This window comes from Paraburkholderia panacisoli (assembly GCF_008369935.1).
GTDB lineage: Bacteria > Pseudomonadota > Gammaproteobacteria > Burkholderiales > Burkholderiaceae > Paraburkholderia > Paraburkholderia panacisoli.
Window position 1 is genome coordinate 57,672 of the sequence record NZ_VTUZ01000014.1, and the last position, 56,607, is coordinate 114,278.

Sequence of the window (56,607 nt, forward strand, 5' to 3'; positions counted from 1 at the left end):
GCACGAACACGTAGTTGCTCAACTGTGTGACGATCAGCACGCCGATGCCGATCTTCACCGGCGTCTTGATGTCCTGCTTCGCGTAGAAGCCGGGTGCGAGGATCTTGATCAGAATCAGGCCGACCAGACCGACGCCGTACGCCGCCAGCGCGCGGCTGACCATCACGACGGAGTTGCCGTCGAATTTGCCGTAGTTGAACAGCACCGCGGTCAGCGGCTGCGCGAAGAAGAACAGCGCGATCGCGCTCGGCGCGGCCAGCAGGAATGTGACGCGCAAGCCCCAGTCGAGCAGCGACGAATACTCGTGCGCATCGGCGTCAACGTGCGCCTTCGAGAGACTCGGCAGCAGGATCGTGCCCAGCGCGACGCCGAGCAGCGCGGTCGGGAACTCCATCAGCCGGTCGGCATAGTTGATCCACGACACCGCGCCCGGGCCAATACGCGACGCAATATTCGTGTTGATGATCAGGCTGATTTGCGCGACCGACACGGCGAACATCGCCGGCACCATCTTCGACAGCACCCGCTTCACGCCGCGATGCGCGAGCGCGCGCACCGGGTTCAGACCGATCCGCGGCACCATGTCGATCTTCTTCAAACCCGGCAGCTGGACGATGAACTGCAGCAGGCCGCCGGCGATCACCGCCCACGCGAGCGCATAGACCGGCGTTTGCATACGCGGCGCGAAGAACACCGCGGCGACGATGAACGCCACGTTCAGCAGCACCGGCGCGAACGCCGGCAGCGAGAAGTTCTTGTACGTATTCAACACGCTCGACGCCAGCGACGTCAGCGAGATGAAAATGATGTACGGGAACATGATGCGCGTCATCGTGACCGCGAGCGCGTACGCGTGGCCTTCATGCGCGAGACCCGACGCGACCACGAACACCACGCCCGACGCACCCACCACGCCGATCAGCGAGAGGACCGCCAGCGCCCACGCGAGCACGGTCGAGGTCGCGTCGACCAGCGCCTTGGTGGCGTCGTGGCCTTGCTGGTTCTTGAACTCGGCGAGGATCGGCACGAAGGCCTGCGAGAACGCGCCTTCGGCGGAGATACGGCGCAGCAGGTTCGGAATACGGAAGGCGACGTAGAACGCGTCAGTGTATTGACTGGCGCCGAACGCGCGAGCGATCAGCGTTTCGCGGGCCAGTCCGGTCACGCGCGACAGCAGCGTGAAGCCGCTGACCGTCAGCAGGGCTCGGATTAGATTCATGGGGCGCTTATTATACGGGTGCCGCAGGTGCGGACGACGAGCCGGAACGCGAATCGGACCGATTTGCTGAGCAGACGTTCGATCCGGCGGGCAAATCGACGCACTTTTTGCGGCTTGCCAGCTCGCGGCGCCGGTCATGAAACGGCGCCGGAAACACGTGTTCCGGCATGACGGCGGCACACTCGCGCGAGGTTGTACTTCGAGCCCCCGTTGACCGGCTCCCGGCTTTGCCGCACGGGCCGGCACAGTCCGGCCACGCATTCCCGTTGCCACGTGACTGATTTTGTTGCTATAATCGCCGGTTTCGAAGCTCGCTCAGTTTTCGGACGCGCTCGAGGACCAAGCCAAGGTTGGCGCAACGCCGGCTCGCCACGTCCTCGAATAGCTGAAAACACGGGCACGCCTTCGCGTAGTTCGATCGAATTTTTCGACACTCTTTGCGCTCTTGGGCAATCGCTTCCAAGAGTTCGGATTAAAAGCAGCACCTCACCACTTGAAGGTCAGGTACTGGAAACAGGAACAGGATAAGGAACCGTCATGGCTAACTCCGCACAAGCACGCAAGCGCGCCCGCCAGGCCGCCAAGGCAAACTCGCACAACTCGGCACTGCGCTCGAAGTTCCGCACGGCTATCAAGGCTGTCCGCAAGGCGATCGACGCCGGCGACAAGGCCAAGGCCGCTGAAATCTTTCAGGCGTCGTCGAAGACCATCGACATCATCGCCGACAAGAAGATCGTTCACAAGAACAAGGCTGCTCGCCATAAGAGCCGTCTCGCCGCAGCCATCAAGGGTCTGCAGGCGTCCGCAGCGCAGTAATTCCGGTCAGCCCGCTTCGGTGGGCTACCTCCTGTTTCCGCTGCACAGAAAGGCCCGCCTCGGCGGGCTTTTTTGCTTTGCACTCGATCGGACACACCGGACCGCGTGAATCGCTGCCGAGGCCTTCGCTTCAGGCATAAAAAAACCCGCTGCTTGCGGGTTTTTGCTTTTGCAGATCCGGCCGGCCTGAGCTAGATCACGTGCCTTTTGGCCAGCGGCTCGGCGTGCTCGAGTTGCAACTCGCACGCTTCCGTCACCACGAGGTCATTGTCTTTCGCAAAGTTGAGCACGAAATCGAATGCCATCGGTTCGATGTCGCGCAAACGCGAATCGAGAATCACGCACTTGAGGTCGCCGATCATGGTCGGCCGGACATACAGCGAGTACTGCATATAGGCGTTTGGCCCCTTTCTCGCACCGGGACCAAAACATGCCATCACGCCTGCGAGCCGCTCCGACCAGTCGCTCGGCCGAAACTTTTTTCCCTTCGACGTGATGCCCTGAATGAAATATTCGGTTGGAGCTGCTTCGGCCATGTAGGAATACCTGTGTGACTGCCCAGCAGGATGACGGCAAAACCGACGGCAGACCGGCCATATATGAGCGAAGTTGCCGCTAGTCGCCATACACGCCGCGACGGCGAGCTGCGCCATCAGAAGCCGCCGAGAACGGCTGGGCCGCCCCGGTGCTGGTCATGTCGGCGCACCGCGAGCAGGCCTGGCGCACCGCGCGCGCCGTGTCCCGCAAGCGAAATACCGCGCTGCTGGGCTTTGGGATAACCCGTAGATTATAGCGCAGCGGACCTTTTTCCGCAGCGCACACAAGCTTCTCCCGAGCCGCTCGCGAGCCTTTCAGACGGCTTGCCCGGCCTTTTGGCCGACTCGTCAAACGCGGCGAAATCCTTTATGCTGCATTGAGTTGTGCGACACGCATGCTCGTGTCCGTTAGCCCACGTTACGGGCATCGACCGCAGTAGATGTGCTTTAGGCCCCTAGGGGCAATTTCTAGTAGCTGAGTGTGTGGTCCTTCGGGACTACGCCCCATATTTGTGAAGCGTGACCCGGGCATTTCCAGCCGGAGGATCGCATTGTATTGACCTGATTACCGTCAGGTCCCGCCCAGTCAGCGGCTTCATCCCCGCCGACAAGGCGGGATGTCGTGTGCAATTCCTGTGCTTTCAACGGCAACGGATTCGCAAGCCGATACGAGCGAAAGCTCGGTGTGTCATTGTTTTGCCTCGTCTGAGTCCGGGTGAGGAAGTGAACCTGCTGTACGACCAGCAGTAGCCTAGGAAGACATGCGTCACTGGCAACGGTGGGGTGTGAAGCTCTTCTGACAATGTAGCCCCCGGATGTTTCGGGCAGGTCTTTTCCGTGAGGGATCGACTTGGAGACTCCTAGCAGCGATGGGGTTGAGGAGCTAGGCTGACTGATAAGGTTAACAGATGTGAACTGCTGATAAACCTCGTAAGCAGCGTTGTGCCTAAGCTGCTATCAGGCACTGACCAAAAGGTATGTGGTCGGATAACCCGTTGACTCATCGGGTTACGTCGTCGTGACGACCACCGGGGAATAGGCAGAACCTAAGTCAGTCGTGTGACATGCCGGGAACGTGGTAAGCCTGTATGGTTGCCAGCGCAGTTGGCTGGCACGCGAACCGTAAGGGACGCTGTTGATTGTGCAGGTATGGGAGGACGGAGAAAGCGAATGCCGGGCTGTAACGGTCCGGATAGGGGTTGAGACATTACCTCACGCGATAAGCGGGCAGACTTCCGTCTGGTCTACCGTCGCAAGACGGCTGACTACCCTCTGTAACTTGGTTCGATGCGGGCGCGTGCGCCCGTATTGAGGTGTTTGTCCGAGATATGGGTGCATGCGCTCATATTGAGGTGTCTGTTGTTCCCCAGCGGGGTGTGTCTTCCCCGCTGGGGGAGATGCGCCTTCTGCCGGGGATCTAATCCAAGGTAGGAGAGCAGCATGAAAGTATCTGGTCGAAAGACTGGATCTGCGCTTTCCCACGCGCCGGACAGCTGGTACGCCGTAGATTGGCGTCGGGTTGAGCGGAACGTGAGAGGGATGCAGATTCGAATTGCGAAGGCGACGCGGGAAGGTAACTGGCGCAGGGTGAAAGCCCTGCAACGGATGCTGACCCGCACGTTGTCCGCGAAGTTGTATGCGGTACGACGTGTTACGCAGAACCAGGGTGCGCGAACGGCTGGAGTCGATCGCGAGCTATGGGATTCGCCTGAAAGCCGGTGGGAAGCCATCGGCAGGTTGAAGCGGCGCGGATACAGGCCTCTGCCATTACGGAGAGTCTTTATCCCCAAGGCCAATGGGAAGGAACGCCCGCTGGGCATTCCGACCATGCGGGACAGGGCGATGCAGGCTCTGTATCTGCTGGCATTGGAGCCAGTGTCGGAATCGACGAGCGACCCGAATTCGTATGGATTCAGGCTAAACCGGTCGACGGCTGACGCCATGTCCCAGATTTTTCTCCTCACGTGCCGCAGCGTTTCGTCGCAATGGGTACTGGAGGCGGATATCAAGGGCTGCTTTGACCACATCAACCATGAGTGGCTGGAAAACAATGTCCCGATGGACAGGGAAATTCTCCGCAAGTGGTTGAAGGCTGGCCTGATTTACAAGGGGCAGCTACAGGCGACTGAGGCCGGTACGCCGCAGGGAGGGATCATCTCCCCGACGTTGGCTAATGTGACGCTGAACGGGCTGGAACGGGAACTGATTGCGCACCTCGGTGCGAAATTTGGGGTCGCGAAGGCCAAGAAGCTGAAAGTGAATGTGGTGCGGTACGCGGATGACTTCGTGATTACCGGCGACTCGCAAGAGGTGCTGAAAAGCGAAGTCCGCCCTTGGGTGGAAGCATTCCTCGCAGTTCGAGGTCTGCAATTGTCCGAGGAGAAAACGCGGGTCACGCACATTGACCACGGCTTCGACTTCCTTGGGTGGAATTTCCGGAAGTATTCGGGAACGCTGCTCATCAAGCCAAGCAAGAAAAACGCGCAAGCGTTCTATCGCAAGGTGGTGGAAACGATCAGCGGTAACAAGACGGTGAAGCAGGAGGACCTGATCCGGCTGCTGAACCCGATGCTACGAGGCTGGGCGCAGTATCACAGTCCCGTGGTTGCCAAGCAGGCGTACACACGCATGGAGTATCTGGTCTATCAGAGGCTCTGGCGATGGTCGAAGCGGAGGCATCCAAACAAGAACGCCGACTGGGTGAGAAAGAAGTACTTTCACACTGTGGGTGAGCGGAATTGGGTGTTTGGCGCTCCCGTGGTACGGGACGATGGCAGCAAAGGGTTGCTGGAGTTGTACCAAATTAGCGGTACGACTATCAGGCGCCACAAGAAGATCAAGGGAGATTTCAACCCCTTTGATCCCATGTGGGAGCGATATGGCGAGCAGTTGCGGCAGGAGCGCCTGTGGGAATCAATGCGTTACCGCAAGCAATGGGCGAGCTTGTACATGTCGCAGAGCGGGCTTTGTGCGCACTGCGGCTGTCCCTTGACGGACGAAACGGGTTGGCACGATCATCATCTGGAATATCGGATGCATGGCGGGTCAGATGGTTTGTCTAACCGGGTTTTGCTTCACCCACACTGTCACCAGCAGGTACACGTTGGTAATATTGCAGTAGCTAAGCCGGTCTTATCGTAGATAGGACTCTGTTTGTAGGCTCGAGCTGTATGCGGTGAAAGCCGCACGTACAGTTCCTAGGGGGCTCCTCTTCCGTAAGGAAGGGGGGCTACCCTCCACCACAAACGACGGCGGCGCCGTCCGGCAATCCTGCCGGGTGAGACCGCCGTATTTGTTTCATGACCGCCAAGAAAATTCGCCACTACCTGCAGTTCAAGGATTTCTCGCTGGACGACTACGAGTACGTGCTGGAACGCGCGCGCATTCTGAAGCGCAAGTTCAAGAACTACGAGACCTACCATCCGCTGCACGATCGCACGCTGGCGATGATCTTCGAAAAGAATTCGACGCGTACGCGCCTGTCGTTCGAAGCCGGCATCTTCCAGCTGGGCGGCCACGCGGTCTTCATGAACACGCGCGACACGCAGCTTGGCCGCGGCGAACCGATCGAAGACGCCGCGCAGGTGATCTCGCGCATGGTCGACATCATCATGATCCGCACGTTCGGCCAGGACATCATCGAGCGTTTCGCCGAGAATTCGCGCGTGCCGGTGATCAACGGGCTGACCAACGAATACCACCCCTGCCAGGTGCTGGCCGACATCTTCACGTACTTCGAGCATCGCGGTCCGATTCGCGGCAAGACGGTCGCGTGGGTCGGCGACGCGAACAACATGCTGTACACGTGGATCGAAGCTGCGCACATTCTCGGCTTCAAGCTGCGCCTGTCCACGCCGCCGGGCTACAAGCTCGACCGCGCGATGGTCGCCGCCGAAAGCGCGCCGTTCTACGAGGAATTCGACGACCCGAACGAGGCCTGCGCGGGCGCCGACCTCGTCACCACCGACGTGTGGACCAGCATGGGCTTCGAGGCCGAAAACGAAGCGCGCAAGAAAGCCTTCGCGGACTGGTGCGTCGACGCCGAAATGATGGCGCGCGCCAATCCGGATGCGCTCTTCATGCACTGCCTGCCCGCCCACCGTGGCGAGGAAGTCAGCGCGGAAGTGATCGACGGGCCGCAAAGCGTCGTGTGGGACGAAGCGGAAAACCGTCTGCACGTGCAAAAGGCGCTGCTGGAATACCTGCTGCTGGGCAAGCTGAATCACTGAGCGAGCCCCTCTCCAGCATCTGCGTGAAGCGCGGTGGGGCCTTGAATACGAGGCCGGTCATCCACGTCGGCGCCGCGCACCGAGCCGGGGTCCACTGCTGCGAAGCGGACCCGGCTGCATCGCCCAGCTGCCCCAAAAACGCGGGCACCCGGCGGTTTAGTGTCAAAATAGTGCCTTTCCGCGCGCCGGAACCGCCGGTGCGCGTTGTTTTCCCGCTTTTTCCAGCTACGAGTTCACCATGAGCGATATCAAGAAAGTCGTGCTCGCCTATTCGGGCGGCCTCGACACCTCCGTCATCCTGAAGTGGTTGCAGGACAATTACGACGCCGAAGTCGTCACGTTCACGGCCGACATCGGCCAGGGCGAGGAGCTGGAGCCGGCGCGCAAGAAAGCCCTGCAACTCGGCATCAAGCAGGAAAACATCTTCATCGAAGACCTGCGCGAAGAATTCGTGCGCGATTTCGTGTTCCCAATGTTTCGCGCCAACACGATCTATGAAGGCGAGTACCTGCTGGGCACGTCGATCGCGCGTCCGCTGATCGCCAAGCGTCAGATCGAGATCGCCCGCGCCACCGGCGCGCAAGCTGTGTCGCACGGCGCCACCGGCAAGGGCAACGACCAGGTTCGCTTCGAACTCGGCTACTACGCGCTGGAGCCTGGCATCAAGGTGATCGCACCGTGGCGCGAGTGGGATCTGCTGTCGCGCGAAAAGCTGCTCGCGTACGCGGAAAAAGCCGGTATTCCGATCGAAATGAAGCACAAGCAAGGTGGCGCGCCGTATTCGATGGACGCGAACCTGCTGCATATTTCGTTCGAAGGTCGTCACCTGGAAGATCCGAAGGCGGAAGCCGAAGCCGATATGTGGCGCTGGACCGTGTCGCCCGAAGAGGCACCGGATCAGGCTGAATACCTCGACATCGAGTACGAGCACGGCGATCCGGTCGCGATCAACGGCAAGCGTCTGTCGGCGGCGGAAATGCTGACCGAACTGAACCGCCTGGGCGGCAAGCACGGCATCGGCCGTCTGGATCTGGTGGAAAACCGTTATGTCGGCATGAAGTCGCGCGGCTGCTATGAAACGCCGGGCGGCACGATCATGCTCAAGGCGCACCGTGGCATCGAGTCGATCACGCTCGACCGTGAAGTGGCTCATCTGAAAGACGACCTGATGGCCCGTTACGCGTCGCTGATTTACAACGGCTACTGGTGGAGCCCGGAGCGCCGCGCGATCCAGGTGCTGATCGACCACACGCAGGAGAAAGTCAACGGCTGGGTGCGTGTGAAGCTGTACAAGGGCAGCGTCTCGGTGGTCGCGCGCGATTCGAAGGAAACGCTGTTCGACAAGACCATCGCCACGTTCGACGACGACGGCGGCGCGTACAACCAGGCCGACGCCGGCGGGTTCATCAAGCTGAACGCGCTGCGTATGCGGATTGCGGAGAACGCTCGCCGTCAGCGCGGCTGATAGCGCGTGCCGTGCCGGTGAAGGCTGACTTCGCATAAGCGAAGTCAGGCGCCGCAACCCGCGGCCTGAGCCAAAACGCAGACGATAAAAAGGCGCCGGGAGTATTCTCCCGGCGCCTTTTTTCAATTGCAGCGTCCCACTTCCTCAAGCCGCTCGTCCAGCGCGATTAACCGCGCTCACAAACAAACCGGCTCCGCCTCCAACTCCACGCCGAATCGCTCCGACACGTCGCGCCGGATTGCCCCGGCAAGCGCCAACACCTCCGCGCCGCTCGCTCCGCCGCGATTCACCAGCACCAGCGCCTGCCTCTCGTGCACGCCCGCCGCGCCCATCGTCCGGCCCTTCCAGCCGCACCGATCGATCAGCCAGCCCGCGGCCAGCTTCACCCTGCCATCCGGCTGAAGGTAGGACACGACATCCGGCTCCTTGTGCTTTAACGCATCGAACTGCGCCGCGTCGACCACCGGATTCTTGAAGAAGCTCCCGGCGTTGCCGAGTTGCAGCGGGTCGGGCAGCTTCGCGCGCCGCACCGCCACCACTGCATCGAAGATGGCCTGCGCGGTTGGCGGCTTGCCGGCCTGATCGGCATAGCCGGCAGCGGCCAGCTCACGCGCCAGATCCGCATAAGCGGCGCGCGGTTGCCAAACCTTCGGCAAACGGAACGTCACCGACGTGATCACGAAACGGTCACGCCCTTCCCGCTTGAAGAAACTGTCGCGATAGCCGAAGCGGCAAGCCTGCGCGTCGAGTTCGACCACCTCGCCCGTCGCCAGCTCCACCGCGCGCAGCGACGCAAACCGCTCGCACATTTCCAGCCCATACGCGCCGATGTTCTGGATCGGCGCGGCTCCCACCGTGCCTGGAATCAGCGCGAGGTTCTCCAGGCCGGGCAGCCCTTGCGACAACGTCCAGGCGACAAACTCGTGCCACGGTTCGCCGCCGGCCGCTTCGACGTACCATGCGTCGTCGTCCTCGCGCACCAGCCGGCGGCCCCGCAACGCCACCAGCAACACCAGCCCGGCGAAATCGCCGCTCAGCACGACATTGCTGCCGCCGCCCAGCACGAGACGCGGCAGCCCGGCCGCGCGCGAATCGCGTACCGCGGCCATCAATTGCTCTTCGCGCTCGATCCGGCATGCAAACTGCGCACGCACATCGAAGCCGAAAGTGTTGTGCGCCTTCAGCGGATAGCCGGCAATGAACGCGGCGGAATCGGATTGGGACATCGGAATCAGAACAATGAAACGGCGAATGAAGGAATACGACCAGATCGAACCCGGGCCGCGCGACAATGCGCGGCGGCCTTGGGCAAAAGGGGGCGGCGTCGGTAAAATGACGTCCGGTCCGTGATTATAGCGAGTGCCCCGTGCGCAGCCGCCCGGCCGCGTCACGCACCGCAGCACTATTGGGAGAATGCAATGCCATCGTTTGACGTCGTCTGCGAAGCGAACATGATCGAAGTCAAGAACGCGATCGAGCAGTCCAACAAGGAAATTTCCACGCGCTTCGACTTCAAAGGGTCGGACGCGCGCGTCGAACATAAGGAAAACGAAATCACCGCTTACGCCGACGACGACTTCAAGCTCGGCCAGGTGAAAGACGTGCTGCTGTCGAAAATGGCCAAACGCAACGTGGACGTGCGCTTTCTCGACTACGGCAAGATCGAGAAGATCGGCGGCGACAAGGTCAAGCAGGTCATCAAGATCAAGAAGGGCGTGTCCGGCGACCTGTCGAAGAAAATCGTGCGCCTCGTGAAGGACAGCAAGATCAAGGTCCAGGCCAGCATTCAGGGCGACGCTGTGCGCATCACCGGCGGCAAGCGCGACGATCTGCAAAGCGTGATCGCGATGCTGCGCAAGGACGTGACCGATACGCCGCTCGACTTCAACAACTTCCGCGACTGAGGCCAGGGGCGCCGCGTAGATGCGCGCCCGAGCAAACGGGCAGCAGCGCAAGTGTTAAAACACGCCGAGGCCCGTGCGAGGCTTGCTAGTAACCTGCGCCGGTCTCACGTTGCCGGCGCGCCGCCGAGGAAGCAGCTCCTGCTTGCCGGCGAGCCGCCCTGATGGCGCCTCACCGTTGCGGATCTGACTCTCGTATTCCGGCGCGCCGCCTGTGCAGCACTTGCGACCGATGCGAGCAAACCGCATTCGCATGGAGCCCGCCTCGCCGATCCCCGGCACGCCGCGCTTCAAAAGCCCAAAGTCTCAAGCTTCAAAAAGCTCCAAGCCCCAAAACCTCAAAGATCGTTTCCCGCCGTCGGACTGGCCGCCTTCTTCTTATCCCCGATCCGGCTCTCCTGCCCGCGCATCAGCTTCGCGATGTTGCCGCGATGACGCCACACCAGCAGCGAACTCATCACGACGATCGCGAGCGCGATAACACGTGGCCCAAACAGGAACGCATAGAAGAGCGGCGCGAACACCGCCGCAGCCAACGCCGCCAGCGACGAATAACGCGTGAAGAACGCGACGATCAGCCAGGTCAGCAGGGTCGCGACACCGAGGGTCGGATTGATCGCGAGCAACACGCCCGCCGCGGTCGCGACGCCCTTACCGCCCTTGAAACGGAAGAAAACCGGATACAGGTGGCCGAGAAACACGGCGACCGACACAATCGCCACCGACGTGTCGTCGAGCCCGTAACGCGCGCCGAAATGCACGACGAACCATACCGGCAACCAGCCTTTGAGGGCGTCGCCGATCAGCGTGAGAATCGCCGCCTTCTTGCTGCCGCTGCGCAGCACGTTGGTGGCGCCCGGGTTGCCCGAGCCGTACGAGCGCGGGTCGTCGAGGCCCATCGCGGCGCTCACGATCACGGCGAACGACACCGAACCGATCAGATAGGCAACGACAGCAGCGATCAGGTTTTGCATCTGGGACTCTTATAAGGAACCGCGGTCTGAAACTTGACACCCCAACCGCAACAGGGAACACAACAGGGCATGCAACTCGAAACAAGGCGGCGCACATTCTACCGAACGCGCCCGCCCGGAAAACATTCGCGCAAACGTCAATCGACGCTCGCGCACTGCACTGCCTTCGCCGCCAGCAGTTCGGTCAACACCTTCGGCTCGATGCTGACCAGAAAGCCGCGCCGGCCGCCGTTCAGCCAGATCTGATCCATCTCGAGAATGGTCGACTCGACATAGACCGGCATCTGCTTGCGCGTGCCGAACGGCGACGTGCCGCCGATCAGGTAGCCGGAATGCCGGTTCGCCACCTCGGGCTTGCACGGCTCGACGCGCTTCGCGCCGATCTGCCGTGCGAGGTTCTTGGTGCTGACGGTGCGGTCGCCGTGCATCAGCACGATCAGCGGCTTTGCATGTTCGTCTTCCATCACGAGTGTCTTCACGACATGATGTTCGTCCACGCCGAGCTGGCGCGCCGACTCGCCGGTGCCACCATGCTCGACGTAGTCGTAAGGATGCTCGCCGAACGTGACGCCATGACGGCGCAGAAATTGCGTGGCGGGCGTTTCGGAGACGTGTCTGGATTTGCTCATCGGCGCATTGTAATGGCGAGTTTGCACCACGGCTATTTGCCGAATGGCCAATTGTGCGGGTCCGGCGCTTGTGGCACGATCGTTCGAAAATCTTGCGGCGCACCGCACGCCGCGCACCGAATCGTTTTCAGGAGACAGCGTTGAATCCCGTTTCATCCATCCGTTCCGCGCTCGACATTCCCGCCCTGCTGGCCGCGCTGCCCGCGCGCATCGCCGAGATTCCGGCGCTCGCCGCCGCACGCGATCCGCAGCACATTGCGTTGATCGAGGATGCGCGCCGCCTGACCAGCGCGCAATTGCTGCAAGCCGTCGACGCCGTCACCGCGCTGTTGCGCGAATGGGGGGTGCGCGGCGGTGATCGCGTGATGATCGTCGCGGAGAACAGCATCGCGCAGATCGTGCTGCTGTTCGCGGCCGCGCGGCTCGATGCATGGGCGCTGGTGTCGAATGCACGGTTGTCCGCGGCTGAACTCGACTCGATTCGCACCCATGCGCAGCCTCGCGTGGTCGCGTATGCAGTGGAAAGCTCCATCGATGCGCGGCAGCATGCCGAGCGCCATCAGGCGATGGACGCGCCGTCCATCACGCCGGACATCGGTGCATGGTCGTACACGGTGGACAGCGCGGTGCAAGCTGAACCGGTCGAAGTCGCGAATGACCGTCAATGCGCCGCGCTGATTTACACCACCGGCACCACCGGCGCACCGAAAGGCGTGATGCTGTCGCATCGCAATCTGCTGTACATCGCGGCGGTCTCCAGCCGCCTGCGCAAGGTCGGACCCGACGACGTCGTGTATGCGGTGCTGCCGATCTCGCACGTGTACGGCTTCGCTTCGGTATGTCTGGGCAGCCTGCACGCAGGCGCGACCTTGCGGCTCGCGCCGCGCTTCGCGCCGCAAGCCGTGCACCGCGCGCTCGCCGACGAACGCGTGTCGATCTTCCAGGGCGTGCCGGCCATGCACGCCAAACTGCTCGAATATCTGCAGACGCAGGGGCTGTCGTGGTCCGCGCCGCATCTTCGCTTCGCTTATTCGGGCGGCTCGCCGCTCGACGCCGCGCTGAAAGCGCAGGTCGAAGCCGTCTACGGTCTACCGCTGCACAACGGCTACGGCATGACCGAGAGCAGTCCGACCGTGTCGCATACGATGCTCGACGCGCCGCGCAACGACTGCTCGGTCGGCGAGGTCATTCCGGGCGTCGATGTGAAGTTCGTCGGACTCGACGGCGTGGCTGCCGCGCCGGGCGAAATCGGCGAGCTATGGGTGCGCGGCCCGAACGTGATGCTCGGCTACTACCGCAGTCCGGAGCAAACCCGCGCGGCCGTGACCGAAGACGGCTGGCTCAAGACCGGCGATCTCGCGCGGCAGGACGCGGACGGTGCGTTGCATATCGTCGGGCGCAGCAAGGAGTTGATCATCCGCTCGGGGTTCAACGTCTATCCGGCCGAGGTCGAACATGTGCTGAACGCGCATCCGCAGGTCGTGCAGTCGGCGGTGATCGGACGCGCGGTCGAGGGCAACGAGGAAGTGATCGCGTTCGTCGAATTGATCGCGGGGGCGAACGTGACGCCCGCTGAATTGATCGCGTGGTGCGGCGAGCGTCTCGCGCCGTACAAGCGGCCCGCTGAATTGAAGGTGCTCGCCGCGCTGCCGGCTGCGTCGACCGGCAAGATTCTCAAGCACCGGTTGCGCGAGTTCATCTGACCTCGATACAACGGGCACGCACGAGCCCAAGCCAGGCGTGCCTTACCCGCGCGGATGGTGCACCGCATGCAGCGACTTCAAACGTTCGCGGGCCACGTGCGTGTAGATCTGCGTGGTCGAAATATCGGTGTGGCCGAGCAGCAGTTGCACCACGCGCAAGTCGGCGCCGTGATTGAGCAGATGCGTGGCGAACGCGTGCCGCAACGTATGCGGCGACAACGGCGCATGCACGCCGGCCGCCGCCGCGTGTCGCTTGATGATGTTCCAGAACTGCTGGCGCGTCATGCCTTCCGCGCGGCTCGTCACGAATAGCGCATCCGCCGCCCGCGCGCCGAGCAGCGCCGGCCGCGCTTCGCGCAGATAGCGTTCGATCCACCCGTGCGCCTCTTCGCCGAACGGAATCAGCCGCTCTTTCGAGCCCTTGCCCATCACCCGCACGACGCCGTCGTTCAGCCCCACTTCCACCGTCTTCAGCGTGACGAGTTCGGTCACGCGCAAACCGCTTGCGTACATCAGCTCCAGCATCGTGCGATCGCGCAGACCCAGCGGCGCGTCGATGTCGGGTGCGCCGAGCAGCGCTTCGACTTGCGCTTCGCTGAGCGTCGACGGAAAACGCGGCGGCTGCTTGGCCGAGCGGATGCGCAGTGTCGGGTCGACCGTTGCCCGATGCTCGCGCACCGCCCACGCGTAATAGCGACGAAACACCGAGAGCCGCCGGTTCGCCGAGGTCGATTTGTCTTTGTGGCGCGCGGCACTATAGGCGTTGAGATCGGCCTCGCTGGCGCTGTCGAGCGACGCGTTGCGCCTCGCCGCGAGCCATTCGCAGAACAGCCGCAGATCGCGGCGATACGCGTCGAGCGTGTTGCGCGACAGCCCATGTTCGAGCCACAGCGCGTCGCAGAACGCGTCGATCGACGCCTGGCTCGTCACGAACTCGGGTGATGAAAACGACGCGACGCTCGCGCCGTCAGCAGTGATATCGCTCATGCGTACGGAATGCCTTCATGCGCCAGCAGCCAGCGCTTGACGTTGCGGAAAAAGCCCTCTTCGGCGTGATGCGCGAACCCGCCGATGCCGCTCGAACTCACCACCCGGTGACACGGAATCACAATCGGAAAGTCATTCGCGCCGCAGGCCTGGCCGACCGCGCGCGGCACGCTGCCCAACTGCTTCGCCAACTGCCCGTAGGTCAGCACGACGCCGGGCGGAATCTCGCGCAGCGCCTGCCAGACGCGTCGCTGAAACGCGGTGCCAACCGGCGCCAGCGGCAACTCGAACTTCGCGGACGCGCACTCGAAATAGCGCTCGATCTGCTCGACGGCCTGGCGCGCCAACGGCGTGTCGGGTGCGACGCTTTGCACCGAGTCCGGCAGATAGACGATCTCGCGCACGGCCGCGCCGGCGACACGAATGCCGACCTTGCCGAACGGCGCATCGATCACTGCGTTGAACATGATTGCCTGCTCCTCACTGATGCGGTGTGCCGGTTTGCAACCTCGCGCACTTGCAGGCGGGCGCCGACGTTGCACGCAAACTGCGCCGCACAAACCGCTTTCAACACTCACAGCGCGCCGGATTGCCGCTACTCTACGCCGCTTCCAACGCCCATTCCACATGCTCGCGGACCACGGCGGACGGGTCGTCGGCGCGCTGCCGCAACGCGCGCACGATCGCCTCGCGAGCGTCGGCGCTCAAGCTGTCCGACGCAGCGCGCAGCGCGTTGCCCATCCCCACCGCGAGATTGCGCAGCCAGCTCTCATAGCCGATGCGGCGAATCGCACTGCCCTGCATGCGCGTGTCGAACTCGTCCGCGCTCCACGCAAACAACTCGACCAGCGACGCGCGATCGAGTCCATGCCGCACATCGAAATCGGCGACCGGTGCGGCCTGCGCGAACTTGTTCCATGGGCACGCAAGCTGGCAGTCGTCGCAGCCATACACACGATTGCCGATCAGCGGCCGCATTTCCAGGGGAATACTGCCTTTCAGTTCGATCGTGAGATACGAGATACACAGCCGCGCATCGACCTTGTAAGGCGCGACGATCGCCCCAGTCGGACACGCATCGATGCAGCGCGTGCAACTGCCGCAATGCGAGCCCGGCGTTTCGGGCGCCACGTCGGGCAAGGTTTCAGCGTCGGTCGGCAGCGGCACGTCGACATAGATTTCGCCGAGGAAAAACAGCGAGCCCGCATCGCGTTGCAGCAGCAGCGTATGCTTGCCGCGCCAGCCGATGCCCGCCTTCTGCGCAAGTTCTACTTCCAGCACCGGCGCCGAATCGGTAAATACGCGATGGCCGAACGGACCGATCTCGGCTTCGATTCTTTCAGCCAGATGTTGCAAACGGTTACGCATCACCTTGTGATAGTCGCGGCCGCGCGCATAGATCGACACGACCGCCGCCGACGGGTCCGCGAGCCGCGCATGCTCGGCTGCGCGCCACTCGCGCGCGAGCGGGCCATCCTGAGTCGTGCTTTGATTGGCGCCACCGCTCAGTGTTTCGAATGGCAAATAGGCCATGCGCGCAGTGATCACGCGTAGCGTGCCGGCCACAAGCTCGGCCGGCCGCGCGCGTTTCATCCCGTGTTTCGCCATATAATCCATCTCGCCGTGGCACCCCGCCTCCAGCCACGCTGCAAGCGGCGCTTCGGCCGCGGAGAGATCGGTGTCGCTAATGCCGATCGCTCCGAAACCCAGTTCACGGCCCCAGGTTTTGATGTTCAGCGCGAGCGCATCCAGCGCCGCTTCATCGAAATGACGCTCGGCACGCACGGCGTCGACAGACGCGGGCGTGCTGGAAACAGGGGACTTCGGACTTCGGTTCATCACGCCATTTTACGAGAATGCCTGTCAATCCCGATCACGCGATTCAATCGCCCGCCGCCGTCCTGCTCGAACGCACTTTTGCGCTCGCGGACGAAGCCGCTACGCTCGCATTCGGCAAGCGTTTCGCGCAGGCGATCGAAAGCGTGCGCGAAGCAATCGCCGCCAGCGGCAACGCCTTCCACGGACTGCAGGTACAACTCGTCGGCGACCTCGGCGCGGGCAAGACCACGCTCGTGCGCGCCACCTTGCGCGGCCTCGGCCATAGCGGCCGCGTGCGCAGTCCCACTTACACGCTGGTCGAACCTTATGTGCTCGAGCGGCCCGCAGGGGAACTCGCCCTCTATCACTTCGATCTGTACAGATTCACCGATCCGGCCGAATGGGCCGACGCGGGCTTTCGCGAATACTTCGACAGCGGCGCGATCTGCCTCGTCGAATGGCCGCAGCGCGCGGGGCGTCTGCTCGGCGTGCCGGATCTCGTCTTCTCGCTCGACCTGGACAGCGAGGGCAACGGCCGCGTACTCGTCGCACGGGCATACAGCGAATCAGGAAAGGCATGTCTCGAAAGATGTTGATCAAACCGTTCCGCTCGATCGAATCGGCGGCCACCGCAACGCATAACTGGCGGCGCCGGCAGATTCTGCGGGCGGGCGCCTCCACGCTCGTGCTCGGTCTCGTCGCACCGCGTCTCGCGATGGCCAGCTCGGTGCTCGGCGTGCGGGTGTGGCCGGCGCGCGACTACACGCGTGTGACGATCGAATCCGATCAGCCGTTGCAGAACGCGCAGCAGCTGCTGCAGGGACCGGACCGGCTGGTGGTCGACCTGAGCGGGCTCGATCTGGATCAGGCGCTGAAGGATCTCGTGTCGAAGATCACGCCGAACGATCCGCAGATTTCGTCGGTGCGAGTCGGGCAATATCAGCCGCACGTGGTGCGCATGGTGTTCGACCTGAAGGGTTCGGTGAAACCGCAGGTGTTCACGCTGCCGCCGGTCGGCGCTTACAAGTACCGGCTGGTGTTCGACCTGTATCCGGCAGTCGCCCCTGATCCGCTGATGGATCTCCTCGCGCAAACGGAGCACAAGCAGCAAACGCTGAACGAAGAAAACAGCGTGCCGCCCGCTACGCTGAGCGGGCCGGGTACGACGCCGCCGACTGCCGACAATAGCGAAGCGTTCTTCGAGCGCTATGCGCAGAATGGCGGCGGCGGCAGCAACACTGCGCCGCGTGCGCCGGCGCATGTCACGCCCACGCCCGGCGCGCCCATCATCGCCGGCAAGCCGGCCACGCCGGCTGCGCCGCTCGCGCCGCCCACCGCGCTCGCGCGCAACAAAGGTGGCAACAGTAGCAATAACAGCGGTAACAACAGCGTGCGCAATCAGGACAGCGACGACGCAGGCGGCGACGACACCTACGCGTTCAGCACGCCCAAATCCAGCAAGAGCAACACGGTGCGTCTGCTGACCGTCGCCATCGATCCGGGCCACGGCGGCGAGGACCCGGGCGCGATCGGCGGCTCGGGCACCTACGAGAAGCACGTCGCACTCGACATCGCGAAGAAGCTGCGCGCGAAGATCGACGCGCAGGCGAACATGCGCGCAATGATGACGCGCGACGCCGACTTCTTCGTGCCACTGAACGTGCGCGTGCAGAAGGCGCGCCGCGTCGGCGCGGACCTGTTCGTGTCGATCCACGCGGACGCGTTCACCACGCCGGAGGCGAAAGGCTCGTCGGTGTTCGCGTTATCGGACCACGGCGCGTCGAGCGCGGCGGCGCGCTGGATGGCGAACAAGGAAAACTCGTCGGATCAGATCGGCGGGATCAACATCAAGTCCGCCGACGCCACCGTGAATCGCGCGCTGTTCGATATGTCGACCACCGCGCAGATTCGCGACTCGATGCGCTACGGCAACTTCGTGCTGAAGGAAATCGGCGGGATTAACAAGCTGCACAAGGGCTCGGTCGAACAGGCGGGTTTCGCGGTGCTGAAGGCGCCGGACATTCCGTCGATCCTCGTGGAGACCGCGTTCATCAGCAACCCGGATGAGGAGCGCCGTCTGAACGACGACGCGTATCGCGACAAGATGGCCGACGCGATCATGAACGGCATCAAGCGCTATTTCGCGGCGAATCCGCCGCTGGCGAAAAACCGCATGACGTGATGCATTCGCGAGCAACGGCGTAGCGATGCAATGCAGAAACGGCCGCTCGATGCGGCCGTTTCTGCATGAAACGCGTGTTCGCATGGCCGGTGTTCAGCGCGCCACCGTGAACCGCTGCACGACCCAGCCGCCGAACACGTTCACCGCAAGCCCCGCCATCACGAGCATCGCACCGACGATCTGCACCATGGTCAACTGCTCACCGAGAAAGAGCGACGCGGACGCGAGCCCGACGATCGGCACCAGCAACGAAAACGGCGCGACCTGGCTCGCCGGATAGCGCGACAGCAAACGGCTCCACAAGCCGTAGCCGATCAACGTCGCGATCAACGCGAGATACACGATCGCGAAGATCGACATCGCGCTGATACCCGACAGCGCGGCCACGATCCGCTGCGGCCCTTCGAACAGATACGACGCCGCAAAAAACGGCAGCGGCGGAATCAAGCTGCCCCACACCACCAGCCCGACGAGATCGACGTTGCCGACTTTCTTCGTGACGATATTGCCGAGCGCCCACATGCATGCGGCGCACAGCGTGAGCGCAAAGCCGACGACCGTCATCGAGTGGCCGCCTTGCAGGCCGATCACCGCGAGCCCGCCCGCCGCGATCAGCAAACCCGCGATGTTCGGCAAGCGAAAGCGCTCATGCAGAAAAAGCGCCGCGAACATCAGCGTGAAAAACGCCTGCGCCTGCAGCACCAGCGAAGCAAGCCCCGCCGGCATGCCGACGTACATCGCCGAGAACAGAAACGCGAACTGACCGAACGAGATCGTCGCGCCGTACGCGAACAGCCAGCGCCACGGCAAATTCGGGCGCTTGACGAAAAACACCGCCGGCACCGCGGCGAGCGTGAAGCGCAATGCGCCGAGCAACATCGGCGGCACGCCATGCAGACCCACCTTGATCACGACGAAATTGACGCCCCACGCGACGACCACCACCAGCGCGAGCAGCAAATCCCTGGGCGACATCCCTGTCTCCAATTGATTGTCCGATCAGGCAGTTTAGCGGAGCCGGCCGCCCGACGTGATCGCGCGCGGCGCAGTTGCAAGGCGCCGGCGTGCAGCGAGCCGTCGACATCACGCGCTGCGCAGTAGAATCGTCCATTGACCACGAACTTCCCTCACCCTTCCAGCCGAGCCGCCCATGACTTCCTCGATCAAAGCCGTCCTTAAACCGCATCTGCGCGACGTCGGCAGTCTGACCGTGCGGCGCGTGCTGCCCGCCATGGCGGCCCGCCTGATCGGCCCGTTCATCTTCTTCGATCATATGGGCCCCGCGACGCTCGAACCCGGCGTCGGTCTCGACGTGCGGCCGCATCCGCACATCGGCCTCGCCACCGTGACCTATCTGTTCGAAGGGGCGATCATGCATCGCGACAGCCTCGGCTCGGAGCAGAAGATCGTCCCCGGCGACGTCAACTGGATGACGGCCGGACGCGGCATCGTCCACTCCGAGCGCACGCCAGCCGAAGACCGCGCGAGCGGCCAGACCATTCACGGCATCCAGACCTGGGTCGCGCTGCCGCTCGCGGACGAAGAGATCGAACCGTCGTTCGCGCATCACGCGGCCGACACGCTGCCGGTCGTCGAGCGCAACGGCGTCAAGCTGCGCGTGATCGCGGGCACGGCGTTCGGCGCGGTGTCGCCGGTTGCGACCTTCTCCGGCACGCTGTACGTTGCCGCCGAATTCGCGCCGGGCAGCGCCTTCGCACTCGAACCGGAACACGAGGAACGCGGCGTCTACCTGGTTGACGGCGATCTGGAGATCGACGGCGCACCGCTCGAAGTCGGCCAGATGGCCGTGCTCGCGCTCGACGAAACGGTCACGCTCGCCAGCACGCACGGCGCGCGCGTGATGTTGCTTGGCGGCGAAAAGCTGGACGGCGAGCGTTTTATCGAGTGGAATTTCGTCGCTAGTTCGCGCGAGAAGATCGAGGCCGCGAAAATCGCGTGGACGAATCAGGAGATGGGCAAGGTGCCGGGTGAAACCGAGTGGATTCCGCTGCCGGAGCGTAAATAAGCGCAAATGAGCGCAAATAAGCAACGGCGTGTGCGCCGCATTGAATGTCCGCGGTTCGGCCCCACCTAACGGCAAACCGTTTTATCGACGAGGACACAATGGACACCACTCTGGCCACTTTTGAACAGGACGTCATCACGGCGTCGACACTGGCCCCCGTGCTGGTCGATTTCTGGGCGCCGTGGTGCGGCCCCTGCAAGAGCCTCGGCCCGATGCTGGAAAAGCTCGAAGCCGAAGCGGCCGGCAAATGGAAGCTGGTAAAGGTCAACGTGGACGAGAATCAGGAACTGGCCGCGCACTTCCAGGTGCGCAGCATTCCGCACGTCGTCGCGTTCGCCGACGGCCAGCCGGTCGATCAGTTCATCGGCGTGTTGCCTGAGGGACAACTGCGCGAGTTCATCGAGCGGCTCTTGCCGGAAGGCGCGGACGCGGCGCGGCTCGACGCGCAGACCGCGTTGGCCGAAGGCCGTCGCGACGATGCGTACGAAGCGCTGCAAGCCGCGCTCGCCTACGACCCGGGCTTCGACGAAGCGCGCATGGACCGCATCGAACTGCTGCTGGAAGACCACCGCATCGACGAAGCGCGCAATGAAGTCGACCTGCTGTCGCCGAAAACGACCCAAGGCATCGACGCGCGCTTCAATGCGATCAAGACGCGGCTCGACGCGGTGGATGCCGCCGCGGATCTGCCGCCGACGGATGCCCTCGAAGCCAAAGTCGCCGCCGCGCCGGACGATCTCGAAGCGCGCTTCGATCTGGCCAGCGCGCTGATCGCGCGTCGCAAATATGCGCAAGCGCTCGAACATCTGCTGGCGATCGTGCAGCGCGACCGCTCGTTCCGTGATGACATCGGCCGCAAGACGATGCTGTCGGTGTTCGATCTGGCCGCGCATCAGCCGGAGCTGGTATCGCAGTGGCGGCGCAAGCTGAGCGCGTCGTTGTTCTGATCCAAAGCGGTTCAGGCGCGGTCGCGGCCGGTGCGGCCACCGCGCCTGAATGCGCGGCACTGCGCCAGCGTGTGCCAACCCGCGCCGCGCAATCCTCGCGCTATGCCGTAGACGCGCCGCGCATTGTCGGCGGCGCTCATCGCTTCAAACCGTCGCCTGTTTCGCCAACGCCCGCAACACATGCGCGGCCGCCGCAAAGCCGAAGCTCGCGGTCACACATACGCTCGAACCAAACCCCGCGCAGTTCAAACCAACCGGCCCCGTATGACCCGGCGACGTGCTCACGTGCTCGGCTTCTTCGTCGATATCGCAAACGGCGGCTTCCGGGTAGATCAGCGGCTCGTCCGAGTACACCGCACTCACCTTGAACTTCGCCTTGGGCCCGCGCGGAAAACCATGCTGCTTGCGCAACTGGCCGCGCACTTTCGACAGCAGCGGGTCCTGGATCGTCAACGCGAGATCGTCGATGCGAATGCGCGTCGGGTCGAGCTGGCCGCCCGCGCCGCCCACCGTGATCAACGGCTGCTTGCGCTCGACGCACCAGGCGATCAGCGCGGTCTTGGTGCGCACGCTGTCGATCGCATCGATCACGTAATCGAAACCGCCGCCAAGTGTCGCCGCGAAGTTGTCCGGCTCGACGAAGTCTTCGATCAGCCGCACGTCGCAGAATGGATTGATCGCCGCGATGCGCTCGGCCATCGCTTCGACTTTCGGTTTTCCGTAGTTGCCGTCGAGCGCATGGATCTGCCGGTTAGTGTTGCTCTCGGCGACGTTGTCGAGATCGATCAGCGTCAGCGTGCCGAGCGCGCTGCGCGCGAGCGCCTCGGCCACCCATGACCCCACTCCGCCGATGCCTATCACCGCGACGTGCGCGCCTTCGAACGCGGCGAGCGCCGGCGCGCCGTACAGACGCGCGATGCCACCGAAGCGCCGCGCGCGGTCGGCGGTTTCACTCCCGTCGAGGCTGGTAGTAAGATCGGATTGCGCGGTGGTGCTGGACATGGTGGCAGGGCTCGTTAAAAGCAGGCAAGACAGAAAGTGGCGCCGCCCGGCTCGGACGGGTGCGGGCGGTTCAGACATACTCAGCCCGTATTTTGCCTGAACGCGTCGCGGCTCATGCCGCTGCATCACGCAATACGCACTGTGCGCGACCTTGCGCTGGTCGCGCGCAAAAATCCGACTCCTTAGCTATACTTGCCTGACTGTAGCGTTCGCATAAGAACATGACTTCACTCGCCGAACTTCGAAAAAACTATTCGCTGGGTTCTTTGGACGTTGCCGATGTCGATCGCGATCCGATTCGTCAATTCGACACGTGGTTTCAACAGGCTGTGAACGCCAAACTGCCCGAACCGAATACGATGACGCTAGCCACCGTCGACTCGCGCGGCCGGCCGTCTGCGCGCATCGTGCTGATCAAGGGCGTCGACGAACGCGGCTTCGTGTTCTTCACCAATTACGAGAGCCGCAAGGGCCGCGAACTCGCCGCCAATCCTTACGGGAGCCTGTTGTTCTACTGGATCGAACTGGAACGCCAGGTACGCGTGGAAGGCCGCATCGTCAAAACCAGCGCGGCGGAAAGCGATGCGTATTTCGCGTCGCGTCCGCTCGATTCGCGCATCGGCGCGTGGGCATCGAATCAGAGTCGGGTAATTGAAAGCCGTTCGCAGCTCGAAACGCGCGAACGCGAAATCCGCCTGCAATACGGCGACCAACCGCCGCGCCCACCGCATTGGGGCGGTTATCGTTTGGTGCCCGAAGCAATCGAATTCTGGCAGGGCCGGCCGTCGCGTCTGCACGACCGCCTGCTCTACACTCGCGCAAGCGAAACTGGCGACTGGCATATCTCCCGCCTATCGCCTTGAATCGGAATTGAACGCCGGCAGTGCGCCGCCAACGCAGCAGTGCGCGCCGGCCTGATCGCGTCTCGCGGCATGGGAGTTGCGCCGCGCCGAGCCACGATCGACACAGGCTTTGCTTTAATTCAACGGACACGGAGAGATCACATGTTCTGGGAGAAGAAGCTAGCGCAATGGGTAGAAGATGTAAAAATCAGGGCTAACCTGCCAGCACGCCTTGTGCTGTGGGATGGCCAGCAACATGACTTCGGGCAGTTCGCCGCCCCGCAGGTCACGCTGCATGTGAAAAGCGCCACGGCGCTGCCCTATCTGCTCGAACCGAGCCTCGACAATCTCGGCGAGGCCTATGTGAAGGGCAAGATCGACATCGAAGGCAAGCTGTCGGACATCATCAATGTCAGCTATCAGCTGGCGCGCAACACCGTGACCAGCGCAAGCAAGCTGGCGCGCGTGCGACGTTACTTCCATCACTCGAAGGCGTCGGACAAGAAGGCGATCCAGTACCACTACGACGTCTCGAACGAGTTCTACAAGCTGTGGCTCGACGAGAACATGGTCTACTCGTGTGCGTACTTCGAGAACGGCAACGAAGATCTCGCCACCGCGCAAATCAAGAAGATCGACCACATCCTCACCAAAATCCAGTTGCAGCCGGGGCAGCGTCTGCTCGACATCGGCTGCGGCTGGGGCGCGCTCGTGCTGCGCGCAGCGCAGAAATTCGGTGCGAGATGCGTCGGCGTGACGCTCTCGCAGAACCAGTTCGATCTCGCCACTTCACGTGTGAAAGCGGCGGGTCTGGAAGGACAGATTGAAATTCGCCTGCAGGATTATCGCGACATCACAGGGCAATTCGATCGCATTACCAGCGTCGGCATGTTCGAGCACGTCGGCCGCAAGAATCTGCCGGGCTACTTCCAGAAGATCCACGAGTTGCTGGCCGACGACGGCGTCGCGATGAATCACGGCATCACGTCGAGCGATTCGGACAGCGGCGAGACCGCGCTCGGCGGCGGCGAATTCATCGACCGCTATGTGTTTCCGGACGGCGAATTGCCGCACATCAGCCTCGCGCTCGAAGCGATGCAGCGCGGCGGACTCGAAGCGGTTGACGTCGAAAGCCTGCGCCGTCACTATGCGCACACGCTGAACCTATGGGCTGAAAATTTCGAAGCGCATGCGGACGAAGCCCGCAAGCTGGTCGACGACGAAAAATTCCGCATCTGGCGCGTGTACCTCGCCGGCTGCGCGTACGCGTTCGAAACCGACGACGTGTCGATCTACCAGGTGGTGTGCCGCAAAGCCGGCCGCAGCGCGAAAACCTTGCCGTGGTCGCGCGGCTACATGTACGAAAAGCCGCTGTAAGACGGTTGCACCGCGGCGCCGTGCATGAGCGGGCGGGCGCGGCGCAACTTTGAACAGCAGGCCGGACATTGATGGACCAGAGCAGGACAAGCGAAGTTGAGCAGCCGGCAAGCGGCGCGAACGACGGCGATGACGGCGGCGGCGAAGCCGCGCAGTTCGATCTGTTCGGGATGCCGGTGGAGCAGGCGCCTTCATTGGCGAACGCGTCGGCGCAGGCGAATGCTCACGGCGGAAAATCGCGGCGCGCGTCGTCTGCCGATGTTTCCCGGTTCGACGCCGAACCATCTGCCGCGACCGCACCAACTGGAGCTGCGCCGCCACCCGAGCGCCGGCGTCAGGCGCGCACCACGGCCCATGAGGCCGGCGCCGCCGCGTCGCTCTGGCAGGACTTGGACGAAGAGGCCCTCGACAGCGCCGCGCCGCAATCTGCTCCGAGCGCCACCCCAATCCCCGCAGATGCGCCGAAAAAACGCCGCGCCCGCGAAATCCTCGCCGCTCCGCCATCGCCCGAACTGCTCGCGCTCGCTGCAGAACTCGCGCCGCAAATCCACCTCGGCACGTCGACCTGGTCTTTTCCGGGCTGGAATGGCATCGTCTATGGCGACGAATACAGCAACAGCAAACTCTCGCGCGACGGCCTCACGGCGTACAGCGCGCATCCGCTGCTCAAGACGGTCAGCATCGACCGGTCGTTCTATCAGGCGCTGCCCGTCACCGATTACCTGCGCTACGCGCAGCAGGTCCCCGAGCATTTCCGCTTCATCGTCAAGGCGCCGATGACGGTCACCGACGCCACCGTGCGCGCCGGACACGGCGAACCGGTCGCGCTGAACCCGTGTTTCCTGAACGCGCAAATGGCGATCGACGAATTCGTCACGCCCTGCCTCGAAGGACTCGGCGCGAAAGCCGGCGCGCTGGTGTTCCAGCTTTCGCCGCTGCCGGATCAGATGCTCGCGCAGCCGGCGGCGTTCATCGAACGCCTGGCCGAATTCCTGATGGCCTTGCCGAAGCTGCCGCACGGCACCTGCTACGCGATCGAAATCCGCGATGCGAGTCTGCTCACGCCGCGCTTCATCCGCACGTTGAAAACGGCGGGCGTGCGCTATTGCGTGGGCATTCACGCGCGGATGCCGGACCCGCTGCGCCAGGCCGCCGCGCTGGCGCTGCTGGACGGCGAGCCGGCCGGACCGCTGATCGTGCGCTGGAGTCTGCATGGCGGCTTCAAATACGAACAGGCGAAGGCGAAGTACGAGCCGTTCAACCAGTTGGTCGATCAGGACCCCGCGACTCGCGCGTCGCTCGCCGAGCTGGCCGCGCGCTACGCGCTGGCCGGCCAGCCGGTGGTGATCGCGATCAACAACAAGGCGGAAGGGTCGGCGCCGTTAAGCTGTGTGGAACTGGCGCGCGAGATTATCGATGCGTATGCGCGTCAGGCTCACGACCGGGAACATGAGGACGAAGCGCCGCCATCGGACGATGGGGAACAGCAGGCAGGAGACGGCGAATCCCGCGACGCACCGGCTTCCTAGGTGCGGCAGGTCGGGCGGCACGGCAACAGGTCAGGCAAGGCTCATTTGCGGAGCCCTCCTTGCATGCGCTGCGAGCGCGCATTGAACGCAGACCGCGAAGCGCCGTAGCGAGCGTGAACGGCTGCCCGGCCCCGAGCGCAAGGCCCGGCATCGAGCAGCCCGCCCGGCCCCGCCTCAGCCCGCCTTGATCCTGTGCGCGAACTTCTGACGAAACTTCGCCACTTTCGGTGCCACCACGAACGAGCAGTACCCTTGATTCGGATGCTGCGCAAAATAGTTCTGGTGATAAGCCTCGGCAGACCAGTAGTTGCCGTCGAGCGGCAGCACCTGGGTGACGATCTGCCCGTCGTATATCCCCTGTTCGCCGATCTCGCGGATCGCCTGCAGTGCCGTCTCGCGCTGCGCATCCGAATGCGTGAAGATGACCGACCGGTACTGCGTGCCGACGTCGTTGCCCTGCCGGTTGAGCTGCGTCGGATCGTGGATCGCGAAGAAAATATCGAGAATCTCGCGATAGCTGATCTTCGCCGGATCGAAGTCGACCTTCACCACTTCGGCGTGGCCGGTTTCGCCGTCGCACACCTGCTCGTAGGTCGGATTACGGGTCTGGCCGCCCGCATAGCCCGACTCCACCGCGTTCACGCCGTCGACGCCCAGATACACCGCTTCGAGGCACCAGAAACACCCGCCACCCAGGGTGGCGACTTCGCCTGTCTGACTCATGCTGCTCGCTCCTTCATGCTGATGGTCGGCCTATGCCGGTCTTGCATCGCCGCAACGCTCGTGCCACGAACGGGACTTGCCAGCTTAGCGGTTTTTCCGCTGACCGGCTGGGGTCGCGGCCAGTGCGCCGCGATTGCAGTTAAAATTGGGACAAATCGACGATTTTCACTATGACTTTCGAATCATTTGTTTCCGAGCATGCGAGCGATGGGTTCTGTCCGGCTTCGGCCCCGCTAACGCGAGGAGCCGCCTCCCGATGAAGCGCGCCAGCCCGCCCAATTTCGACCAGAGCGCCTTCAAACAGGCGCTCAGCCAATTCGCCACCGGCGTCACCGTCATTACAACGCGAGCAGAGTCGGGCCAATTGATCGGCATCACGGCCAGTTCATTCAATTCAGTGTCGCTCGATCCGCCGCTGGTGTTATGGAGCCTTGCCACCCGCTCGGCGTCGATGCCGGTGTTCCAGGCCAACAGCCACTATGTGGTCAACGTGCTGGCCGCCTCGCAACTCGATCTATGCAAACGCTTCGCGACCGTGAAGGGCAACCGGTTCGAAGGGGTGTCGCACGCGCAGGGCGATACCGGCATGCCGGTGCTCGACGGCGCGCTCGCGTGGTTCGAATGCCATAACCGCAGCCGCTACCAGGAAGGCGATCACGTGATTTTCGTCGGCGAAGTGGAACGCTGCGGCGTGCATGAAAATGTGGCGGAAATATCTCCGCTGGTGTTCCAGAACGGGCAGTTTCACGGGCTCAAGCCTCTGTGAACGGTCGGCCGCGCTTCGGCGCTGCCGACCACTCCCTTCAGCGGTCGTTATGCGCCGCACCGTGCCCGGTTTTCTTCACTAGCGAGACCGGCACGCCCGAATCTTCCTTCAGCGTCTGCAGCACGATATTCGAGCGAATATCCATCACGCCCGGCGCCTTATACAGACGCTGCAGCACGAAATCCGAATAGTGCTTGAGGTTATGCGCGAGAACCCGCAGCAGATAATGGGTCTCGCCGGTCACGACGAACGCCCCAACCACTTCCGGCCAGTCGCGCACCGCGTCCGCGAAACGCTCGTGCCAGTTCTCCTGGTCGTTGCGCATGGACACCTGGACGAACGCCTCCAGTTCGAAACCCAGCACTTCGCGATTCAGACACGCGCGGTAATGTTCGATGACACCCTGCTCTTCCAGCAGACGCAAACGCCGCAAGCAAGCCGACGGCGAGAGCGAAATGCGCTCCGCGAGATCGAGATTGCTGATTCGTCCTTCTTGCTGGAGCACCGTCAAGATACGGCAATCGGTGGCGTCGAGCGAGATCGCGTTCATATTCGGTCTCCCTTTCCCGTTTGACTCAAATTATGTTCCAAGACAGCGGGCGGAAGGTGATTTTTTCGCAATCACATTTTGCAGCAGGCCGCCTATCATTCCCGCATAGCCACAATTCATCGATGGAGACATGCAAACACTCTGGGACATCACCCCCGCCGTCAGTACCGCGACGCCCGTCTGGCCCGGCGACACGCCGGTCGGCATCGAACGCATGTGGCGCATGGAAGCGGGCTCGCCAGTCAACGTCGCGCGGCTGACGCTGTCGCCGCACACCGGCGCGCATACCGACGCCCCGTTGCACTACGACCCCGAGGGCGCGGCGATCGGCGAGGTGCCGCTCGACGCCTACCTGGGGCGATGCCGGGTGATTCATTGCATCGGCGCGTCGCCTGTTGTGACGCCACAACACTTGACCGGCTCGCTCGACGACCTGCCGCCGCGAGTCTTACTGCGCACTTACAAAAACGCGCCGACGACCGCCTGGGACAGCGCGTTCTGCGCGGTCGCGCCGGACACCATCGATCTGCTCGCGTCGCGAGGCGTGCAGCTGATCGGCATCGACACGCCGTCGCTCGACCCGCAGGAATCGAAAACGATGGACGCTCACCGCCGGATTCGCGCGCATCGGATGGCGATTCTCGAAGGCATCGTGCTGGATGCCGTCGCTCCCGGCGACTACGAACTGATCGCGCTGCCGCTCAAGCTGACCACGCTCGACGCGAGTCCGGTGCGCGCGGTGTTGCGCGCGCTGACCGAAACGCGCTGAGCCGCGCCGAACCCGGCCGCCTCGCCGAACCTTACTGATCCAACCGACGGAACCACTATGAATCACCGTGACGAAGCATTGGCGCTCGACAGCGCCGACCCGATCGCGACGCTGCGCGACCAGTTCGCGCTGTCGCCGACCACCATCTATCTCGACGGCAATTCGCTCGGAGTGCCGCCGGCCGCCGCCGCGCAACGCGCGCAGACCGTGATCGCCGCCGAATGGGGCGAAGGCCTGATCCGCAGCTGGAACAACGCCGGCTGGTTCGCACTGCCGCGCCGTCTCGGCAACAAGCTCGCGCCGTTGATCGGCGCGGCCGACGACGAAGTGGTCGTCACCGATACGATTTCGATCAACCTGTTCAAGCTGCTGTCCGCCGCGGTGCGGGTCGCGCAGGCGCGCGATCCGAAGCGTCGCGTGATCGTTTCCGAGCGTTCGAACTTCCCGAGCGATCTCTATATCGCGCAAGGCCTGATCGAGCAACTCGACCGCGGCTATGAACTACGCCTCGTCGACGATCCGTCCGAGCTGCCCGCGGCGATCGGCGACGACACCGCCATCGCGATGATCACGCACGTGAACTACCGCACCGGCTATATGCACGACATGGCCGCACTGACGAAGCTGATCCACGACAAGGGCGCACTCGCGCTGTGGGATCTCGCGCATTCGGCGGGCGCGGTGCCGGTCGACCTGAACGGCGTGGGCGCGGACTACGCGGTCGGCTGCACGTACAAGTATCTGAACGGCGGTCCTGGTTCGCCCGCGTTCGTGTGGGTGCCCAAGCGCCATCAGAACGAATTTGCGCAGCCGCTGTCCGGCTGGTGGGGTCATCGCGCGCCGTTCGAGATGGACCCGGCGTATCAGCCGGATAACGGCATTGGCCGCTTCCTGTGCGGCACGCAACCGATGGTGTCGATGGCGCTGGTCGAATGCGGGCTCGACGTGTTTCTGCAAACCGACATGCAGGCGGTCCGCAAGAAGTCGCTCGCGCTGACCGATCTGTTCATCGAACTGGTCGAAGCACGTTGCGGCGAGTTTCCGCTCACGCTCGTGACGCCGCGTGAGCATGCGCAACGCGGCTCGCATGCGAGCTTCGAACATCCGCATGGCTATGAGGTGATGCAAGCGCTGATCGCGCGCGGCGTAATCGGCGACTACCGTGAGCCGCATGTGTTGCGCTTCGGCTTTACGCCGCTCTATACGCGCTTTGTCGATGTATGGGACGCCGTCGAAACCTTGCGCGAAGTGCTTACGCAAGAGACCTGGCGGGCACCTGAATTCGCCGCTCGCGGCGCTGTGACCTGAGGAGCGCGCGATGACCGATCACATGCAAACACCGGGTTTGCCGGAAGAACCCGTCACGCAGGGGTGTCCGTTTGGGCATGGGCGCGGGGGGGCTTCGGCTGCTTCCGCTGCAGCTTCAGTTGCATCTTCAACCGCCAAAGCTTCCGATGCCGCTGACAGCGGCTGGCATGACGCGCAGCTCGACTTCTCCGAATCGATGAGCTACGGCGATTATCTGTCGCTCGGGACAGTGCTGGATGCGCAGCACCCGTTGTCGCCGGATCACAACGAGATGCTGTTCATCATCCAGCATCAGACGAGCGAACTGTGGATGAAGCTCGCGCTGTATGAACTGCGCGCCGCGCTGAAGGCTGTGCACCGCGACGAACTGCCGCCGGCGTTCAAGATGCTCGCGCGCGTGTCGCGGATCATGGAGCAGCTGGTGCAGGCGTGGAGCGTTCTCGCGACGATGACGCCGTCCGAATACACCGCGATGCGGCCTTATCTCGGTAGTTCATCGGGCTTCCAGTCGTACCAGTATCGGCAAATCGAGTTTCTGCTCGGCAACAAGAACGACCAGATGCTCAAGCCCCATGCGCATCGCGCGGACGTGTTCGCCGAGGTGAAGGCCGCGCTCGAAGCGCCTTCTTTCTACGACGAAGTGGTGCGCCTGCTATCGCGCCGGGGCTTTGCGATTGCCTCTTCGAGGCTGGAGCGGGATTGGACCCAGCCTACCACTCACGACGCGTCGGTCGAAGCGGCCTGGCTCGAGGTGTACCGCAATCCGTCGCAGCACTGGGAACTTTACGAGATGGCCGAAGAACTGGTCGATCTCGAAGACGCGTTCAGGCAATGGCGGTTCAGGCATGTGACCACGGTCGAGCGGATCATCGGCTTCAAGCAGGGCACCGGCGGAACGAGCGGCGCGACCTATTTGCGCAAGATGCTGGACGTGGTGCTGTTTCCCGAGCTTTGGCATGTGAGGACGATGCTATAGCCGGCAAAACGCGCTTGTGCAGAAACAAGCTCACCTGGCCGTATATCCCCCATCGATCGGCAAACAAACGCCGCTGATCATGGACGCCGCGTCGCTCAGCAAGAACATGATCGGCGCGGCGACTTCGGCGGATTCGGCAAAGCGCCGCAACGGAATCGCCTGTAAAGCAGGTTCGCGTTTGGCGGGCTCGCTCCACGCCTGCACCGCCATCGGCGTCAACGTGACGGTCGGATTCACGCTGTTCACGCGGATCCCGAACGGCCCCAACTCGATGCACAGCGCACGCGTCACCGCATCGAGCGCCGCCTTCGAAGCCGAATAACTCAGATGATCGTCAAGCGCCACCAGCGCCGCCTGACTCGACACGTTCACGATACTGCCCGCGCGTTTCGCGTCGAGCATCCCGCGCGCCACGTGTTTCGCGATCAGTACCGCGCCACGCGTGTTCACCGCCATCACGCGATCGAAGCTCGCGCCCGTGGTGTCCACCGCTCGTTCGAGCAACGCGATCCCGGCGCAATTCACGAGTCCGTCGAACACGTCGAGCGAACCCAGCGCGTCGTCGATCGCGGCTTCGTCGCTCACGTCGAGCCTTAGCGGTTCGCAGCCGGTTTCCTCGGCCAGCCGCGCGAGTTCGTTCACGTTGCGCGCCGCGGCGACGACACTCGCGCCCGCCGCGCACAACGCCTCGACCGTCGCGCGGCCAATTCCGCTGGAAGCGCCCGTCACGAGAATCGAGCGGCCGGAAAAATCAAAGGTCGTATTCATGATGATTGCAACCGATGGATGACCGGCTTCAGAGCCGGAGACAAGTCTGTATAAACACCGAAGCGCTATTCGTACTACGCCATCCGCAGCGCGTCGGGCTACGCGCGTTCGATCGACGTGACCCAGCCGCCCTGGGCCGCTTCACGCTCGATCATTCCGACGCCGACGGCCGCGAGCAACGCCGCGCCCATCGCGGCTTCCACTTCCGGTTCGATCGCATGGACCGGGTAGCCTGTGACGTCCGCGATGATCTGCATCCACAAATCCGAATGCGCGGCGCCGCCCACCACGATCAATTCGTCGTCGAGAGATTGTGCGCCTTTGCGGGCCGCCTCGAGTCCCCGTTCACGACTGACGTTCACGATCCTGCTCACGCACGCGGCTTCATCAACACCTTGATCGAATCGAGCGAGTCCGCGAGCTTGATCGCCTCGTCCCACTCTTGCAGCGAAAAGCCGTGCGTGACGATGCCCTTCGACGTGACGAGGCCGCGCGCCAGCAGATCGATGGCAATGGGATAGCAATAGGGTCCGAGGTGCGCGCCGCGCACGTCGAGTTCCTTGCGGTCGCCGATCACCGACCAGTCCAGCGTCGTATCCGCGCCGAACACCGAGAACTCGACAAAACGCCCGAGCTTGCGAATCAGCTCCATGCCCTGGTTGACGCCGATCGGCGCGCCGGTGGTTTCGATATACACGTCGCAACCGTAGCCGTCGGTGAGCGAATGGATGATCGCGAGCGCGTCGTCCTGCTGCGGATTGATCGTCACGTCCGCGCCGTACTCACGCGCGAGCGCAAGGCGCTCTTCCACGAGGTCGATTACCACCAGCTTCTTCGGCGTCTTCAGATGCGCGACTTGCGTCATCATCAAACCAAGCGGACCCGCGCCCGCAATCACCACCACATCGTCGAGTTGCACATCACCGCGATTGACCGTGTGGATCGCGCAGGCGAGCGGCTCGACGATCGCCGCGTCTTCAAGCGAGATGCCGTCGGGAATCCTGTGCACGATTGCCGTCGGCGGAATCCGCATGTACTCGGCCATACCGCCGTCCGCGACTTCGCGTTGAAAGCCGAAGATGTTGTGCACTTCGCACATCCAGTACTGCCCGGATTTGCAATACCGGCATTTGCCGCAAGGCACGATCTGTTCCGCGATCACGCGCTCGCCCTGCTTCACACCGAAGTGTTCGGCCGCGCCCTCGCCGATCTCTTCGACGTAGCCGAAGAACTCGTGCCCCGGAATCACCGGCGCCTTCACCCACGGGCTCGGGCCGCCCCAGAACATCTTCGCGCCCGAGTGGCACTTGCAGTCGCTCGCGCAGATGCCACACGCGGCGATGCGGATCACGAGTTCATGCGCACGGGCGCGCGGCTTCGACACCTGTTCGACGCGATAGTCTTTCGGCGCATGACAGACGATGGCGGTCATGTTCGGCTGGTCGGATTGAGTCGTCATTGCGTTGTCCTGCCAAGGAAGGAATGAGTGAAAAGAGAGTGGCTTTCTGCGGACGCGGCTGATGTAAATCGCGAGCAGAATGATTCCGCCCTTGATCACGTTCTGCACATACGGATTCACGCCGAGCATGTTCAGGCCATTTTCAGCATGCCGAGCAACAGCGCGCCGATGATCGAGTCGCACTCGCTCGAGATCGAGGTGCCGCTCATTACCACGGCGGCGATCGCGTCGAGTTCGAAGCCGACGCCCGCGTTCCGCCGGCCGCTCATCAAACGCGCGGTCAGCACGATCGCGGCAAACGCGGAAGTCAAACCGGCGACCGTATAGACGATCAGCTTCGCGCGCCACGCGCACGCCGGACAGACGCGTCGCCTGCTGTGCGAACACAGCGCGATACGTGTTGAAACGCGGTTGAAGTAAAACCCTGCGGCTCACAGTCCGGCGACGGACTACGCAGTCGCGCGCTGGGTGCTGGCCAACTGCTGGCTAGGTGAACGGATAAGCTGCGGCGACGCCGCGCGGCAGCCCCGGCGCGAGCACGATGGCCGGCGCGTCGTCGATGCCCGCGCCACGCGCGGCGGCTTCTTCGGACGCGTCGCGGCTCGCGTCGTTCAGTTGCTGATAGCGGCGGAATTTCGACGGCGCCATGCCCTTCACCGCGAGGAACTGCCGGTTGAAATTCGACAGGTTGTTAAAGCCCGCCTTGAAGCAGATATCGGTCACGCTCAGGTCGCCGTCGGTGAGCAACTGGCATGCGAGGTTGATGCGCATCCGGTTCACGTATTGCACGAACGGCAAGCCGGTATGGCGGCGGAAATACCGTGAGAACGCGCTGACGCTTTGACCGGCGAGCTGCGCCAGGTCCGATTCGCGCAACTCGTTAGCGAGGTTCTTGCCGATATACGACAGCACGTGATTGATGCGGGTCGACGCGAAGCCGGTCGGGTCGGCCTGATACGCGGGACTCGCGAGTGTTTCGCGGTCCTCGGCGTTCATCAGGATTTCTAACATCGACATGAACAGCACGAGCCGGCGCAACCCGCGCGCCGCCAGCAATTCCATGAACAGCGGCTGGATCGCCGCGCTGGTGCGTGCGCCGAACGACACGCCGCGGCCCGAGTCGGCCAAGAGCGCTTCGACCTGCCGCCACTCCGGAAAGCTGTCGATGCAGCTCGACACGAACTCCTGCCCGAACTGCAGGACCAGGTTGCGCTGCGCGATGGTCTCACCTTCCGGCACGTCGCTGACCCAGTTGTGCGGCAGGTTCGGCCCGATCAACACCAGGTTGCCGGGCGCGAAGCTGCTGATGTGGTCTCCGACGAACATCTTGCCGGTGGTCGCGACGATCAGATGAATTTCGTATTCCGGATGAAAGTGCCAGCGCACCGTTCGGTACGGATAGCCATGCGACCACACCTTGAACGATTCGTCGCGGCGCACGGCCACGATTTCCAGATCGGGTTGCACTGTCTGCCTCCATGAAGCGGCCGTCGGACCGGCCGCTGATTTTCGTCTTGTAGACCGAAAAGTAGTCTTCAAACGCGCCGGCCACCACTAAAAATGAGACCGTGGACCAATACTTTTTTGCATCGGGGTTAATCCTGACGCGTCCGGCGTCAAATTTGACGCAATGCAATACCCACCGCGAGCCGCTTGCGAGCGCCCGCCAAGCGACCGCAAAGAGCCGGCCAACCCCCGCCACGCCGCGCTGCGCCACGAAAACCCTGGCGCGCCGCCTTGACTTTCGTTTCGCCGGGTACGATCATTCGCTCACATGCAGAGCAAATGCTCCATCCGAGATAAAGGCAGGCTCCGAGCCGTGCGAGCAGCTGCAACCATCATGGCACCGGAGTAAGCGCTAAAGCGCTAACTCGGCAACAAGGTTATGAGATGGGAGTAGGCGCTGAAGCGCTAACTCGGCAACAAGGTCATGGGATGGGAGTAAGCGCTAAAGCGCTAACTTGGCAACCAGGTCATGGGATGGGAGTAAGCGCTAAAGCGCTAACTCCCATCGACACAGGAGACACACATGAACAGCGGGCAAGGCAGCGGCGCAGCCGCACACGTGATCCTGCACATCGGCGCGGGATCGTTTCATCGCGCGCATCAGGCGTGGTATCTGCATCGATTGAACGAGGCGAAGCCGGCCGGCGAGCCGCACTGGTCGCTGACCGTCGGCAATATCCGCAGCGACATGAACGCGGTGCTCGAAGCGCTCGCCGCGCAAAACGGCGTCTATACGCTCGAGACCGTCACGCCGCAGGGCGAGCGCGCGTACGAGACGATCCGTTCGATCGAGCGCGTGGTGCCGTGGACCGAAAACCTCGACGCGCTGATCGAAGCGGGCGCCGATCCGGCCTGCAAGATCATCGCGTTCACCGTCACCGAAGGCGGCTACTACCTCGACGAAGACGACCGGCTCGATACCGCGAACGCCGATCTCGCCGCCGACCTCAAAGGCGGCCACACCACGATCTACGGCGCGCTGGCGGCGATTCTCGACGCGCGCATGAAACGCGAAGCGGGCCCCGTCACGCTGCAGACTTGCGACAACCTGCGCCGCAACGGCGAGCGTTTTCACGCGGGCATGAGCGAGTTTCTCGAACGGCGCGGCGCCGCCGGACTGGCGCAATGGTTCGACGACCACACCGTCTGCCCGAGTTCGATGGTCGACCGCATCACGCCGCGTCCGACGCCCGACGTGCGCGAGCGCGTCAAGACCGCGACCGGGGTCGACGACGCGTGTCCGGTGATGGGCGAAGCGTTCATCCAGTGGGTGATCGAAGACCGCTTCATCGCCGGCCGCCCAGCATGGGAGAAGGTCGGCGCCGAACTGGTCGACTCGGTGCTGCCGTACGAGGAAGCGAAGATCCGCATTCTCAACGCGACACATAGCTGCATCGCGTGGGCAGGCACGCTGGTCGGGCTGAACTACATTCACGAAGGCACGCTCGACGCGGACATTCGCCAGTTCGCATTCGACTACGTGACCGAGGACGTGATCCCATGTCTGTCGCCGAGTCCGCTCGATCTCGAACGGTATCGCGACGTGGTGCTCGAACGCTTCAGCAATCCGTATATCCAGGACACCAACCAGCGCGTCGCGGCCGACGGCTTTTCGAAGCTGCCGGGGTTCATCGCGCCGACACTGTCCGAGTGTTTCGAACGCGGCGCCACGCCCGCCGCGACGGCGGTGCTGCCCGCGCTGTTCTTCCGCTTTCTCGAACGCTGGCACGCCGGCAAGCTGCCGTATGCATATCAGGACGGCGTGATGGACGAGCGCGTCGCGCGCAGCTTCTTCGCGGCGCCCGATCCGTTGCAGGCGTTCGCCGCGGACCGTCTGCTATGGGGCAGCATGGCGCAGACCCCGGAACTGGAAGCGGCGCTCGCGGGCGCGCTCGCGCGCGTCGATGTCTGGCTCGCCAAACGCGGCGCGGTTTGAACACCGCACTGCGCCCTGTTTCGAATCACGCGCGCTGCCAGGCTTAATGCGCATGGCAGCGCGCGGCATGTGCGGCTAAAGTAGCGCATCCCTAACGACGAAGGTTTCGCGCCCATGTATCTCGGCATCGACCTCGGCACGTCCGAAGTGAAAGTTCTGCTGCTCGCCTCCGATGGACGCGTGATTGGCACCGCAGGCTCGCCCTTTACCGTTTCGCGTCCGCATCAGCGTTGGGCCGAGCAGAATCCCGAGGACTGGTGGACGGGCACGCGCGCGGCGCTCGCCGCATTGCGCGCGCGGCATCCCGACGAATTTGCGCAGATTCGCGGCATCGGCCTGTCGGGGCAGATGCACGGCGCGGTGCTGCTGGATGCCGAGGACCGCGTGCTGCGCCCCGCGATCCTGTGGAACGACATGCGCAGCGACAAGGAGTGCGCAGAACTGACCGAGCGCGCGCCGGATCTGCATAGCGTCGCCGGCAATCTGGCAATGCCGGGTTTCACCGCGCCGAAGCTGCTGTGGGTCGCGCGCCATGAACCGGAGATCTTCGCGCGAACCGCCTGCGTGCTGCTGCCGAAAGATTATTTGCGCCTGCAACTGACGGGCGGCAAGGTGTCCGATCCGTCGGATGCGGCCGGCACCTTGTGGCTCGATGTCGCCAAACGCGACTGGTCGGAGTCGCTGCTCGCCGCATGCAACATGACGCGCGCACAGATGCCGGCCCTCGCCGAAGGCAGTGCGCCGTCCGGCACGCTGCTGCCCGCAGTGGCGCGCGAATTCGGCTTGCCTGGCGACGTGGTCGTCGCGGCCGGCGGCGGCGACAACGCCACCAGCGCGATCGGCATCGGCGCGACGCAACCGGGCGACGGCTTCGTGTCGCTCGGCACGTCGGGCGTGCTGTGCGTGGTCGGCGACAGTTTTCGGCCGAACCCGGCGTCCGCCGTGCACGCTTTCTGTCACGCGATTCCGGACCGCTGGCATCAGATGAGCGTGGTGTTGTCGGCGGCGAGTTGTTTGCGCTGGGTCTGCAAGCTCACCTCCACCGACGAGCCGACCCTGCTCGCCGAAATCGAGGCGCTCCCCGCCGACGCGTTGACCACCGCGCCGCTATTCCTGCCGTATCTGTCCGGTGAACGCACGCCGCACAACGACCCGTATGCGCAAGGTGTGTTCTTCGGCATGAATCACGCAACCGATCGCGCATTGCTCGGCTATGCGGTGCTCGAAGGCGTGACGCTCGCGCTCACCGACGGCCTCGACGCGCTGCGCGCGGCCGGCACTGAAGCGAAGGCGCTGTCGCTGCTCGGCGGCGGCGCGCGCAGCGATTACTGGGCGCAACTGCTGGCGGATGCGCTCGATACCGCAACCCGCAAACACGGCGGCGGCGAAACCGGCGCGGCGCTCGGCGCGGCGCGGCTCGGCTGGCTGGCTGCTGGCGGCGATCCGGCCACGGTGCTGACCAAGCCGCCAATCGAAAAGGAGTTCACACCGAATCCGCGCCGGCATGCGGAGTTGCGCACGCGGCTCGAAACGTATCGCGCACTGTATCGTCACGTGCGGCCGCTGTTCGATCCGGCGCGAGCGCCGCTCGCCTGAGTCAGCGGCAAACCACGGCCGGCTGCCGCTGAGAGGCGCAGACCGGCTGTTATCATCGGCGCACTTCAAGCGAACCGTTACCGTGCCCAAGTCCACAGAAAAACTCGATCTCGCTACTCGCGCGGCGTGGCTTTACTACGTCGCCGGCAATACCCAGAACGAGATCGCCGAGAAGCTGCAGGTCTCACGGCCGGTCGCGCAACGGCTGGTTGCGTTCGCGGTGGAAAAGAATCTGATTCGTGTGCGCGTCGATCACAAACTGGCCGACTGTCTGTCGCTGGCGGATCAACTGTCGAAACGCTACGGCCTCAGCATGTGCGAAGTCGTGCCGATCGACGGCGACACATCCGACGAAGTCGACCGCAAGCTGGCGGTGGCCGGCGCTCAGGTGATGGAACGCTATCTCGGCGCCGAAAAGCCGATGGTGGTCGCGGTGAGCAGCGGCCGCACGCTAAAGGCGGCAGTCGATCAGATCGCGCAACTGGACCGTCCGCAGCATCGGCTGGTGTCGATGGTCGGCGCGATCGCGCAGGACGGCTCGTCGAACCGCTACGACGTCGCGCTGCACATTTCCGAGAAGACGGGCGGCAAGCATTTCCTGCTGCCCGCGCCGCTGCTCGCCGATAGCGAGGCCGAGCGCGCGCAGTGGTGCAATCACCGGCTGTACCGGATCGTCGAGTCGCTGTCAGCGCAAGCCGATGTCGCGTTCGTCGGGATCGGCAATATCGGGCCGAAGTGTCCGCTGCACGAAGACGGCTTCATCACGTCGGCGGAAGTGAAGGAATTGATGCAGAACGGCGCGGTGGCGGAAATGCTCGGCTTGCCGATCGATGCCGCCGGCGCGCACGTCGAATCGCCGACCGGCCGGCGCGTGACGAGCATCGCACTCGATACGCCGCCGCGCCGCCCGACAATCGGTTTCGCCGGCGGGCAGCGCAAGCGCGAAGCGCTGATCGCGGTGCTCAAGGGCGGCTGGCTGTCGGGATTGGTGACCGATGAGTTGTGCGCGCGGGCGGCATTGGAAGCGTGAGCTTTGTGGCTTTGCGGCTGTATGCGTTCGGCTGTATGCGTTCGCTAGACAGGCAGTCACGCACGCCGGTTCGCGGATCGCGGCCTGAGTGAAACTACAAAAGGAAAGCGGAACCCCACCGCGTTACAGCAGCGGCAACCCCTCGGTAATGATGATCCGGTAATCGCCGCCCTTCAACCGCGTCTCGCTCACAGCCTGGTACGCCGGACTTCGATACCACGCCAGCGCTTCATCGTAGCCGGTGAATTCGAGAATCAGAATATCCTCGATCGCGGGCCCCTCCACCACTTCCTTGCGCCCGTGACTCGCGAGCATCATCACAGGATGCTGTTCGAAGACTGCGGGCGCGATCTGTTTGTATTCTTCCAGCTTGGCGGGGTCGAGCGTTTTCTCGCGCGTGATGACCACATAGGCGGGCATGAGCGTTTCCTGAACGTGAATGAACGGAAAGCGGCGCGCCCGCCGCTTTCCCGAACCTCACGCGGCCAGCACTTCAACGATCTTACGCTGGAATGCTTTCCCTTCGCTGTCGAACAGATGGCAGTGCTCGGGCGTGGCGCCGAGCTTCTGCGTGTCGCCCTTACCGTGTCGTTCGAGCGGCGGAATCCGCGCGATCAGGCCGTCCGGCGCGACGCTGGATTCCGCATACAGATACGCCGCGTCGCCGAGCGATTCGACCGCCATCGTGCGGGCCGACACGCCGTCGTCGGTGGTGCCCACATGCAGATGCTCGGGTCGGATGCCGACCGTCACCTTGTCGCCCTGCTTGACCGCGCCCGGTTCCACCGCGACGCGCTGCGTTTCACCCGACTCGTAGCGCACCGTGACGCCGTCATGCGTGACCGACTGCACGACGCCTTCCATGAAGTTCATTTTCGGCGACCCGATGAAGCCCGCGACGAAACGGTTCGCGGGTGCGTGATACAGCATGGTCGGGCTGCCGACCTGCTCGAGATTGCCCGCCGACAGCACGACGATCTTGTCGGCCAGCGTCATCGCTTCGACCTGATCGTGCGTCACGTAGATCATCGTGGTCTTGAGTTCATCGTGCAGACGCGCGAATTCGAGGCGCATCTTCACGCGCAGCGCGGCGTCGAGGTTCGACAACGGTTCGTCGAACAGGAACACCTTCGGCTTGCGCGTAATCGCGCGGCCGATCGCCACGCGCTGGCGCTGGCCACCCGACAACTGCTTGGGCTTGCGATCGAGCAGATGGTCGATGTGCAGGATCTTCGCCGCGTTGCGCACGGCAGAGTCGATCTCCGGCTTCTTGGTGCCGGCGAGCTTCAGGCCGAACGCCATGTTGTCGTACAGCGTCATGTGCGGATACAGCGCGTACGACTGGAACACCATCGCGATGCCGCGCTTGGCGGGCTGCACGTCGTTCACGCGTGTGCCGTCGATGGTCAGGTCGCCGCCGGTGATGTCTTCGAGACCCGCGATCATCCGCATCAAGGTCGATTTACCGCAGCCGCTCGGGCCTACGAATACGACGAACTCGCCGTCCGCGATGTCGAGGTTGATGTCGCGCATCACTTCGTTCTCGTCGTAGGCCTTTCTGATGTTGCGCAGAGTTACGCTTGCCATGATCTGTCTCCGTGTAATGCTGTGTGTTGCCTGGGTGTTGTCTGGGTATTGCCTATGCGTGCCTGTGCGTTCAGTTTTCGTCGCCGTAAAGCGCGCGCTCAAGGCGCCGCCGCCGTCGCGCTCAGCGTCCACTGCGCGACCAGATCAGGCAACTGCTGCATGTCGTCGAATACGTGACGCGCGCCGGCCGCATGCAGCCTGTCGATCTGCGCGTCGCTCGCATGACCGCCGCCGACAAAGCCGAGCACCGTCATGCCCGCCGCGCTCGCCGCCGTCACGCCCGTCACGCTGTCCTCCACCACGAGGCACGCGGCCGGCGCGAGTGCGAGCCCTTGCGCCGCCGCCAGATAGACATCGGGCGCGGGCTTCGGATTCGGCACCGCGTCGGCGCAGAAGAGGCGCTCGCCGAAGAACCGCACGAGGCCCGTGCGCGCCAGAACAGTCTCCACGTATGGCCGGAAGCTGTTGCTCGCGCAGCCTTTGACGAGCGGCACCTGGGCCAGCGCGGCCTCGATGCCTTCGACCACCGGCGCCTCTATCGCCGCCGCTTCCACCGCGCGGCGAATCGCGTCGATGTCAGCGGCGCTCAAGCTTTTGCCGAGCTGGGCCGCCGTGCCCTGCAACACCCTCTCGATGCGCAGGCCGAGCAGCGGCAGCACCACCGGCTCGACAACGGTATCGGGCCAACGCGCTTCCAGTTCGTGCACCAGCATCTGCGCCGCCACGGCTTCGCTGTCGATCAGCACGCCGTCGCAATCGCAGATCAACGCGAGCTTGCCTGGCGTCATTTGACCGCCCCGAACGTGAGGCCGCGCACCAGTTGCTTCTGCGACAACCACCCGACGATCAGGATCGGCGCGACCGCCAACAGCGAAGCCGCCGACAGCTTGGCCCAGAACAAACCTTCAGGACTCGAATACGACGCGATGAACACGGTCAGCGGCGCGGCGTTCGAACTCGACAGGTTGATGCTCCAGAACGCTTCGTTCCACGACAGGATCACGAGCAGCAGCGCGGTGGACGCGAGTCCCGGCAGCGACATCGGCATCAGCAGATAGACGATTTCCTGCCACGTCGCGGCGCCGTCGATACGACCGGCTTCGAGAATGTCGCGCGGAATTTCGGCGAAGTACGTGAACGACATCCACACCGCGATCGGCAGATTGATCAGCGTGTAGACGATCACCAGACCCGACACCGTATCGAGCAGGCCGCTGTTTTTCCACAGCAGATAGATCGGCACCAGCACGCCGACCGACGGCATCATCTTGGTCGACAGCATCCACAGCAACACTTTCTGCGTGCGGCGCGTCGGGAAGAACGCCATCGCATAAGCCGCCGGCACCGCGAGAATCAGGCACAGCAGCGTGACGCCCACTGAGATCAGTATCGAATTCCAGGCGAACGAAAAGTAATTGCTGCGCGCGAACACCTCGCGGAAGCTCTCGAGCGTCGGCGTAAAAAACAGCGACGACGCATAAGCCTGCTGCTCGGTCTTGAACGCGGTGATCGTCATCCAGAAGATCGGGAAGAACAGCAGCAACGCGACCAGCCAGGCGATCACGCCGGGAAGTCCGCGGCGGATCGCGTCGAACGGCGACTTTGCCGGCACGGTCATGGGCGCCGTTGTCGACGCCGGAGTGGAGGCAACGTGGCTCATTTTTCGTACTCCCCTTTCAGGTTCTTCGCCAGCATCCGCACGAGGAAGAACGACACGATGTTGGCCAGCACGACAGCGAGAATGCCGCCCGCCGATGCGAGACCGACGTCGAACTGTTGCAGGCCCAGCGAAAAGATCAGGTACGACAGATTGGTGGTCGCGTTGCCCGGACCGCCGCCCGTGGTCGTATAGATTTCGGCGAAGATCGAGAGCAGGAAAATGGTCTCCATCATCACCACCACCGCGATGGCCCGTCTCAGGTGCGGCAGCGTGATGTAGAAGAACATCGAGAACGGACCCGCGCCATCGATGCGCGCCGCTTCCTTCTGCTCCTGATCGAGCGACTGGATCGCCGTGAACAGGATCAGGAACGCGAACGGCAGCCACTGCCATGCGACGATCATGATGACTGCGGTGAGCGGATAGTTGGCGAACCAGTCGATCGGCTGCATGCCCACCGCGCGCATGCCCTGGGCGATGAGCCCGTACACCGGGTGCAGGATCATGTTCTTCCAGATCAGCGCGCTGACCGTCGGCATCACGAAGAACGGCGCGATCGCCAGCAGCCGCGCGACGCCCTGGCCATAGAACTTGCGGTCGAACAGAATCGCCATCAGCACGCCGCCGACCACCGTGATCACCAGCACCGAGACGATCAGTTGGAGCGTATGCACGATCGACGGGCCGAACGACGGGTCGCTGGCGAGATACCGGTAGTTGTCGAAGCCGGCGAAGCCGCGCAGATCGGGGTTCAGCAGGTTGTAGCGCGAGAACGAAAACCAGATCGTCATCGCGAGCGGAATCGCCATCCACAGCACCAGCACGGCGACCGATGGCGAGACCAGCCAGCGGGCCGAATTGGCTTTGCGGATTTCGCGTTCTTTTTCTGTCTGGGGATGGGCGTGCATGAGAGGTAGGCGCAAAGGACGCATGATTGACCACCTGTTCGGTAATGCGCGGGGCGTCCGCCTGAACGGCGTCTGCCGCGCGAAGCGCGGCGGGAACGTCCCGCTGTGCTGCGTGAGCCGGCTGACGGGCGTCAGCCGGCGCGTACCACATCACTGAAGTGGCTGGCTTGCCACGTTACTTCTGATAACCGGCCTGCTTCACCGCGCGATCCGCGGTCGCATTGCCGGCCGCCAGCGCCTGATCGACCGTCATCTGGCCGGCAACCGCACCGGAGATGCTTTGACCGACTACGGTGCCAAACGACTGGAACTCAGGAATCCCGACGAACTGCACACCGGTGTACGGCACCGGCTTGAGGGTCGGGTGATCGGGGTCGGCCGTTTCGATTGCCTTCAGCACGAAAGCGCCGAACGGTGCGGCCTTCTGGTACTCGGGGCGCGCGTACGTCGAACTGCGCGTTCCCGGCGGCACCGAAGCCCAACCTTCATCCTTCGCGACCAGTTCGATGTAGTCCTTCGACGTGGCCCACGTGATGAACTTCTTCGCCGCGTCGGGCTGCTTCGACGATTTCGGAATCGCCAGCGCCCAGGCCCACAGCCAGTGCGAACCCTTCGGCGTGACGGCGATCGGCGCCGCGGCGAACCCGACCTTGTCCGCGATCTGCGACTGCTGCTTGTTGTACAGAATGCCGGCCGCCACCGTCGCGTCGATCCACATCCCGCACTTGCCCGACGACATCAGCGTGAGGTTTTCGTTGAAGCCGTTCGAGCTGGCTCCCGGAGGACCATCTTTCTTCAGCAGATCGACGTAGAACGTCATCGCTTTCTTCCATTCCGGCGACGTGAGCTGCGCGTTCCACTTCTCGTCGAACCAGCGGCCGCCGAAGGTGTTCACCACCGTCGTGCCATACGCCATGTTTTCGCCCCAGCCCGCCTTGCCGCGCAAGCAGATGCCGTAGATGCCGTTGGCCTTGTCGGTGAGCTTGTCGGCAAATTGCGCGATCTGGTCGTAGGTCGGCTGATCGGGCATTTTCAGGCCCTTCTGGTCGAACAGATCCTTGCGGTAATAGGTCATCGAGCTTTCGACGTAGAACGGCAGCGCGTACAACTGGCCGCCGCTCGACAGGCCGTCGCGGGCCGTCTTCACGACGTCGTTCAGATCGTAGCTGGCGGGCAGATTGGTGAGCGGCGTGAGCCAGCCGCGCTTGCCCCACTGCGGCGTTTCATAGGCGCCGATCGTCATCACGTCGAACTGGCCGCTGCCGGTCGTGATGTCGGTCGTGGCGCGCTGCCGCAGCACGTTTTCCTCGAGAATCACCCAGTTCAGTTTAATGTCCGGATTCGCCTTTTCGAATGCGGGCGAGAGCTTCTTCAGCTCGATCATGTCCGGGTTGTTCAACGTCGCGATCGTCACGGTGGCCGCCGACGCGCTCAACGCAAAGCATGCAACCGCGCCGGCACTGACCGCCTTCAGCGTGGATTTGAAAGCTGGTTTCATGTGTTGTCTCCTTTCTCGTACGTTATGTGGTGCTGCGTTTGTTCTACGAAAACGACAGGGATCGCGCAGGGTTGCGTGCCCACGTTCAACTCATCCAGTTGCCACCGTCGACGTTCAGCGTCTGCGCGGTGATGTAATCCGCGTCGGCCGAGGCGAGAAACAGCGCGGCGCCGGTCAGATCGTCCGGCACGCCCATGCGGCCGAGCGGCACCGCTTCGCCGACCAGCCGCTTCTTCTCGCCGAGCGGCCGGTTTTCATAGCGGGCGAAGAGCGCGTCGACTTCGTTCCACATCGGCGTGTCGACGACGCCCGGCGCGATGCCGTTCACGTTGATCTTGTGCGGCGCGAGCGCAAGCGCCGCGGATTGCGTGTAGCTGAGCACGGCCGCCTTGGTCGCGCAGTAGTGCGACACCAGCGCCTCGCCGCGCCGTCCGGCTTGCGACGACATGTTGATGATCTTGCCGCCGTGGCCCTGCTCGACCATCCGGCGTGCGACCGCTTGCATCAGGAAGAACATGCCCTTCACGTTGACCGCGAAGAGGCGGTCGAACACGTCCCAGGATTCGTCGAGGATCGGGCGCATATCGAAGAGCGCCGCGTTGTTGAACAGAATGTCGACCTGGCCGAAGCGCTCCAGCGTGCTCGCCAGAATGCGCTCGATGTCGTCGCGGCGCGTGACGTCGGCGCTCACGCTCAGCACGCGCTCGCCGTAAGCGGCGCGCAGCGCGTCGCCGAAACTGTCCGCCGGCTTCACGTCGACCAGCACGCAGCGCGCGCCTTCGTCCAGATAACGCCGGGCCACCGCCTCACCGATTCCACTGGCCGCGCCCGTGAGAATGGCCACCTTGTCTTGCAATCGTGCCGCCACTGCCTGTCTCCGGTTCGTTCTGCTTCTTGAGGCGCAGCGAGCGAACGCTCATTGCGCGAACAATTGCTCTGCTAGTGATCGAATGATCGGATACGGACCCGGTCATGTCAAGGCGCTCGACCAGATTTCGATGGTGCAGCGCGGAAGGACGCCGCGCACGTTGCTCGTGCCTTCAGCAACACTAGTACGAGAAATCGACGACAGCCAATTCGCGTTGCGGGCAGGCCGCTGACAAAAATTCGAGATACGTTATATCATTGCGGCCTTGCTTCGCTTCGAAGCCTTTGCGGTCTGAATTGCGGTTGGTTGCCGCTTTGTCTGGAGGTCCATGCCGATGGCTACGTCGATTGCAGAACACCACGCCGTGCGGCTCGCGCATGCCGACGCGCACGCCGCCGCGCACGGACTCGCGCTGACGCCTTTGCGCCGTCAGGTGTACGCGGCGATCGTCGCCAGCGAGCGGCCGGTCGGCGCGTACGAGCTGCTGGCTGCGCTCGAACCGGAGCGCGGCCGCATGCCGCCCACGACCGTGTACCGCGCGCTCGACTTTCTGCTCGCGCACGGCTTCGTCCATCGGATCGAATCGAAGAATGCGTACGTGGCCTGCTGCGAAGTCGGCGTGCCGCATCGCAGCCAGTTTCTGATGTGCGACGGCTGCGGCGCGACCGTCGAAATTCCCGGCGACGACCTCGCCGACCAGCTGTCCCATAGCGGTCCCGCGAACGGCTTCGAAGTGCATCGCCAGGTGATCGAACTCAGCGGTCTGTGCGCGCCGTGCGCCCGCGCGGCGCGTCCCGTGGGCGGTTCGTCATGAAGCCGCGCACGAGCTGATGCCCGCAGCCGCGCCGGCCGCGGGCCGCCACGGCCCCTAACGTTTGCAGTTCATTCAACTTTCAGGCAGCAGGAAACAATGATGAAAAAAATCGGCTCGATATGGTTCGGGGCGCGCCGTGCGCTGAAACTGTCGACGTGCGTGGCCGTAGGCGCGGCGGCGTTCGCGTTCGGCCACGGCGCGTTTGCCGCGGACGCGAAAATCCCGGTGGTCGCCGCAGAGAACTTTTATGGCGACGTGGTGCAGCAACTGGGGGGCGATCGCGTCGACGTGACGAGCATCCTCAGCAATCCGGACCAGGACCCGCATCTGTTCGAAGCCAGCCCGAAAACCGCGCGCGCGTTGCAGCGTGCGAGCCTTGTGGTCTACAACGGCGCCGACTACGATCCGTGGATGGCGAAACTGCTGGCCGCGTCGAAGGGTGCGAAGCGCACCACGATCGTCGCCGCCGATCTGACCGGCAAGAAAGGCGGCGACAATCCGCACCTCTGGTACGACCCGGCGACCATGCCGAAAGTGGCGCGCGCGGTGAGCGGCGCGCTCATCGCGGCTGACCTCGCGCACAAGTCGGCGTACGATGCGAACCTCGCGAAATTTCTCGACTCGCTCAAGCCGATCGACGCCAAGGTCGCCGAACTGCATGGCCGCTACGCCGGCGTGCCGGTCACGGCGACCGAGCCGGTGTTCGGCTATATGTCGGACGCGGTGGGCCTGACGATGCGCAACCAGCGCTTCCAGCTCGCGACCATGAACGACACCGAAGCCAGCGCGGCCGATATCGCCGCGTTCGAACGTGATCTGCGCGACAGGCGCGTGCGCGTTCTGATCTATAACAGCCAGGCAACCGAGGCTCTGACCCAACGCATGTTGAAGCTCGCGCAGCAATCGCAGGTGCCGACCATGAGCGTCACCGAAACCCAGCCGGCCGGCAAGACCTATCAGACGTGGATGCTGACCCAGCTCGACGCGCTGGGCGCTGCGCTGGCCGCAGGCGATGTGAACGGTGCAAGCGGAGCGAACAGCGCGAAGGCAGCGGCCGGCGCCAAAGGAAAAACCCAATGACTTCGACTGGCCGCAACGCGCCAGCCAGCGCGCCCGCGAGCGCACTTACTGGCGCCCCCCGCGGCGCACCCGTGCTCGAACTCGAACACGTGACGCTCGAACTCGGCGACCGTACGATCTTGCGCGACACCGGCTTCGTGGTGAACCAGGGCGAATTCATCGGCGTGCTCGGGCCGAACGGCGCGGGCAAGACCACGCTGATGCGCGCCGTGCTCGGCCTCGTGCCCGCGGCCCAAGGCGCGATCCGCGTGCTCGGGCAGCCGGTCGAGCGCGGCAACGCGTCGATCGGCTATATGCCGCAGACGCGCAGCGCGCTCGCCGGCCGCCGCGTGCGCGGCCGCGATTTCGTCGCGATGGCCGCCGACGGCCATCGCTGGGGCTTGCCGCATGCGGATGCCAAAACCCGCGCCGACGTCGAGCGCGTGCTCGATCTGGTCGGCGGCCGCAAGCTGGCCGAGCGGCCACTGTCGGAGCTGTCGGGCGGCGAACGTCAGCGGCTGCTGCTCGCGCAATGCCTGCTCGGCAATCCGAAGCTGCTGCTGCTCGACGAACCGCTGATCAGCCTCGACCCGCATCATCAGAAGAGCGTGGTCGAACTGGTGCGCACGGTGCAGCAGGAACTCGGCATCGCCGTGCTGTTTTCCGCGCACGAACTGAATCCGCTGCTGAACTCGCTCGATCGCGTGCTGTATCTCGGCAGCGGCGTGGCGGCGCTCGGCACCGTCGACGAAGTGATCACGCGGCCGGTGCTATCGCGCCTGTATGGCTCGCCGATCGACGTGATGCGCGTGAACGGCCGCATCTTCGTGATGTCGGGCGGTGTCGAAGTCGAGAAGCACGATCACGAGCATGAACACGACGAGGATGGCGGCCACGCTCACTCGCACTCGCATTCACACGGGCATTCGCACGACCACGGCGGCGCGCAGGGCCACTCACACCAGCACGACTCACGCGACGGACACAAGCACGATGTTTGAATACGATTTCATGGTGAACGCATTCGCGGCGTCGGGGATCGTCGCGGTGCTGGCAGGCGTGGTGGGCTATTTTCTGGTGCTGCGCGGACAAACCTTCGCCGGCCACGCGCTCTCGCACGTCGGCTTCACCGGCGCGACCGGCGCGGTGCTGATCGGCATCTCGCCGATCTGGGGGATGATCGGCTTCACGCTCGCGGCAGGCGTCGGCATGGGCGCGCTCGGCGAACGTCTCGCCGGACGCGACGTGGCGATCGGGGTGATCCTGTCGCTGTCGCTCGGCTTCGGCTTGCTGTTTCTGCACTTCTTTACCGCGTACGCGACGCAGGTCACCGCGCTGCTGTTCGGCAACGTGCTCGGCGTGAATGCATCGACGCTCGGCGTGCTGGCCGCATTGGGCGTCGTCAGTCTGGGCGCGCTCGCGGCGATCATGCGGCCGCTGCTGTTCGCTTCGTTGCAGCCGGAACTGGCCGAAGCCAAGGGCGTGTCGCTGCGTCTGGTGTCGATGCTGTTTCTGACCATCGCCGCGCTCGCCGTCGCGGCATGCACGCAGATCGTCGGCGTGCTGCTGGTGTTCACGCTGATGGTCGGCCCGGCCGCCGCGGCGCAAAACATGACGACGCGGCTCTCGGCCGGACTCGTGCTCGCCGCCGTGTTCGCGCTGGCGCAGGCGTGGCTGGGTCTGACGCTGGCGTTCTATACCGATTGGCCGACCAGCTTCTGGATCACCGTGCTGTCGGCTGTGGTGTATGGTGGGAGTTTGTTGGGGCGGCGTTGAGCGAGCGCTGGCGCGCCGGCTGGCCGATGGCGGCGGCACACCTGCATGCCGCCGCCATCGCCCTCGCGAATGACAACGAGGTCAGCCGTTCAGCACCTTGGCGTGATGCGCTAGGTGATCCTCGATGAACGTCGAGATGAAGTAGTAACCGTGGTCATAGCCCGCGTGACGGCGCAACGTCAACGGCTGCCCTGCGGCCTGGCAGGCGGCTTCGAACACCTCCGGATTCAGCTGCTCGGCGAGGAACTGGTCCGCGAGTCCCTGATCGACCAGAATCCCCTGCGCGAACTTGCGCGACGCGTGCGCCACCAGCTCGCTCGCGTCGTACTGCCGCCACGCTTCGCGGTCTTCGCCCAGATAGCCGCTGAACGCCTTCACGCCCCACGGGCAGCGCATCGGTGCGGCGATCGGCGCGAATGCCGACACCGACCGATAGATCTCCGGATTGCGCAGCGCCAGCATCAGCGCGCCGTGACCGCCCATCGAATGCCCGAAGACGCCGAGCCGCGCGCCGTCCACCGGCAGATCGGCGAGCACCGTTTCGCGCAGTTCATCGCGCACGTAGGAGTACATGCGATAGTGCTGCGCCCAGGGCTCTTGCGTCGCGTCGACGTAAAAGCCCGCGCCCACGCCGAAGTCCCACGCCGCGCTTTCGCCCGGCACGCCGGCGCCGCGCGGACTGGTATCCGGCGCGATCAGCGCGATGCCGTGCTGCGCCGCGAAGCGCTGCGCGCCCCCCTTCGTCGGAAACGTTTCTTCCGTGCAGGTGAGACCGGCGAGATAGAACAGCGCGGGCACGTTCGCATTGGCCTGCAAAGCCTGCGGCGGCAGATACACCGAGAAGCGCATCGGCAGACCGATGGTCTGCGAGTCGTGCCGGTAGATGCGCTGCTCGCCGCCATGGCACGCGTGCGCCGAAATGAGTTCCAGCATCGCGACGTTCCTCGTTTAGTAGAGCACGACCGAGCGGATCGACTCGCCCTTCTTCATCAGATCGAAGCCTTCGTTGATGCGTTCGAGCGGCAGGCGGTGCGTGATCAGATCGTCGATATTGATCTTGCCTTCCATGTACCAGTCGACGATCTTCGGCACGTCAGTGCGCCCGCGCGCGCCGCCGAATGCCGAGCCCTTCCACTCGCGGCCCGTCACCAGCTGGAACGGACGCGTGCTGATCTCCTCGCCCGCCGCCGCCACGCCGATGATGAACGACTGGCCCCAGCCCTTGTGTGTGCACTCCAGCGCCTGGCGCATCACCTTGGTGTTGCCGATGCACTCGAACGAATAGTCGGCGCCGCCATCGGTGAGCTGCACGATGTGGTCGACGACGTTTTCGACTTCGTTCGGGTTGATGAAGTGCGTCATGCCGAACTTCTTCGCGAGCTCGACGCGGCCGGGGTTAATGTCGACGCCGATAATCTTGTCCGCGCCGACCATCTTCGCGCCCTGGATCACATTCAGGCCGATGCCGCCGAGACCGAACACCACCACGTTCGCACCCGCCTCGACCTTGGCCGAATACACGACCGCGCCGACGCCGGTCGTCACGCCGCAGCCGATGTAGCAGATCTTGTCGAACGGCGCGTCTTCACGCACCTTCGCCACCGCGATTTCCGGCACCACGATGTAGTTCGAGAAAGTTGACGTGCCCATGTAGTGAAAGAGCGGCTTGCCGTCGAGCGAGAAACGCGAGGTGGCGTCCGGCATCAGACCCTTACCCTGGGTCGCGCGGATCGCCTGGCACAGGTTGGTCTTGCGCGACAGACAGAACTTGCACTGGCGGCATTCCGGCGTGTACAGCGGAATCACGTGGTCGCCCTTCTTCAGGGTGCCGACACCCGGACCGGTATCGACGATCACGCCCGCGCCTTCGTGACCGAGAATCGCCGGGAAGATGCCTTCCGGATCGGCACCCGACAGCGTGTAGTAGTCGGTGTGGCAGATGCCCGTCGCCTTCACTTCGATCAGGACTTCACCGGCACGCGGCCCTTCCAGATCGACTTCCTCGATCGTCAACGGGGCGCCGGCTTTCCATGCGATTGCTGCTTTGGTTTTCATCGTCAATGCTCCTGTGAGTCTATGAATGCGACGCGCGTCGCGGTGCGGTGCGTCGGGGCGCGTGGAGGTCCCGTGGGTGTCCTCGTTTCGCGCGCTGCGCGTGACTCATGCGCGACGCGGCGGTCCACGTTGCTGCGGCCCATGTCGTCCCGACCGGCCGGCAGCGCACGCCGGGTTCCAGCCTGGCGCACAAAAAGCGTAATGGTATTGCAAAGCGCGTCATGGCGTTGTCCAAGGGCGACATTGCTTCGGCTAACGAAGCGTCGCGTCGCCGAACCAGGTTTCGACGCGGCCGTACAGATCGAGAAAGCGCGCGTAACGTGCGGCGAGCGCCGCATCGTCTCGCGGACCCGCGACGCGCGTCGCGCCCGGCGCGAGCGCGGCGAGATCATGGGCGTGCCAATGCCCGCTGGCGAGGCCGCCAAGAATCGCCGCGCCACGCGGCGCGGCATTGGGACAATCGACCGCATGCAGTTCGACGTTCAGCGCATCGGCGAGCAATTGACGCCAGCGCGCGTCGACGGAACCGCCGCCGGCAAGCTTCAATGCCGTCACCGTTGCGCCGCTCGCGCGAATCGCATCGAGCCCGGCGCGCAGCGAGAACGCGACGCCTTCGAACGCGGCGCGCATCATCGCTCCGCGTGTGTGCTCGAGCGCGAGGCCGAGCCAGCCGCCACGCGCATGCGGGTTGAGCCAGGGCGTGCGCTCACCCGTGAGGTAGGGCAGGAAGGTCAGGCTCGCTGCGGCGCTGTCGTTGGCGTTCGTGATCGAGTCCGCTCCATCGCCGAACGCCTCGCGATAGGCCTCCCCCCATTCATACGAAAGCCAGCCTCGCACCCGCTCCAGCGCGATGCCGACGTTCTGCATCGCCGCCATCCGATACCAGTGATCGCTCGCCGCCCGATAGCGATGCAAGCCCTTCGCCGCGGCGGGCGCCTGCGAGGCAAGCACGACGATCTGTCCGCCGGTGCCGGTGGTGAGCAACGCGTCGCCGTCGTGCGCGAGTCCGCTGCCGAGCGCCGCGCACGGCGTATCGGCGGCGCCGGTCGCGAGCACGATCCCGGCGCGCAAGCCGAGCGCACGCGCCGCGCTCTCCGACAGCACGCCCCCCGCGGCATACGATGGCGCCAGCGGTGCGAACCATTCACGCGGAATCTGCAGGCGTGCGAGCAGCGCCGTGTCCCACACGCCGGCGGGATCGGCGAGCGCGGTCGCGCAGGCGTCGGACGGATCGGTCACCACCGCGCCGCCGAGCGCGACGCGCAGCCAGTCCTTCGGCTGCAGCGCCCAGCGCGTGGCGCGCACGACCTGCGGCTCATGCAGCACGATCCAGCGCAGCAACGGACCGGCCATGCCCGGCGCAACCGGATTCGGCTGCGGCTCGGGCCACGCATCGAGCAGATCCAGCGCGCGCGTGTCGGGCCAGAGCATTGCGGGACGCAACGCTTCGCCCGCCGCGTCGAGCAACACGACGCCGTGCATCTGGCCCGAGAAGCCGATCGCCTGCACGTCGCGGCGCAATTCGCCGGGCAAGCGCGTCATTGCGTCGCAGAGCGCGCGCCACCATGTCTGCACGGATGTTTCCGCCCAACCCGCGTGCGGTGTGTCGAGCGCATAAGCGACGCTCGACACCGCCTGCTCGCAGCCGTGTGCGTCGACGATTGCCACTTTCAGTGAGCCGGTGCCGAGGTCGATGCCGAGAAAACTCATGGGCGATGGGTCGTCAAAAGGAGGAGAAGAATGATGTGCATCGGGCGCGAGGAACGCGTGCGTGAAGCGCGGGTGAAGCACGCATCAATCACTCGGCGAGCGTGCGCAGAGTACGCAAAAAGCGCGCAAAAATTCCCACGAGTGCGCTCACCCAGGGTATCTGACACCGCCACCTCGCAGCTTCGGCCACGCACCCGACAACACGCTGAAAATCCCGAATCGAGGGTTAACCCCGCTGTCCCGCGCGCCGCATGAAAACAGGACTATGCGCGAGCCGCGATACACCTCATTGATTCTCACATATATCCCCGCGCGCCGGGCAGGCGCGGCGAGCGGCCGCACATCGCCGCTGCAAAGGGCTGAGCCCCGATCGCCCGCGCGCGCGCCTTTAAATCACCTTTCAAACGACCCGCTCGCATATCGTCACCGGGAATGCCGGAATAGGCCCCAGTGGTCTTGTTGCACCTTTTCGTCCCCGATACCTTGGAGTCATTCCAAAACCAGATGGTGGAGACAGACGATATGCAAGCGAACGCGGTTCACCCGTGCGACGAGCGACTGCCTGCGGGCCAGTTACTCACCCTCGGCATTCAGCACGTTCTGGTGATGTACGCCGGCGCGGTTGCGGTGCCGCTGATCATCGGCGCGGCGCTCAAGTTGCCGAAGGACCAGATCGCCTTCCTGATCAGCGCCGATCTGTTTTCGTGCGGCATCGCCACGCTGATCCAGACGCTCGGGCTGTGGATCTTCGGCATCCGTCTGCCGGTCATCATGGGCTGCACGTTCGCGGCCGTCGGTCCGATGGTCGCCATCGGCACCAATCCTTCGCTGGGCATTCTCGACATCTTCGGCTCGACGATCGCGGCCGGCGTGGTCGGCATCCTGCTCGCGCCCGCGGTCGGCAAGCTGCTGCGCTTCTTCCCGCCGGTGGTGATCGGCGTGGTGATCTCGGTGATCGGCTTGTCGCTGATGGAAGTCGGCATCAACTGGGCGGCCGGCGGCGTAGGCAATCCCGATTACGGCAATCCGGTCTATCTCGGCCTGTCGCTGGTCGTGCTGATGCTGATCCTGCTGATCAACAAGTTCGCCAAGGGTTTCCTCGCCAACATCTCGGTGCTGCTCGGCATCGTCGCGGGCTTCGTGATCGCGCTGGCGCTCGGCCGCGTGAACATGGAAGGCGTCACGCTCGCGCCGTGGGTCGGCTTCGTGATGCCGTTCCACTTCGGCATGCCGCACTTCGATCCGCTGTCGATCGCGACGATGGTCACCGTGATGTTCGTCACCTTCATCGAATCGACCGGCATGTTCCTCGCGGTCGGCGACATGGTCGATCGTCCGGTCGATCAGAAGACGCTGGTGCGCGGCCTGCGCGTCGACGGTCTGGGTACGCTGATCGGCGGCATCTTCAACTCGTTTCCGCATACCTCGTTTTCGCAGAACGTCGGGCTGATCGGCGTGACCGGCGTGAAGAGCCGTTTTGTCTGCGCGATGGGCGGCGTGATCCTGGTGCTGCTGGGCCTGTTCCCGAAGATGGCGCAAGTGGTCGCGTCGGTGCCGGCATTCGTGCTCGGCGGCGCGGGCATCGTGATGTTCGGCATGGTCGCGGCGAACGGCATCAAGGTGCTGTCGAAAGTCGACTTCGTGAAGAACCATCACAACCTGTTCATCGTCGCGGTGAGTATCGGGCTGGGTCTGGTGCCGGTGGTGTCGCCGCACTTCTTCTCGAAGCTGCCGCCGGCGCTGTCGCCGCTGCTGCATAGCGGGATTCTGCTGGCGTCGGTGTCGGCGGTGGTGTTGAACCTGATCTTCAATGGCGTGAAGAGCGAGAAGAAGGCGAAGAGCGACATTCGCCGCGCGGGCCATGACTTCGACGGACGCGGCGGCGCCGAACCGCAAGGCGACGAGATGCTGCGCACGGTGGATTTGCACTGAGCGTCGCCGGCGCTGACCGGCGCGGTGAGGGTCGCGGCTGAGAAGGCCGCAGATACGAAAACGCCACGGCAATGCCGTGGCGTTTTTGTTTGTCCAACTGCGGCGAGACGACTCCCTGAATCAGAAACCGCCCCACCCAGGCGCTGGCGCGAAGCTCAACCGGCGTTCGGCGCCGAAGCCGCCACGGGCGCACTCGCTGCTCCGTAGTCGACCGGCGCGTCGGCCGGACGCGGCTGCTCGCCGGTATGCTCGATCCAGCCGCCACCCAGCGCCTGATACAGCGTCACCAGGTTCTGCAGACGTTCCATGCGCGCGGTCACCAACGCCTGCTGCGCCACGTACAGTGCGGTCTGCGCAGTCAGCACCGACAGATAGCTGTCGACACCGTTCGAATACCGCAGGTTCGACAGATCCAGCCGGCGTTGTTCGGCAAAAGTATCGCGCTCCAGCGCCTCGATCTGCTGGTCGTACGTGCCGCGTGCCGCCAGTCCATCCGCCACCTCGCGGAAGGCAGTCTGGATCGCCTTCTCATACGTGGCGATCTGGACGTTCTTCTGGATGTTGGCGAGATTCAGGTTGGCGATGTTCTGACCGCCCTCGAAGATCGGCAACGTGATCGACGGCGCGAAGCTCCACGCTGCCGAACCCGGCTTGAACAGACCGCCGAGCGTCGGGCTCAGCGTGCCGAAACTGCCGGTCAGCGAAACCTTCGGGAAGAACGCCGCACGCGCCGCGCCGATGTTCGCGTTGGCCGCGAGCAGATTCTCTTCGGCCTCCATGATGTCCGGACGACGCGTCAGCAGATCGGAGGGCAACCCAGCCGGAATATCCGTCAGGAGATTCTGGTTGTCCAACGTCAAGCCCGGAGGCAGATCGGCGGGCATCGGCTCGCCGAGCAGCAGCACCAACGCGTTTTCAGCCTGCGCCCGCAGACGTTCCTGCGCCTGCAGGTTCGCCTTCGCCACCTCGACCACGGTTTGCGCCTGGCGCAGATCGAGCTCCGAACCCGTACCGGTGTCGAACTGAACCTTGGTGATCCGATACGATTCGTCTGCGGTCTTCAACGTGTTCTGCGTGACCTTCAGCAGATCGTCCAGTTCGAGCACCGTCAGGTACTGGTTCGCCACCTGCGAGACCAGCGCGATTTCCGCTGCCTTGCGCGCCTGAGCCG

51 protein-coding genes and 2 pseudogenes (2 of these 53 running past the window's edge) are annotated in these 56,607 nt (G+C 63.9%); 25 read left to right on the forward strand and 28 right to left on the reverse strand.

The genetic code is table 11. The features are described from left to right. A protein-coding gene (murJ, locus tag FVF58_RS21560; protein ID WP_149671876.1) for a murein biosynthesis integral membrane protein MurJ crosses the window boundary here: on the reverse strand, nucleotides 1–1,219 show its 5' portion. Its footprint begins 332 nt before the window's first position; 1,219 of the gene's 1,551 nt are visible here — the first part of the coding sequence; the start codon lies at nucleotides 1,217–1,219; its stop codon lies beyond the left edge, outside the window. A 537-nt stretch (nucleotides 1,220–1,756) separates the two neighbouring features. Between murJ and rpsT the strand changes: the two genes are divergently transcribed. Then, nucleotides 1,757–2,035, forward strand: coding sequence for a 30S ribosomal protein S20 (rpsT, locus tag FVF58_RS21565; RefSeq protein WP_020069158.1), 279 nt, complete (start codon nucleotides 1,757–1,759; stop codon nucleotides 2,033–2,035). 191 nt (nucleotides 2,036–2,226) lie between these two features. Here the strand turns inward: rpsT and FVF58_RS21570 are convergent, their stop codons facing one another. After that, nucleotides 2,227–2,571, reverse strand: coding sequence for a DUF3579 domain-containing protein (locus FVF58_RS21570; protein ID WP_149671877.1), 345 nt, complete (start codon nucleotides 2,569–2,571; stop codon nucleotides 2,227–2,229). A 1,440-nt stretch (nucleotides 2,572–4,011) separates the two neighbouring features. Between FVF58_RS21570 and ltrA the strand changes: the two genes are divergently transcribed. The 3 genes from ltrA (at nucleotide 4,012) to FVF58_RS21585 (ending at nucleotide 8,265) form a co-directional block, all read left to right on the forward strand. Beyond that, on the forward strand, nucleotides 4,012–5,712 hold the full coding sequence (gene ltrA, locus FVF58_RS21575) for a group II intron reverse transcriptase/maturase (RefSeq protein ID WP_149671878.1): 1,701 nt from the start codon (nucleotides 4,012–4,014) through the stop codon (nucleotides 5,710–5,712). Between the two features lie 158 nt (nucleotides 5,713–5,870). After that, a complete protein-coding gene (argF, locus tag FVF58_RS21580) occupies nucleotides 5,871–6,800 on the forward strand; it encodes an ornithine carbamoyltransferase (protein ID WP_149671879.1) in 930 nt (309 codons plus the stop codon). A 238-nt stretch (nucleotides 6,801–7,038) separates the two neighbouring features. After that, on the forward strand, nucleotides 7,039–8,265 hold the full coding sequence (locus FVF58_RS21585; RefSeq protein WP_149671880.1) for an argininosuccinate synthase: 1,227 nt from the start codon (nucleotides 7,039–7,041) through the stop codon (nucleotides 8,263–8,265). Between the two features lie 176 nt (nucleotides 8,266–8,441). Here the strand turns inward: FVF58_RS21585 and murB are convergent, their stop codons facing one another. Next, nucleotides 8,442–9,491: a UDP-N-acetylmuramate dehydrogenase gene (gene murB, locus FVF58_RS21590; RefSeq protein WP_149671881.1), complete on the reverse strand. Its 1,050-nt coding sequence runs from the start codon at nucleotides 9,489–9,491 to the stop codon at nucleotides 8,442–8,444. Between the two features lie 192 nt (nucleotides 9,492–9,683). Here murB and FVF58_RS21595 point away from each other — a divergent pair, with 192 nt between their 5' ends. Next, entirely contained in the window at nucleotides 9,684–10,169 is a 486-nt protein-coding gene (locus FVF58_RS21595) for a YajQ family cyclic di-GMP-binding protein (protein WP_007180572.1), read from the forward strand. A 335-nt stretch (nucleotides 10,170–10,504) separates the two neighbouring features. Here FVF58_RS21595 and plsY read toward each other — a convergent pair whose 3' ends face one another. Then, nucleotides 10,505–11,140 carry a glycerol-3-phosphate 1-O-acyltransferase PlsY gene (gene plsY / locus FVF58_RS21600; RefSeq protein WP_149671882.1) on the reverse strand — a complete coding sequence of 212 codons (636 nt, stop codon included), beginning with the start codon at nucleotides 11,138–11,140 and terminating at the stop codon, nucleotides 10,505–10,507. A gap of 137 nt (nucleotides 11,141–11,277) precedes the next feature. Next, nucleotides 11,278–11,769, reverse strand: coding sequence for a Cys-tRNA(Pro) deacylase (gene ybaK, locus FVF58_RS21605; RefSeq protein WP_149671883.1), 492 nt, complete (start codon nucleotides 11,767–11,769; stop codon nucleotides 11,278–11,280). Between the two features lie 140 nt (nucleotides 11,770–11,909). On the opposite strand from ybaK, the gene FVF58_RS21610 reads away from it, so the two are divergent. Further along, nucleotides 11,910–13,472 carry a class I adenylate-forming enzyme family protein gene (locus FVF58_RS21610; protein WP_149671884.1) on the forward strand — a complete coding sequence of 521 codons (1,563 nt, stop codon included), beginning with the start codon at nucleotides 11,910–11,912 and terminating at the stop codon, nucleotides 13,470–13,472. A 42-nt stretch (nucleotides 13,473–13,514) separates the two neighbouring features. On the opposite strand, the gene xerD is transcribed toward FVF58_RS21610, so the two are convergent. From xerD to queG, 3 genes are all read right to left on the reverse strand, one after another. Next, nucleotides 13,515–14,459, reverse strand: coding sequence for a site-specific tyrosine recombinase XerD (xerD, locus tag FVF58_RS21615; RefSeq protein WP_149671885.1), 945 nt, complete (start codon nucleotides 14,457–14,459; stop codon nucleotides 13,515–13,517). Further along, nucleotides 14,456–14,926, reverse strand: coding sequence for a methylated-DNA--[protein]-cysteine S-methyltransferase (locus FVF58_RS21620; RefSeq protein WP_149671886.1), 471 nt, complete (start codon nucleotides 14,924–14,926; stop codon nucleotides 14,456–14,458). Before FVF58_RS21620 ends, xerD begins: the two co-directional genes overlap by 4 nt. Before the next feature lie 133 nt (nucleotides 14,927–15,059). Then, entirely contained in the window at nucleotides 15,060–16,298 is a 1,239-nt protein-coding gene (gene queG, locus FVF58_RS21625) for a tRNA epoxyqueuosine(34) reductase QueG (RefSeq protein WP_149671887.1), read from the reverse strand. Nucleotides 16,299–16,315: 17 nt separating this feature from the next. On the opposite strand from queG, the gene tsaE reads away from it, so the two are divergent. Both tsaE and FVF58_RS21635 read left to right on the forward strand, forming a co-directional pair. Then, complete coding sequence (tsaE, locus tag FVF58_RS21630) at nucleotides 16,316–16,873, forward strand: tRNA (adenosine(37)-N6)-threonylcarbamoyltransferase complex ATPase subunit type 1 TsaE (protein ID WP_149671888.1); 558 nt, start codon at nucleotides 16,316–16,318, stop codon at nucleotides 16,871–16,873. Further along, complete coding sequence (locus tag FVF58_RS21635; RefSeq protein WP_149671889.1) at nucleotides 16,855–18,459, forward strand: N-acetylmuramoyl-L-alanine amidase; 1,605 nt, start codon at nucleotides 16,855–16,857, stop codon at nucleotides 18,457–18,459. Before tsaE ends, FVF58_RS21635 begins: the two co-directional genes overlap by 19 nt. A gap of 93 nt (nucleotides 18,460–18,552) precedes the next feature. Here FVF58_RS21635 and FVF58_RS21640 read toward each other — a convergent pair whose 3' ends face one another. After that, entirely contained in the window at nucleotides 18,553–19,434 is an 882-nt protein-coding gene (locus tag FVF58_RS21640; protein ID WP_149671890.1) for an EamA family transporter, read from the reverse strand. 175 nt (nucleotides 19,435–19,609) lie between these two features. Between FVF58_RS21640 and FVF58_RS21645 the strand changes: the two genes are divergently transcribed. Together FVF58_RS21645 and trxA are read left to right on the forward strand one after the other, a co-directional pair. Further along, nucleotides 19,610–20,485: a pirin family protein gene (locus tag FVF58_RS21645; protein ID WP_149671891.1), complete on the forward strand. Its 876-nt coding sequence runs from the start codon at nucleotides 19,610–19,612 to the stop codon at nucleotides 20,483–20,485. A 98-nt stretch (nucleotides 20,486–20,583) separates the two neighbouring features. Next, nucleotides 20,584–21,432: a thioredoxin gene (gene trxA, locus FVF58_RS21650; protein WP_149671892.1), complete on the forward strand. Its 849-nt coding sequence runs from the start codon at nucleotides 20,584–20,586 to the stop codon at nucleotides 21,430–21,432. A 144-nt stretch (nucleotides 21,433–21,576) separates the two neighbouring features. Here the strand turns inward: trxA and tcdA are convergent, their stop codons facing one another. Beyond that, nucleotides 21,577–22,434, reverse strand: a complete 858-nt coding sequence (tcdA, locus tag FVF58_RS21655; RefSeq protein WP_149671893.1) for a tRNA cyclic N6-threonylcarbamoyladenosine(37) synthase TcdA — start codon at nucleotides 22,432–22,434, stop codon at nucleotides 21,577–21,579. 221 nt (nucleotides 22,435–22,655) lie between these two features. Here tcdA and pdxH point away from each other — a divergent pair, with 221 nt between their 5' ends. The 3 genes from pdxH to FVF58_RS21670 all read left to right on the forward strand — a co-directional run bounded on the left by pdxH (nucleotide 22,656) and on the right by FVF58_RS21670 (nucleotide 26,182). Further along, nucleotides 22,656–23,297: a pyridoxamine 5'-phosphate oxidase gene (gene pdxH, locus FVF58_RS21660; protein WP_149671894.1), complete on the forward strand. Its 642-nt coding sequence runs from the start codon at nucleotides 22,656–22,658 to the stop codon at nucleotides 23,295–23,297. A gap of 141 nt (nucleotides 23,298–23,438) precedes the next feature. After that, nucleotides 23,439–24,653, forward strand: coding sequence for an SAM-dependent methyltransferase (locus tag FVF58_RS21665; RefSeq protein ID WP_149671895.1), 1,215 nt, complete (start codon nucleotides 23,439–23,441; stop codon nucleotides 24,651–24,653). A gap of 71 nt (nucleotides 24,654–24,724) precedes the next feature. After that, nucleotides 24,725–26,182 carry a DUF72 domain-containing protein gene (locus FVF58_RS21670; RefSeq protein ID WP_149671896.1) on the forward strand — a complete coding sequence of 486 codons (1,458 nt, stop codon included), beginning with the start codon at nucleotides 24,725–24,727 and terminating at the stop codon, nucleotides 26,180–26,182. 174 nt (nucleotides 26,183–26,356) lie between these two features. Here FVF58_RS21670 and msrA read toward each other — a convergent pair whose 3' ends face one another. Further along, nucleotides 26,357–26,905 (reverse strand): peptide-methionine (S)-S-oxide reductase MsrA, encoded by a 549-nt coding sequence (msrA, locus tag FVF58_RS21675; protein ID WP_149671897.1) that lies wholly within the window; start codon nucleotides 26,903–26,905, stop codon nucleotides 26,357–26,359. Nucleotides 26,906–27,161: 256 nt separating this feature from the next. Here msrA and FVF58_RS21680 point away from each other — a divergent pair, with 256 nt between their 5' ends. Next, on the forward strand, nucleotides 27,162–27,671 hold the full coding sequence (locus tag FVF58_RS21680) for a flavin reductase family protein (protein ID WP_149671898.1): 510 nt from the start codon (nucleotides 27,162–27,164) through the stop codon (nucleotides 27,669–27,671). Between the two features lie 37 nt (nucleotides 27,672–27,708). Here the strand turns inward: FVF58_RS21680 and FVF58_RS21685 are convergent, their stop codons facing one another. Continuing rightward, entirely contained in the window at nucleotides 27,709–28,221 is a 513-nt protein-coding gene (locus FVF58_RS21685; protein WP_149671899.1) for an Lrp/AsnC family transcriptional regulator, read from the reverse strand. 130 nt (nucleotides 28,222–28,351) lie between these two features. On the opposite strand from FVF58_RS21685, the gene kynB reads away from it, so the two are divergent. Genes kynB through kynA form a run of 3 tightly spaced genes read left to right on the forward strand, consistent with a single transcriptional unit; the run spans nucleotide 28,352 to nucleotide 31,274 of the window. Next, nucleotides 28,352–28,990 carry an arylformamidase gene (gene kynB, locus FVF58_RS21690; RefSeq protein WP_149671900.1) on the forward strand — a complete coding sequence of 213 codons (639 nt, stop codon included), beginning with the start codon at nucleotides 28,352–28,354 and terminating at the stop codon, nucleotides 28,988–28,990. A 57-nt stretch (nucleotides 28,991–29,047) separates the two neighbouring features. Beyond that, nucleotides 29,048–30,298, forward strand: coding sequence for a kynureninase (kynU, locus tag FVF58_RS21695; RefSeq protein ID WP_149671901.1), 1,251 nt, complete (start codon nucleotides 29,048–29,050; stop codon nucleotides 30,296–30,298). Between the two features lie 10 nt (nucleotides 30,299–30,308). Further along, nucleotides 30,309–31,274, forward strand: coding sequence for a tryptophan 2,3-dioxygenase (gene kynA / locus FVF58_RS21700; RefSeq protein WP_149671902.1), 966 nt, complete (start codon nucleotides 30,309–30,311; stop codon nucleotides 31,272–31,274). Nucleotides 31,275–31,304: 30 nt separating this feature from the next. On the opposite strand, the gene FVF58_RS21705 is transcribed toward kynA, so the two are convergent. The 5 genes and pseudogenes from FVF58_RS21705 to FVF58_RS21725 all read right to left on the reverse strand — a co-directional run bounded on the left by FVF58_RS21705 (nucleotide 31,305) and on the right by FVF58_RS21725 (nucleotide 34,968). Beyond that, complete coding sequence (locus FVF58_RS21705; RefSeq protein ID WP_149671903.1) at nucleotides 31,305–32,042, reverse strand: SDR family oxidoreductase; 738 nt, start codon at nucleotides 32,040–32,042, stop codon at nucleotides 31,305–31,307. Continuing rightward, nucleotides 32,039–32,377: pseudogene (locus tag FVF58_RS21710) on the reverse strand (FGGY-family carbohydrate kinase); the annotation flags it as partial. The gene FVF58_RS21705 and the pseudogene FVF58_RS21710, both read right to left, overlap by 4 nt. Nucleotides 32,378–32,412: 35 nt before the next feature. Further along, nucleotides 32,413–33,501, reverse strand: a complete 1,089-nt coding sequence (locus tag FVF58_RS21715) for an alcohol dehydrogenase catalytic domain-containing protein (RefSeq protein WP_149672011.1) — start codon at nucleotides 33,499–33,501, stop codon at nucleotides 32,413–32,415. 42 nt (nucleotides 33,502–33,543) lie between these two features. Further along, nucleotides 33,544–33,879: pseudogene (locus FVF58_RS21720) on the reverse strand (ABC transporter permease); the annotation flags it as partial. Between the two features lie 108 nt (nucleotides 33,880–33,987). After that, entirely contained in the window at nucleotides 33,988–34,968 is a 981-nt protein-coding gene (locus FVF58_RS21725) for an AraC family transcriptional regulator (protein ID WP_149671904.1), read from the reverse strand. 562 nt (nucleotides 34,969–35,530) lie between these two features. On the opposite strand from FVF58_RS21725, the gene dalD reads away from it, so the two are divergent. The 3 genes from dalD (at nucleotide 35,531) to FVF58_RS21740 (ending at nucleotide 39,569) form a co-directional block, all read left to right on the forward strand. Next, nucleotides 35,531–36,943, forward strand: a complete 1,413-nt coding sequence (gene dalD / locus FVF58_RS21730) for a D-arabinitol 4-dehydrogenase (protein WP_149671905.1) — start codon at nucleotides 35,531–35,533, stop codon at nucleotides 36,941–36,943. A gap of 114 nt (nucleotides 36,944–37,057) precedes the next feature. Continuing rightward, nucleotides 37,058–38,539, forward strand: a complete 1,482-nt coding sequence (gene xylB / locus FVF58_RS21735; protein ID WP_149671906.1) for a xylulokinase — start codon at nucleotides 37,058–37,060, stop codon at nucleotides 38,537–38,539. 82 nt (nucleotides 38,540–38,621) lie between these two features. Beyond that, complete coding sequence (locus tag FVF58_RS21740; protein WP_149671907.1) at nucleotides 38,622–39,569, forward strand: sugar-binding transcriptional regulator; 948 nt, start codon at nucleotides 38,622–38,624, stop codon at nucleotides 39,567–39,569. Nucleotides 39,570–39,692: 123 nt separating this feature from the next. On the opposite strand, the gene FVF58_RS21745 is transcribed toward FVF58_RS21740, so the two are convergent. From FVF58_RS21745 to FVF58_RS21775, 7 genes are all read right to left on the reverse strand, one after another. After that, nucleotides 39,693–39,989: a DUF1330 domain-containing protein gene (locus FVF58_RS21745; protein WP_149671908.1), complete on the reverse strand. Its 297-nt coding sequence runs from the start codon at nucleotides 39,987–39,989 to the stop codon at nucleotides 39,693–39,695. A gap of 57 nt (nucleotides 39,990–40,046) precedes the next feature. Next, nucleotides 40,047–41,156: an ABC transporter ATP-binding protein gene (locus tag FVF58_RS21750; RefSeq protein WP_149671909.1), complete on the reverse strand. Its 1,110-nt coding sequence runs from the start codon at nucleotides 41,154–41,156 to the stop codon at nucleotides 40,047–40,049. Nucleotides 41,157–41,254: 98 nt separating this feature from the next. Next, on the reverse strand, nucleotides 41,255–41,944 hold the full coding sequence (locus FVF58_RS21755; protein WP_149671910.1) for an HAD family hydrolase: 690 nt from the start codon (nucleotides 41,942–41,944) through the stop codon (nucleotides 41,255–41,257). After that, on the reverse strand, nucleotides 41,941–42,774 hold the full coding sequence (locus tag FVF58_RS21760) for a carbohydrate ABC transporter permease (protein ID WP_188130897.1): 834 nt from the start codon (nucleotides 42,772–42,774) through the stop codon (nucleotides 41,941–41,943). The genes FVF58_RS21755 and FVF58_RS21760 overlap by 4 nt, the downstream gene beginning before the upstream one ends. Nucleotides 42,775–42,812: 38 nt before the next feature. Further along, nucleotides 42,813–43,748 carry a carbohydrate ABC transporter permease gene (locus FVF58_RS21765; RefSeq protein ID WP_149671912.1) on the reverse strand — a complete coding sequence of 312 codons (936 nt, stop codon included), beginning with the start codon at nucleotides 43,746–43,748 and terminating at the stop codon, nucleotides 42,813–42,815. Nucleotides 43,749–43,899: 151 nt separating this feature from the next. Further along, nucleotides 43,900–45,222 (reverse strand): ABC transporter substrate-binding protein, encoded by a 1,323-nt coding sequence (locus FVF58_RS21770; protein ID WP_149671913.1) that lies wholly within the window; start codon nucleotides 45,220–45,222, stop codon nucleotides 43,900–43,902. An 85-nt stretch (nucleotides 45,223–45,307) separates the two neighbouring features. Beyond that, nucleotides 45,308–46,090, reverse strand: coding sequence for an L-iditol 2-dehydrogenase (locus tag FVF58_RS21775; RefSeq protein ID WP_149671914.1), 783 nt, complete (start codon nucleotides 46,088–46,090; stop codon nucleotides 45,308–45,310). A gap of 334 nt (nucleotides 46,091–46,424) precedes the next feature. On the opposite strand from FVF58_RS21775, the gene FVF58_RS21780 reads away from it, so the two are divergent. From FVF58_RS21780 to FVF58_RS21795, 4 genes are all read left to right on the forward strand, one after another. Then, nucleotides 46,425–46,904: a Fur family transcriptional regulator gene (locus FVF58_RS21780; protein WP_149671915.1), complete on the forward strand. Its 480-nt coding sequence runs from the start codon at nucleotides 46,425–46,427 to the stop codon at nucleotides 46,902–46,904. A gap of 99 nt (nucleotides 46,905–47,003) precedes the next feature. Continuing rightward, nucleotides 47,004–47,984 carry a metal ABC transporter solute-binding protein gene (locus tag FVF58_RS21785; RefSeq protein ID WP_149671916.1) on the forward strand — a complete coding sequence of 327 codons (981 nt, stop codon included), beginning with the start codon at nucleotides 47,004–47,006 and terminating at the stop codon, nucleotides 47,982–47,984. Continuing rightward, a complete protein-coding gene (locus FVF58_RS21790; RefSeq protein WP_149671917.1) occupies nucleotides 47,981–48,964 on the forward strand; it encodes an ABC transporter ATP-binding protein in 984 nt (327 codons plus the stop codon). Before FVF58_RS21785 ends, FVF58_RS21790 begins: the two co-directional genes overlap by 4 nt. After that, nucleotides 48,957–49,739, forward strand: a complete 783-nt coding sequence (locus tag FVF58_RS21795; protein ID WP_149671918.1) for a metal ABC transporter permease — start codon at nucleotides 48,957–48,959, stop codon at nucleotides 49,737–49,739. The genes FVF58_RS21790 and FVF58_RS21795 overlap by 8 nt, the downstream gene beginning before the upstream one ends. Nucleotides 49,740–49,820: 81 nt before the next feature. On the opposite strand, the gene fghA is transcribed toward FVF58_RS21795, so the two are convergent. From fghA to FVF58_RS21810, 3 genes are all read right to left on the reverse strand, one after another. Further along, nucleotides 49,821–50,672, reverse strand: a complete 852-nt coding sequence (fghA, locus tag FVF58_RS21800) for an S-formylglutathione hydrolase (RefSeq protein ID WP_149671919.1) — start codon at nucleotides 50,670–50,672, stop codon at nucleotides 49,821–49,823. 15 nt (nucleotides 50,673–50,687) lie between these two features. Further along, nucleotides 50,688–51,794: an S-(hydroxymethyl)glutathione dehydrogenase/class III alcohol dehydrogenase gene (locus FVF58_RS21805; RefSeq protein WP_088175690.1), complete on the reverse strand. Its 1,107-nt coding sequence runs from the start codon at nucleotides 51,792–51,794 to the stop codon at nucleotides 50,688–50,690. Between the two features lie 252 nt (nucleotides 51,795–52,046). Further along, nucleotides 52,047–53,504, reverse strand: a complete 1,458-nt coding sequence (locus tag FVF58_RS21810; protein WP_149671920.1) for a xylulokinase — start codon at nucleotides 53,502–53,504, stop codon at nucleotides 52,047–52,049. A gap of 522 nt (nucleotides 53,505–54,026) precedes the next feature. On the opposite strand from FVF58_RS21810, the gene FVF58_RS21820 reads away from it, so the two are divergent. Beyond that, nucleotides 54,027–55,436 (forward strand): nucleobase:cation symporter-2 family protein, encoded by a 1,410-nt coding sequence (locus tag FVF58_RS21820; protein WP_149671921.1) that lies wholly within the window; start codon nucleotides 54,027–54,029, stop codon nucleotides 55,434–55,436. Nucleotides 55,437–55,591: 155 nt separating this feature from the next. Here the strand turns inward: FVF58_RS21820 and FVF58_RS21825 are convergent, their stop codons facing one another. After that, nucleotides 55,592–56,607, reverse strand: the 3' portion of a protein-coding gene (locus FVF58_RS21825; RefSeq protein WP_149671922.1) for an efflux transporter outer membrane subunit. 511 nt of this gene lie beyond the right edge of the window; 1,016 of the gene's 1,527 nt are visible here — the last part of the coding sequence; its start codon lies off the right edge, out of view; it ends in the stop codon at nucleotides 55,592–55,594.

Coding starts and splice junctions, on each gene's coding strand:
- rpsT (WP_020069158.1), top strand. CDS start 1,757: ATGGCTAACTCCGCACAAGCACGCAAGCGCGCCCGCCAGGCCGCCAAG.
- FVF58_RS21570 (WP_149671877.1), bottom strand. CDS start 2,571: ATGGCCGAAGCAGCTCCAACCGAATATTTCATTCAGGGCATCACGTCG.
- ltrA (WP_149671878.1), top strand. CDS start 4,012: ATGAAAGTATCTGGTCGAAAGACTGGATCTGCGCTTTCCCACGCGCCG.
- argF (WP_149671879.1), top strand. CDS start 5,871: ATGACCGCCAAGAAAATTCGCCACTACCTGCAGTTCAAGGATTTCTCG.
- FVF58_RS21585 (WP_149671880.1), top strand. CDS start 7,039: ATGAGCGATATCAAGAAAGTCGTGCTCGCCTATTCGGGCGGCCTCGAC.
- murB (WP_149671881.1), bottom strand. CDS start 9,491: ATGTCCCAATCCGATTCCGCCGCGTTCATTGCCGGCTATCCGCTGAAG.
- FVF58_RS21595 (WP_007180572.1), top strand. CDS start 9,684: ATGCCATCGTTTGACGTCGTCTGCGAAGCGAACATGATCGAAGTCAAG.
- plsY (WP_149671882.1), bottom strand. CDS start 11,140: ATGCAAAACCTGATCGCTGCTGTCGTTGCCTATCTGATCGGTTCGGTG.
- ybaK (WP_149671883.1), bottom strand. CDS start 11,769: ATGAGCAAATCCAGACACGTCTCCGAAACGCCCGCCACGCAATTTCTG.
- xerD (WP_149671885.1), bottom strand. CDS start 14,459: ATGAGCGATATCACTGCTGACGGCGCGAGCGTCGCGTCGTTTTCATCA.
- FVF58_RS21620 (WP_149671886.1), bottom strand. CDS start 14,926: ATGTTCAACGCAGTGATCGATGCGCCGTTCGGCAAGGTCGGCATTCGT.
- queG (WP_149671887.1), bottom strand. CDS start 16,298: ATGAACCGAAGTCCGAAGTCCCCTGTTTCCAGCACGCCCGCGTCTGTC.
- tsaE (WP_149671888.1), top strand. CDS start 16,316: ATGCCTGTCAATCCCGATCACGCGATTCAATCGCCCGCCGCCGTCCTG.
- FVF58_RS21635 (WP_149671889.1), top strand. CDS start 16,855: ATGTCTCGAAAGATGTTGATCAAACCGTTCCGCTCGATCGAATCGGCG.
- FVF58_RS21640 (WP_149671890.1), bottom strand. CDS start 19,434: ATGTCGCCCAGGGATTTGCTGCTCGCGCTGGTGGTGGTCGTCGCGTGG.
- FVF58_RS21645 (WP_149671891.1), top strand. CDS start 19,610: ATGACTTCCTCGATCAAAGCCGTCCTTAAACCGCATCTGCGCGACGTC.
- trxA (WP_149671892.1), top strand. CDS start 20,584: ATGGACACCACTCTGGCCACTTTTGAACAGGACGTCATCACGGCGTCG.
- tcdA (WP_149671893.1), bottom strand. CDS start 22,434: ATGTCCAGCACCACCGCGCAATCCGATCTTACTACCAGCCTCGACGGG.
- pdxH (WP_149671894.1), top strand. CDS start 22,656: ATGACTTCACTCGCCGAACTTCGAAAAAACTATTCGCTGGGTTCTTTG.
- FVF58_RS21665 (WP_149671895.1), top strand. CDS start 23,439: ATGTTCTGGGAGAAGAAGCTAGCGCAATGGGTAGAAGATGTAAAAATC.
- FVF58_RS21670 (WP_149671896.1), top strand. CDS start 24,725: ATGGACCAGAGCAGGACAAGCGAAGTTGAGCAGCCGGCAAGCGGCGCG.
- msrA (WP_149671897.1), bottom strand. CDS start 26,905: ATGAGTCAGACAGGCGAAGTCGCCACCCTGGGTGGCGGGTGTTTCTGG.
- FVF58_RS21680 (WP_149671898.1), top strand. CDS start 27,162: ATGAAGCGCGCCAGCCCGCCCAATTTCGACCAGAGCGCCTTCAAACAG.
- FVF58_RS21685 (WP_149671899.1), bottom strand. CDS start 28,221: ATGAACGCGATCTCGCTCGACGCCACCGATTGCCGTATCTTGACGGTG.
- kynB (WP_149671900.1), top strand. CDS start 28,352: ATGCAAACACTCTGGGACATCACCCCCGCCGTCAGTACCGCGACGCCC.
- kynU (WP_149671901.1), top strand. CDS start 29,048: ATGAATCACCGTGACGAAGCATTGGCGCTCGACAGCGCCGACCCGATC.
- kynA (WP_149671902.1), top strand. CDS start 30,309: ATGACCGATCACATGCAAACACCGGGTTTGCCGGAAGAACCCGTCACG.
- FVF58_RS21705 (WP_149671903.1), bottom strand. CDS start 32,042: ATGAATACGACCTTTGATTTTTCCGGCCGCTCGATTCTCGTGACGGGC.
- FVF58_RS21715 (WP_149672011.1), bottom strand. CDS start 33,501: ATGACGACTCAATCCGACCAGCCGAACATGACCGCCATCGTCTGTCAT.
- dalD (WP_149671905.1), top strand. CDS start 35,531: ATGAACAGCGGGCAAGGCAGCGGCGCAGCCGCACACGTGATCCTGCAC.
- xylB (WP_149671906.1), top strand. CDS start 37,058: ATGTATCTCGGCATCGACCTCGGCACGTCCGAAGTGAAAGTTCTGCTG.
- FVF58_RS21745 (WP_149671908.1), bottom strand. CDS start 39,989: ATGCCCGCCTATGTGGTCATCACGCGCGAGAAAACGCTCGACCCCGCC.
- FVF58_RS21750 (WP_149671909.1), bottom strand. CDS start 41,156: ATGGCAAGCGTAACTCTGCGCAACATCAGAAAGGCCTACGACGAGAAC.
- FVF58_RS21755 (WP_149671910.1), bottom strand. CDS start 41,944: ATGACGCCAGGCAAGCTCGCGTTGATCTGCGATTGCGACGGCGTGCTG.
- FVF58_RS21760 (WP_188130897.1), bottom strand. CDS start 42,774: ATGACCGTGCCGGCAAAGTCGCCGTTCGACGCGATCCGCCGCGGACTT.
- FVF58_RS21765 (WP_149671912.1), bottom strand. CDS start 43,748: ATGCGTCCTTTGCGCCTACCTCTCATGCACGCCCATCCCCAGACAGAA.
- FVF58_RS21770 (WP_149671913.1), bottom strand. CDS start 45,222: ATGAAACCAGCTTTCAAATCCACGCTGAAGGCGGTCAGTGCCGGCGCG.
- FVF58_RS21780 (WP_149671915.1), top strand. CDS start 46,425: ATGGCTACGTCGATTGCAGAACACCACGCCGTGCGGCTCGCGCATGCC.
- FVF58_RS21785 (WP_149671916.1), top strand. CDS start 47,004: ATGAAAAAAATCGGCTCGATATGGTTCGGGGCGCGCCGTGCGCTGAAA.
- FVF58_RS21790 (WP_149671917.1), top strand. CDS start 47,981: ATGACTTCGACTGGCCGCAACGCGCCAGCCAGCGCGCCCGCGAGCGCA.
- FVF58_RS21795 (WP_149671918.1), top strand. CDS start 48,957: ATGTTTGAATACGATTTCATGGTGAACGCATTCGCGGCGTCGGGGATC.
- fghA (WP_149671919.1), bottom strand. CDS start 50,672: ATGCTGGAACTCATTTCGGCGCACGCGTGCCATGGCGGCGAGCAGCGC.
- FVF58_RS21805 (WP_088175690.1), bottom strand. CDS start 51,794: ATGAAAACCAAAGCAGCAATCGCATGGAAAGCCGGCGCCCCGTTGACG.
- FVF58_RS21810 (WP_149671920.1), bottom strand. CDS start 53,504: ATGAGTTTTCTCGGCATCGACCTCGGCACCGGCTCACTGAAAGTGGCA.
- FVF58_RS21820 (WP_149671921.1), top strand. CDS start 54,027: ATGCAAGCGAACGCGGTTCACCCGTGCGACGAGCGACTGCCTGCGGGC.